This window comes from Bacillus sp. EU63 (assembly GCF_038592915.1).
Classification (GTDB): Bacteria; Bacillota; Bacilli; order Bacillales; family Bacillaceae; genus Bacillus; species Bacillus velezensis.
The window spans coordinates 12,501-70,171 of sequence record NZ_CP151944.1; the positions used below are offsets into that span (position 1 = coordinate 12,501).

Annotated in this window: 56 protein-coding genes, 3 tRNA genes, 5 rRNA genes, 1 other RNA gene and 1 other annotated feature (2 of these 66 cut by a window edge); of the genes, 58 read left to right on the plus strand and 7 right to left on the minus strand. The window is 46.1% G+C overall.

All coding sequences use genetic code 11. The features are described from left to right. Together NYE38_RS00055 and rrf (NYE38_RS00060) are read left to right on the plus strand one after the other, a co-directional pair. Positions 1–1,676 (plus strand): 23S ribosomal RNA (locus NYE38_RS00055); it begins 1,254 nt to the left of the window's first position. 50 nt (positions 1,677–1,726) lie between these two features. Next, positions 1,727–1,842, plus strand: a 5S ribosomal RNA gene (gene rrf / locus NYE38_RS00060). Between the two features lie 44 nt (positions 1,843–1,886). Here rrf (NYE38_RS00060) and NYE38_RS00065 read toward each other — a convergent pair. Then, positions 1,887–2,837, minus strand: a complete 951-nt coding sequence (locus tag NYE38_RS00065) for a YaaC family protein (protein ID WP_025650403.1) — start codon at positions 2,835–2,837, stop codon at positions 1,887–1,889. 120 nt (positions 2,838–2,957) lie between these two features. Here NYE38_RS00065 and guaB point away from each other — a divergent pair, with 120 nt between their 5' ends. The 5 genes from guaB to serS all read left to right on the plus strand — a co-directional run bounded on the left by guaB (position 2,958) and on the right by serS (position 9,199). After that, complete coding sequence (gene guaB, locus NYE38_RS00070; RefSeq protein WP_003150717.1) at positions 2,958–4,424, plus strand: IMP dehydrogenase; 1,467 nt, start codon at positions 2,958–2,960, stop codon at positions 4,422–4,424. Between the two features lie 152 nt (positions 4,425–4,576). Continuing rightward, positions 4,577–5,908, plus strand: a complete 1,332-nt coding sequence (gene dacA / locus NYE38_RS00075; RefSeq protein ID WP_017419503.1) for a D-alanyl-D-alanine carboxypeptidase — start codon at positions 4,577–4,579, stop codon at positions 5,906–5,908. Positions 5,909–6,105: 197 nt separating this feature from the next. Further along, positions 6,106–6,990: a pyridoxal 5'-phosphate synthase lyase subunit PdxS gene (gene pdxS / locus NYE38_RS00080; RefSeq protein ID WP_016937306.1), complete on the plus strand. Its 885-nt coding sequence runs from the start codon at positions 6,106–6,108 to the stop codon at positions 6,988–6,990. A 21-nt stretch (positions 6,991–7,011) separates the two neighbouring features. After that, positions 7,012–7,602, plus strand: a complete 591-nt coding sequence (gene pdxT, locus NYE38_RS00085; RefSeq protein WP_007615126.1) for a pyridoxal 5'-phosphate synthase glutaminase subunit PdxT — start codon at positions 7,012–7,014, stop codon at positions 7,600–7,602. Between the two features lie 52 nt (positions 7,603–7,654). After that, positions 7,655–7,867, plus strand: a binding site (T-box leader). Positions 7,868–7,921: 54 nt separating this feature from the next. After that, the gene (gene serS, locus NYE38_RS00090; RefSeq protein ID WP_021494551.1) at positions 7,922–9,199 is read left to right on the plus strand and encodes a serine--tRNA ligase; all 1,278 of its coding nucleotides are present in this window, start codon (positions 7,922–7,924) and stop codon (positions 9,197–9,199) included. Between the two features lie 10 nt (positions 9,200–9,209). Here the strand turns inward: serS and NYE38_RS00095 are convergent, their stop codons facing one another. Beyond that, positions 9,210–10,355 (minus strand): glycerate kinase, encoded by a 1,146-nt coding sequence (locus tag NYE38_RS00095; protein WP_340801524.1) that lies wholly within the window; start codon positions 10,353–10,355, stop codon positions 9,210–9,212. A 217-nt stretch (positions 10,356–10,572) separates the two neighbouring features. On the opposite strand from NYE38_RS00095, the gene NYE38_RS00100 reads away from it, so the two are divergent. Next, a tRNA-Ser gene (locus NYE38_RS00100) sits at positions 10,573–10,665 on the plus strand. A gap of 130 nt (positions 10,666–10,795) precedes the next feature. Here the strand turns inward: NYE38_RS00100 and dck are convergent. From dck to NYE38_RS00120, 4 genes are all read right to left on the minus strand, one after another. Then, on the minus strand, positions 10,796–11,449 hold the full coding sequence (gene dck / locus NYE38_RS00105) for a deoxyadenosine/deoxycytidine kinase (RefSeq protein ID WP_007615132.1): 654 nt from the start codon (positions 11,447–11,449) through the stop codon (positions 10,796–10,798). Then, complete coding sequence (gene dgk / locus NYE38_RS00110) at positions 11,446–12,069, minus strand: deoxyguanosine kinase (RefSeq protein WP_017419506.1); 624 nt, start codon at positions 12,067–12,069, stop codon at positions 11,446–11,448. Before dgk ends, dck begins: the two co-directional genes overlap by 4 nt. 95 nt (positions 12,070–12,164) lie before the next feature. Continuing rightward, positions 12,165–13,448, minus strand: a complete 1,284-nt coding sequence (locus NYE38_RS00115) for a glycoside hydrolase family 18 protein (protein ID WP_032864421.1) — start codon at positions 13,446–13,448, stop codon at positions 12,165–12,167. Positions 13,449–13,519: 71 nt separating this feature from the next. Next, a complete protein-coding gene (locus NYE38_RS00120) occupies positions 13,520–14,071 on the minus strand; it encodes an isochorismatase family cysteine hydrolase (protein ID WP_014416712.1) in 552 nt (183 codons plus the stop codon). Positions 14,072–14,153: 82 nt separating this feature from the next. On the opposite strand from NYE38_RS00120, the gene tadA reads away from it, so the two are divergent. The 25 genes from tadA to rsmI all read left to right on the plus strand — a co-directional run bounded on the left by tadA (position 14,154) and on the right by rsmI (position 32,995). After that, a complete protein-coding gene (gene tadA / locus NYE38_RS00125; protein ID WP_007615141.1) occupies positions 14,154–14,636 on the plus strand; it encodes a tRNA adenosine(34) deaminase TadA in 483 nt (160 codons plus the stop codon). 84 nt (positions 14,637–14,720) lie between these two features. Continuing rightward, positions 14,721–14,985: signal recognition particle sRNA large type (ffs, locus tag NYE38_RS00130), an RNA gene on the plus strand. 133 nt (positions 14,986–15,118) lie between these two features. Then, positions 15,119–16,810, plus strand: coding sequence for a DNA polymerase III subunit gamma/tau (gene dnaX, locus NYE38_RS00135; RefSeq protein ID WP_014416713.1), 1,692 nt, complete (start codon positions 15,119–15,121; stop codon positions 16,808–16,810). Between the two features lie 24 nt (positions 16,811–16,834). Beyond that, positions 16,835–17,158, plus strand: coding sequence for a YbaB/EbfC family nucleoid-associated protein (locus NYE38_RS00140; protein ID WP_003150700.1), 324 nt, complete (start codon positions 16,835–16,837; stop codon positions 17,156–17,158). A 14-nt stretch (positions 17,159–17,172) separates the two neighbouring features. Beyond that, on the plus strand, positions 17,173–17,769 hold the full coding sequence (recR, locus tag NYE38_RS00145) for a recombination protein RecR (RefSeq protein ID WP_003150697.1): 597 nt from the start codon (positions 17,173–17,175) through the stop codon (positions 17,767–17,769). Positions 17,770–17,787: 18 nt separating this feature from the next. Next, positions 17,788–18,012: a YaaL family protein gene (locus NYE38_RS00150; protein WP_007408755.1), complete on the plus strand. Its 225-nt coding sequence runs from the start codon at positions 17,788–17,790 to the stop codon at positions 18,010–18,012. Positions 18,013–18,072: 60 nt separating this feature from the next. Beyond that, entirely contained in the window at positions 18,073–18,336 is a 264-nt protein-coding gene (locus NYE38_RS00155; protein ID WP_003150686.1) for a pro-sigmaK processing inhibitor BofA family protein, read from the plus strand. A 248-nt stretch (positions 18,337–18,584) separates the two neighbouring features. Continuing rightward, a 16S ribosomal RNA gene (locus tag NYE38_RS00160) occupies positions 18,585–20,134 on the plus strand. 100 nt (positions 20,135–20,234) lie between these two features. Beyond that, positions 20,235–20,311, plus strand: a tRNA-Ile gene (locus NYE38_RS00165). 14 nt (positions 20,312–20,325) lie between these two features. After that, positions 20,326–20,401: transfer RNA gene (locus NYE38_RS00170), tRNA-Ala, on the plus strand. An 82-nt stretch (positions 20,402–20,483) separates the two neighbouring features. After that, positions 20,484–23,413 (plus strand): 23S ribosomal RNA (locus tag NYE38_RS00175). A 50-nt stretch (positions 23,414–23,463) separates the two neighbouring features. Then, positions 23,464–23,579: ribosomal RNA gene (gene rrf / locus NYE38_RS00180) — 5S ribosomal RNA — on the plus strand. The 16S, 23S and 5S rRNA genes sit together here with 2 tRNA genes alongside, the layout of an rRNA operon. 174 nt (positions 23,580–23,753) lie before the next feature. Continuing rightward, a complete protein-coding gene (locus tag NYE38_RS00185) occupies positions 23,754–23,948 on the plus strand; it encodes a sigma factor G inhibitor Gin (protein ID WP_007409914.1) in 195 nt (64 codons plus the stop codon). Positions 23,949–24,096: 148 nt separating this feature from the next. Then, the gene (locus tag NYE38_RS00190) at positions 24,097–24,711 is read left to right on the plus strand and encodes a 5-bromo-4-chloroindolyl phosphate hydrolysis family protein (RefSeq protein ID WP_014416714.1); all 615 of its coding nucleotides are present in this window, start codon (positions 24,097–24,099) and stop codon (positions 24,709–24,711) included. A gap of 15 nt (positions 24,712–24,726) precedes the next feature. Then, positions 24,727–25,845, plus strand: coding sequence for a toxic anion resistance protein (locus NYE38_RS00195; RefSeq protein ID WP_340801519.1), 1,119 nt, complete (start codon positions 24,727–24,729; stop codon positions 25,843–25,845). 77 nt (positions 25,846–25,922) lie between these two features. Further along, complete coding sequence (locus tag NYE38_RS00200; protein ID WP_071181493.1) at positions 25,923–27,356, plus strand: aminotransferase class I/II-fold pyridoxal phosphate-dependent enzyme; 1,434 nt, start codon at positions 25,923–25,925, stop codon at positions 27,354–27,356. Then, the gene (gene tmk / locus NYE38_RS00205; RefSeq protein WP_007615155.1) at positions 27,353–27,991 is read left to right on the plus strand and encodes a dTMP kinase; all 639 of its coding nucleotides are present in this window, start codon (positions 27,353–27,355) and stop codon (positions 27,989–27,991) included. The genes NYE38_RS00200 and tmk overlap by 4 nt, the downstream gene beginning before the upstream one ends. Positions 27,992–28,061: 70 nt before the next feature. Further along, complete coding sequence (darA, locus tag NYE38_RS00210) at positions 28,062–28,391, plus strand: cyclic di-AMP receptor DarA (protein ID WP_004264734.1); 330 nt, start codon at positions 28,062–28,064, stop codon at positions 28,389–28,391. 12 nt (positions 28,392–28,403) lie between these two features. Beyond that, on the plus strand, positions 28,404–28,844 hold the full coding sequence (locus NYE38_RS00215; RefSeq protein WP_004264730.1) for a DUF327 family protein: 441 nt from the start codon (positions 28,404–28,406) through the stop codon (positions 28,842–28,844). Between the two features lie 11 nt (positions 28,845–28,855). Then, the gene (holB, locus tag NYE38_RS00220) at positions 28,856–29,845 is read left to right on the plus strand and encodes a DNA polymerase III subunit delta' (protein WP_007409919.1); all 990 of its coding nucleotides are present in this window, start codon (positions 28,856–28,858) and stop codon (positions 29,843–29,845) included. 2 nt (positions 29,846–29,847) lie between these two features. Continuing rightward, positions 29,848–30,675, plus strand: coding sequence for a competence/sporulation regulator complex protein RicT (ricT, locus tag NYE38_RS00225; protein WP_004264723.1), 828 nt, complete (start codon positions 29,848–29,850; stop codon positions 30,673–30,675). A 14-nt stretch (positions 30,676–30,689) separates the two neighbouring features. Next, entirely contained in the window at positions 30,690–31,049 is a 360-nt protein-coding gene (gene yabA / locus NYE38_RS00230) for a replication initiation-control protein YabA (RefSeq protein ID WP_004264720.1), read from the plus strand. A gap of 60 nt (positions 31,050–31,109) precedes the next feature. Further along, complete coding sequence (locus tag NYE38_RS00235; RefSeq protein ID WP_004264717.1) at positions 31,110–31,853, plus strand: tRNA1(Val) (adenine(37)-N6)-methyltransferase; 744 nt, start codon at positions 31,110–31,112, stop codon at positions 31,851–31,853. Continuing rightward, positions 31,840–32,139, plus strand: coding sequence for a GIY-YIG nuclease family protein (locus NYE38_RS00240; protein ID WP_007409921.1), 300 nt, complete (start codon positions 31,840–31,842; stop codon positions 32,137–32,139). The genes NYE38_RS00235 and NYE38_RS00240 overlap by 14 nt, the downstream gene beginning before the upstream one ends. Next, entirely contained in the window at positions 32,114–32,995 is an 882-nt protein-coding gene (gene rsmI / locus NYE38_RS00245) for a 16S rRNA (cytidine(1402)-2'-O)-methyltransferase (protein ID WP_017419497.1), read from the plus strand. Before NYE38_RS00240 ends, rsmI begins: the two co-directional genes overlap by 26 nt. Before the next feature lie 49 nt (positions 32,996–33,044). Here the strand turns inward: rsmI and abrB are convergent, their stop codons facing one another. Next, the gene (gene abrB / locus NYE38_RS00250) at positions 33,045–33,335 is read right to left on the minus strand and encodes a transition state genes transcriptional regulator AbrB (RefSeq protein ID WP_169510469.1); all 291 of its coding nucleotides are present in this window, start codon (positions 33,333–33,335) and stop codon (positions 33,045–33,047) included. Between the two features lie 482 nt (positions 33,336–33,817). On the opposite strand from abrB, the gene metG reads away from it, so the two are divergent. From metG to divIC, 25 genes are all read left to right on the plus strand, one after another. Further along, positions 33,818–35,809, plus strand: a complete 1,992-nt coding sequence (gene metG / locus NYE38_RS00255) for a methionine--tRNA ligase (protein WP_025650337.1) — start codon at positions 33,818–33,820, stop codon at positions 35,807–35,809. A gap of 80 nt (positions 35,810–35,889) precedes the next feature. Then, entirely contained in the window at positions 35,890–36,657 is a 768-nt protein-coding gene (locus NYE38_RS00260) for a TatD family hydrolase (RefSeq protein ID WP_017419495.1), read from the plus strand. 134 nt (positions 36,658–36,791) lie between these two features. Next, positions 36,792–38,117: a G5 and 3D domain-containing protein gene (locus NYE38_RS00265; protein ID WP_104843579.1), complete on the plus strand. Its 1,326-nt coding sequence runs from the start codon at positions 36,792–36,794 to the stop codon at positions 38,115–38,117. Positions 38,118–38,251: 134 nt separating this feature from the next. Continuing rightward, complete coding sequence (gene rnmV, locus NYE38_RS00270) at positions 38,252–38,815, plus strand: ribonuclease M5 (protein ID WP_004264696.1); 564 nt, start codon at positions 38,252–38,254, stop codon at positions 38,813–38,815. Further along, positions 38,805–39,686: a 16S rRNA (adenine(1518)-N(6)/adenine(1519)-N(6))-dimethyltransferase RsmA gene (gene rsmA / locus NYE38_RS00275; protein WP_004264694.1), complete on the plus strand. Its 882-nt coding sequence runs from the start codon at positions 38,805–38,807 to the stop codon at positions 39,684–39,686. Before rnmV ends, rsmA begins: the two co-directional genes overlap by 11 nt. 172 nt (positions 39,687–39,858) lie before the next feature. Then, positions 39,859–40,734: a sporulation peptidase YabG gene (gene yabG, locus NYE38_RS00280; RefSeq protein WP_004264691.1), complete on the plus strand. Its 876-nt coding sequence runs from the start codon at positions 39,859–39,861 to the stop codon at positions 40,732–40,734. A gap of 211 nt (positions 40,735–40,945) precedes the next feature. Then, on the plus strand, positions 40,946–41,206 hold the full coding sequence (locus NYE38_RS00285; protein WP_003218330.1) for a Veg family protein: 261 nt from the start codon (positions 40,946–40,948) through the stop codon (positions 41,204–41,206). A 162-nt stretch (positions 41,207–41,368) separates the two neighbouring features. After that, positions 41,369–41,557 carry a small, acid-soluble spore protein, alpha/beta type gene (locus NYE38_RS00290; RefSeq protein WP_011996172.1) on the plus strand — a complete coding sequence of 63 codons (189 nt, stop codon included), beginning with the start codon at positions 41,369–41,371 and terminating at the stop codon, positions 41,555–41,557. Between the two features lie 143 nt (positions 41,558–41,700). Next, the gene (ispE, locus tag NYE38_RS00295; RefSeq protein WP_007409927.1) at positions 41,701–42,570 is read left to right on the plus strand and encodes a 4-(cytidine 5'-diphospho)-2-C-methyl-D-erythritol kinase; all 870 of its coding nucleotides are present in this window, start codon (positions 41,701–41,703) and stop codon (positions 42,568–42,570) included. 55 nt (positions 42,571–42,625) lie between these two features. Beyond that, the gene (purR, locus tag NYE38_RS00300) at positions 42,626–43,483 is read left to right on the plus strand and encodes a pur operon repressor (RefSeq protein WP_004264666.1); all 858 of its coding nucleotides are present in this window, start codon (positions 42,626–42,628) and stop codon (positions 43,481–43,483) included. After that, on the plus strand, positions 43,480–43,860 hold the full coding sequence (ridA, locus tag NYE38_RS00305; protein ID WP_004264663.1) for a 2-iminobutanoate/2-iminopropanoate deaminase: 381 nt from the start codon (positions 43,480–43,482) through the stop codon (positions 43,858–43,860). Before purR ends, ridA begins: the two co-directional genes overlap by 4 nt. A gap of 195 nt (positions 43,861–44,055) precedes the next feature. After that, complete coding sequence (gene spoVG / locus NYE38_RS00310; RefSeq protein ID WP_004264660.1) at positions 44,056–44,349, plus strand: septation regulator SpoVG; 294 nt, start codon at positions 44,056–44,058, stop codon at positions 44,347–44,349. A 191-nt stretch (positions 44,350–44,540) separates the two neighbouring features. Next, positions 44,541–45,911 (plus strand): bifunctional UDP-N-acetylglucosamine diphosphorylase/glucosamine-1-phosphate N-acetyltransferase GlmU, encoded by a 1,371-nt coding sequence (gene glmU, locus NYE38_RS00315; protein WP_004264658.1) that lies wholly within the window; start codon positions 44,541–44,543, stop codon positions 45,909–45,911. 21 nt (positions 45,912–45,932) lie between these two features. After that, complete coding sequence (locus tag NYE38_RS00320) at positions 45,933–46,886, plus strand: ribose-phosphate diphosphokinase (RefSeq protein WP_004264656.1); 954 nt, start codon at positions 45,933–45,935, stop codon at positions 46,884–46,886. 84 nt (positions 46,887–46,970) lie between these two features. After that, positions 46,971–47,579: a 50S ribosomal protein L25/general stress protein Ctc gene (locus tag NYE38_RS00325; RefSeq protein WP_014416724.1), complete on the plus strand. Its 609-nt coding sequence runs from the start codon at positions 46,971–46,973 to the stop codon at positions 47,577–47,579. Between the two features lie 84 nt (positions 47,580–47,663). Continuing rightward, positions 47,664–48,230, plus strand: a complete 567-nt coding sequence (gene pth / locus NYE38_RS00330) for an aminoacyl-tRNA hydrolase (RefSeq protein WP_014416725.1) — start codon at positions 47,664–47,666, stop codon at positions 48,228–48,230. 61 nt (positions 48,231–48,291) lie between these two features. Continuing rightward, positions 48,292–48,522, plus strand: coding sequence for an anti-sigma-F factor Fin family protein (locus tag NYE38_RS00335; protein ID WP_004264650.1), 231 nt, complete (start codon positions 48,292–48,294; stop codon positions 48,520–48,522). 69 nt (positions 48,523–48,591) lie between these two features. Then, positions 48,592–52,125 carry a transcription-repair coupling factor gene (gene mfd / locus NYE38_RS00340; protein WP_025650339.1) on the plus strand — a complete coding sequence of 1,178 codons (3,534 nt, stop codon included), beginning with the start codon at positions 48,592–48,594 and terminating at the stop codon, positions 52,123–52,125. 136 nt (positions 52,126–52,261) lie between these two features. Beyond that, positions 52,262–52,798, plus strand: a complete 537-nt coding sequence (gene spoVT / locus NYE38_RS00345) for a stage V sporulation protein T (RefSeq protein ID WP_004264646.1) — start codon at positions 52,262–52,264, stop codon at positions 52,796–52,798. 167 nt (positions 52,799–52,965) lie between these two features. Then, complete coding sequence (locus NYE38_RS00350) at positions 52,966–54,546, plus strand: polysaccharide biosynthesis protein (protein WP_110085329.1); 1,581 nt, start codon at positions 52,966–52,968, stop codon at positions 54,544–54,546. Continuing rightward, positions 54,536–56,011: a nucleoside triphosphate pyrophosphohydrolase gene (mazG, locus tag NYE38_RS00355; RefSeq protein ID WP_071181495.1), complete on the plus strand. Its 1,476-nt coding sequence runs from the start codon at positions 54,536–54,538 to the stop codon at positions 56,009–56,011. The genes NYE38_RS00350 and mazG overlap by 11 nt, the downstream gene beginning before the upstream one ends. A 1-nt stretch (position 56,012) precedes the next feature. Then, on the plus strand, positions 56,013–56,273 hold the full coding sequence (locus NYE38_RS00360) for an RNA-binding S4 domain-containing protein (RefSeq protein ID WP_007409934.1): 261 nt from the start codon (positions 56,013–56,015) through the stop codon (positions 56,271–56,273). Between the two features lie 78 nt (positions 56,274–56,351). Further along, entirely contained in the window at positions 56,352–56,654 is a 303-nt protein-coding gene (yabP, locus tag NYE38_RS00365; RefSeq protein WP_004264638.1) for a sporulation protein YabP, read from the plus strand. Further along, positions 56,651–57,286 (plus strand): spore cortex biosynthesis protein YabQ, encoded by a 636-nt coding sequence (yabQ, locus tag NYE38_RS00370; RefSeq protein ID WP_025650343.1) that lies wholly within the window; start codon positions 56,651–56,653, stop codon positions 57,284–57,286. Before yabP ends, yabQ begins: the two co-directional genes overlap by 4 nt. Before the next feature lie 17 nt (positions 57,287–57,303). Beyond that, positions 57,304–57,671, plus strand: partial view of a cell division protein DivIC gene (gene divIC, locus NYE38_RS00375; RefSeq protein ID WP_014416730.1) — the 5' portion only. 10 nt of this gene lie beyond the right edge of the window; only the first 368 of its 378 coding nucleotides appear in the window; it begins with the start codon at positions 57,304–57,306; its stop codon lies beyond the right edge, outside the window.

Genomic DNA, 57,671 nt, shown 5'->3' on the forward strand with positions numbered 1-57,671 from the left:
AGCAAGACCGGAAGGACTTGTGGAGCGCTTAGAAGTGAGAATGCCGGTATGAGTAGCGAAAGAGGGGTGAGAATCCCCTCCACCGAATGCCTAAGGTTTCCTGAGGAAGGCTCGTCCGCTCAGGGTTAGTCGGGACCTAAGCCGAGGCCGAAAGGCGTAGGCGATGGATAACAGGTTGATATTCCTGTACCACCTCCTCACCATTTGAGCAATGGGGGGACGCAGGAGGATAGGGTAAGCGCGGTATTGGATATCCGCGTCCAAGCAGTTAGGCTGGGAAATAGGCAAATCCGTTTCCCGTGAAGGCTGAGCTGTGATGGCGAGCGAATTATAGTAGCGAAGTTCCTGATTCCACACTGCCAAGAAAAGCCTCTAGCGAGGTGAGAGGTGCCCGTACCGCAAACCGACACAGGTAGGCGAGGAGAGAATCCTAAGGTGATCGAGAGAACTCTCGTTAAGGAACTCGGCAAAATGACCCCGTAACTTCGGGAGAAGGGGTGCTCTGTTAGGGTGCAAGCCCGAGAGAGCCGCAGTGAATAGGCCCAGGCGACTGTTTAGCAAAAACACAGGTCTCTGCGAAGCCGTAAGGCGAAGTATAGGGGCTGACGCCTGCCCGGTGCTGGAAGGTTAAGAGGAGCGCTTAGCGTAAGCGAAGGTGCGAATTGAAGCCCCAGTAAACGGCGGCCGTAACTATAACGGTCCTAAGGTAGCGAAATTCCTTGTCGGGTAAGTTCCGACCCGCACGAAAGGCGCAACGATCTGGGCACTGTCTCAACGAGAGACTCGGTGAAATTATAGTACCTGTGAAGATGCAGGTTACCCGCGACAGGACGGAAAGACCCCGTGGAGCTTTACTGCAGCCTGATATTGAATGTTGGTACAGCTTGTACAGGATAGGTAGGAGCCTTGGAAACCGGAGCGCCAGCTTCGGTGGAGGCATCGGTGGGATACTACCCTGGCTGTATTGACCTTCTAACCCGCCGCCCTTATCGGGCGGGGAGACAGTGTCAGGTGGGCAGTTTGACTGGGGCGGTCGCCTCCTAAAAGGTAACGGAGGCGCCCAAAGGTTCCCTCAGAATGGTTGGAAATCATTCGCAGAGTGTAAAGGCACAAGGGAGCTTGACTGCGAGACCTACAAGTCGAGCAGGGACGAAAGTCGGGCTTAGTGATCCGGTGGTTCCGCATGGAAGGGCCATCGCTCAACGGATAAAAGCTACCCCGGGGATAACAGGCTTATCTCCCCCAAGAGTCCACATCGACGGGGAGGTTTGGCACCTCGATGTCGGCTCATCGCATCCTGGGGCTGTAGTCGGTCCCAAGGGTTGGGCTGTTCGCCCATTAAAGCGGTACGCGAGCTGGGTTCAGAACGTCGTGAGACAGTTCGGTCCCTATCCGTCGCGGGCGCAGGAAATTTGAGAGGAGCTGTCCTTAGTACGAGAGGACCGGGATGGACGCACCGCTGGTGTACCAGTTGTTCTGCCAAGGGCATCGCTGGGTAGCTATGTGCGGACGGGATAAGTGCTGAAAGCATCTAAGCATGAAGCCCCCCTCAAGATGAGATTTCCCATTCCGCAAGGAAGTAAGATCCCTGAAAGATGATCAGGTTGATAGGTCTGAGGTGGAAGTGTGGCGACACATGGAGCTGACAGATACTAATCGATCGAGGACTTAACCAATTTGAATGTATGCTTACTGTTATCTAGTTTTGAGAGAACACTCTCAATGGTTTGGTGGCGATAGCGAAGAGGTCACACCCGTTCCCATGCCGAACACGGAAGTTAAGCTCTTCAGCGCCGATGGTAGTCGGGGGTTTCCCCCTGTGAGAGTAGGACGCCGCCAAGCTATCATTACGGTAAAGGCAGCTCATCATGAGCTGCCTTTTTTGTTTATAAGTATTGCTTCAGGAAATTAGAAACGTAATACGGAAATTTGCGTTCCGTGACCTCTAAGAACCGCCGGATCATCACATAATCATCACTGACATGCTGTGTCAGCAGTTCATACCACCACTCCGTTTCATATCTCGCAATCATTCCGATATTATAGAGAACCAAATAATGAATAATCATTTCCGGAAGATGCAGGAAGTGATCACGCTGAGAGGGAATGTAATATTGATTTTTCTCCAAGTGAAACAATAAATTTGGCGAAGACCAAGGTTCTCTGTCTATCGGCTCAGCCTCAAAAACCAAGTGGTTATGGTCTTTCCTCAGAAAAGACCACTTCAAATGATGGCTGATATATTCAGCAAAGCGGGAATCAGACATATTGTAATGAATCACCGCATGCTCAGGCACTGAAATAAGGTCATCTTTCAGCTCTACTCGGGTCAGCCAATTCTTTTTCTCTTGGAAGTAAAAGACAGTATGCAATTCAGGTATGGCTGTCAGCAATTTCTTCATTGTGTACCGTTCCTCCTCAAGACCAGCTATTCCGAATAAGTGCTTCATTACATGAATACATAAGCCATTGCGCTGCACCTTCACTTCATCATCCCTAAAGGAGTAATTTTGCTTTTTGCGTTTCCGGGCAGTCACGCCATGCGCGAGTACTGAGGCATGGCTTGGGTAGCTTGGATCTGTGGTCAGAAGACAGGCTTTCAGCAATTGTGACATCCCGTAAAACAACAGAATAGGCTTAATTTCTAAAGGGGAAAGAGATGCCTGCTTATAAAAGGACTCGGCGTGTTTGATAAAGAATATGAAGCGCTCACTGTTCTTAAACGCATATCGTTTTGGTTCTTCCATGCCGCTTTCTGTATAGACTTTATTTAGAAATTTCTGGGAAGATTCTACGGAATAAAATAATGATAACTCTTTCCACTCATGATCTCTCATACGTATTTTTAAACCCTTTCCTTTATCTAAATATTTCAACTCTTTTTCGCTTCCTTGACATGCTGTTTTCTAGTTGATAATCTACATATAATATTTTGCCGAAAAGAGGGGGATTTACTAATGTGGGAAAGTAAATTTTCAAAAGAAGGCTTAACGTTCGATGATGTACTGCTCGTACCGGCTCAATCAGACGTACTTCCGCGTGATGTGGATTTATCTGTTGAACTGACAAAGACGTTAAAGCTTAATATTCCTGTCATCAGTGCGGGAATGGATACAGTAACAGAATCAGCTATGGCGATTGCGATGGCCAGACAGGGCGGCTTGGGCATTATCCATAAAAACATGTCCATCGAACAGCAGGCTGAACATGTTGACAAAGTCAAACGTTCTGAACGGGGCGTTATTACAAATCCCTTCTTTTTAACACCTGATCATCAAGTATTCGATGCGGAGCATTTGATGGGTAAATACAGAATTTCCGGTGTTCCGATTGTAGATAATAAAGACGATCAAAAGCTTGTCGGTATCATTACAAACCGTGATCTTCGCTTTATCTCTGATTATTCAATGAAAATCAGTGATGTCATGACAAAAGAAGAGCTGGTTACGGCTCCTGTGGGAACCACATTAGACGAAGCAGAAAAAATCTTACAGAAACATAAAATTGAAAAACTTCCGTTAGTGGATGACCAAAACAAATTAAAAGGTCTTATCACGATCAAAGATATTGAAAAGGTTATCGAATTCCCGAATTCATCTAAAGATGAACACGGACGCCTTATTGTCGGCGCTGCGGTAGGCGTGACAGGCGATACAATGACACGCGTCAGCAAGCTTGTTGAAGCGAATGTCGACGTTATCGTGGTTGATACGGCTCACGGACATTCCAGAGGCGTACTGAACACAGTTGCGAAAATCCGTGAAACATATCCTGAACTGAACATTATCGCAGGAAATGTTGCAACGGCTGAAGCGACAAAAGCTCTGATTGAAGCCGGAGCAAATATTGTCAAAGTGGGAATCGGGCCTGGTTCTATCTGTACGACACGCGTCGTTGCAGGTGTAGGCGTACCGCAGATCACTGCCATTTATGATTGTGCCACTGAAGCGAGAAAACACGGCGCGACAATTATCGCAGACGGCGGTATTAAATTCTCAGGAGATATTACGAAAGCGTTGGCTTCAGGCGGACATGCCGTAATGCTCGGAAGCCTGCTTGCCGGTACTTCAGAAAGCCCGGGAGAGACTGAAATCTATCAAGGCAGAAGATTTAAAGTGTATCGCGGTATGGGTTCTGTCGCTGCCATGGAAAAAGGCAGTAAAGACCGATATTTCCAAGAAGAAAATAAGAAATTCGTCCCTGAAGGTATCGAAGGACGGACTCCGTACAAAGGTCCTGTAGAAGAAACAGTGTATCAGCTTGTCGGCGGTCTTCGTTCAGGTATGGGATATTGCGGTTCAAAAGACTTGCGTGCTTTAAGAGAAGAGGCTCAATTCATCCGTATGACAGGTGCCGGTCTTCGCGAAAGTCATCCGCATGATGTCCAAATTACGAAAGAATCACCAAACTACACAATCTCATAATTGTTACAAATAAAAAACATTTGACAGGGTCGCTGACTCTGTCTATTTTTTTTATATCGAGTGTGATAAAATTTATACTGTTGTGTTTTGAATTTGAATATGTCCTTAACGGCTTAATTATAGATTTAAAATGAATGACGGAGGTCGTAAGATTGAACATCACGAAATGGAAACAGCTGTTGGTGTCATTAGTGGTACTGGCACTGGCCGCAACTTGCTTTGTTCCGATGTCTAAAGCGGAGGCAGCCGGCAATGACCCGATTGATGTCAACGCATCAGCTGCGATAATGATTGAGGCTTCATCGGGAAAAATTTTATACAGTAAAAATGCAGACAAAAGACTGCCGATTGCCAGCATGACAAAAATGATGACTGAATATCTGCTTCTGGAAGCCATTAAAGAAGGAAAAGTGAAATGGGATCAAACGTATACTCCTGATGATTATGTCTATGAAATTTCTCAAGACAACAGTTTATCAAACGTCCCCCTTCGAAAAGACGGCAAATACACGGTTAAAGAACTGTATCAGGCTATGGCGATTTACTCTGCCAACGGAGCCGCGATTGCAGTTGCCGAAATTCTTGCCGGAACTGAAACAAAATTTGTCGCTGAAATGAATGCGAAAGCCAAAGAATTAGGTATGACAAACTATGATTTTAAAAATGCCACAGGGCTTGTGAATGAAGATCTTCACGGCAAACAGCCGCAAGGAGAAGGCGTTAAAGAAGAAAGTGAAGTTTCTGCTAAAGACATGGCGCTTCTTGCAGACCGCCTGATCACTGATTATCCGGAAGTTCTCAAAACAACAAGCATTGCTAAGACGAAATTCAGAGCCGGCACTGATGATGAAATGGACATGCCGAACTGGAACTTCATGTTAAAAGGTCTTGTTTCTGAATACCCTGGCGTTGACGGCTTAAAAACGGGTTCTACTGATTCTGCGGGATCTTGTTTTACAAGCACAGCACAGCGGAACGGAATGCGGGTCATCACCGTTGTATTAAACGCAAAAGGCAACCTGCATACCGGACGTTTTGATGAAACGAAAAAAATGCTCGATTACGCATTTAACAGCAATTTTTCAATGAAAGATCTTTACCCTGAAGGCTCTCAAGTAAAAGGGCATAAAACGATTGACGTTGAAAAAGGGAAAGACAAGCAAGTCGATATTGTTACTGACAAGGCGCTTTCTATTCCTGTGAAAAGCGGGGATGAAAAGAATTATAAAGCCGAAGTGACTTTAGATAAAAAAGAAATCACGGCTCCTGTGAAAAAGGGAACGAAAGTCGGAACGCTGACAGTTACATACAAAGGCAGTGACAAAGACTATGGCTTCCTCAAATCCAAAGAGTTCAGCGTGAATCTTGTAACGAAAAATGATGTAGATAAAGTAAACTGGTTTGTTCAGATGATGCGCGGCATCGGCGGATTCTTCTCCGGTATCTGGAACAGCGCCGTTGACACGGTAACAGGCTGGTTTTAAGAAATAAGAAAGAGCTCTGATGAAAGTTAGGGCTCTTTTGCTTAATATACTGAAAAAACCAAATTATTAGTAAAAAAATGATATCTATCTTATTCATCTCGCTGTAAAATAAGAATACCCATATGAAATATTGTATTTCTGGGATACAATAAGAGATGGAAATTATCTAACTATACATTGACTAGGGGGACCAAATAATGGCTCAAACAGGTACTGATCGTGTAAAACGCGGCATGGCGGAAATGCAAAAAGGCGGCGTCATCATGGACGTTGTAAATGCTGAACAAGCGAAGATTGCGGAAGAGGCGGGAGCTGTTGCTGTAATGGCGTTAGAACGCGTTCCGGCTGATATTCGCGCTGCCGGCGGTGTTGCCCGCATGGCTGATCCGACAATCGTTGAAGAAGTAATGAATGCTGTATCCATTCCCGTAATGGCAAAAGCGCGTATCGGACATATCGTTGAAGCGCGTGTCCTTGAAGCAATGGGGGTAGATTACATCGATGAAAGTGAAGTTCTGACTCCGGCTGACGAAGAATTTCATTTAAATAAAAATGAATATACAGTCCCGTTCGTATGCGGCTGCCGTGATCTCGGCGAAGCAACTCGCCGTATCGCCGAAGGAGCTTCCATGCTTCGTACAAAAGGCGAACCGGGAACAGGAAACATTGTGGAAGCTGTCCGCCATATGAGAAAAGTAAACGCGCAAGTGCGCAAAGTTGCTGCGATGAGCGATGATGAGCTGATGACTGAAGCTAAAAACCTCGGCGCTCCTTATGAACTGCTTCTTCAAATCAAACGTGACGGCAAACTGCCTGTAGTGAACTTTGCTGCCGGCGGAGTAGCGACGCCTGCTGACGCGGCATTGATGATGCAGCTTGGCGCTGACGGCGTATTTGTCGGTTCAGGTATTTTCAAATCAGACAACCCTGCTAAATTCGCCAAAGCAATTGTTGAAGCAACGACTCATTACACAGACTACAAACTGATCGCTGAGCTTTCTAAAGAATTAGGCACAGCAATGAAAGGAATCGAAATCTCAAATCTATTGCCGGAACAGCGTATGCAAGAACGCGGCTGGTAAAACCATAGGAGAGCTGGAAGCATGTTAACAATTGGTGTACTTGGACTTCAAGGAGCAGTAAGAGAACATATTCGTTCAATTGAAGCATGTGGTTCAAAAGGTGTCGTCATTAAGCGTCCTGAACAGCTGAATGACATCGACGGCTTAATCCTGCCGGGCGGGGAAAGCACGACAATGCGGCGTTTAATGGATACGTATCATTTTATGGAGCCGCTTCGCGAGTTTGCCGCCCAAGGCAAGCCGATGTTCGGCACATGCGCCGGTCTGATTATCTTAGCCAAAGAGATAGCGGGAACGGATAACGCTCATTTAGGGCTGTTGAACGTTGTTGTCGAGCGTAATTCCTTTGGCCGTCAGGTCGACAGCTTTGAAGCTGATCTGACGATTAAAGGCCTTGATGAGCCGTTTACGGGTGTATTTATTCGCGCACCGCATATTTTAGAAGCCGGAGAAGATGTTGAAGTGCTTTGTGAGCATAACGGACGCATCGTGGCTGCAAAGCAGGGAAATTTCCTCGGCTGCTCGTTCCATCCTGAACTGACGGATGATCACCGGGTGACAGAGCTGTTTGTGAAGATGGCGGAAAAGCATAAGCAGGAAACCGCTGTATAAAACAGTTGAAAACCGCTGATACTTATAGTACATTATAAACACAAATAAAGATCGAAAAGCGTTGACAGGAAGCAGTAGGGAGCCTCTCTTTCAAAGAGAGCCGATGGGTGGTGCGAATCGGTGAAAGATGCTGTCCGAATCCGTCCTTGAGCGAAATGCTGAAAACAAGTAGGCATTTACGGGAAAACCGTTATGTGTTAAAGCGGGAAGCAAGTGTGAGCTTGTTTTCAATCAGGGTGGCAACGCGAGAGCTCTCGTCCCTTTTAGGGGATGAGGGCTCTTTTTTATTTTCGATAAAAACAGATAGGAGTTGTTAGGCATGATTGATACGAAGGTGCTGAGAGCCAATTTTCAAGAGGTAAAAGCGAAGCTCATTCCAAAAGGCGAAGACTTATCTGACTTTGACAAGTTTGAAGAGCTGGACGAAAAGAGAAGAGAGCTTATCGGTAAAGTAGAAGAACTGAAGGGAAAACGCAATGAAGTGTCTCAGCAGGTCGCCGTTTTGAAACGGGAGAAAAAAGACGCTGATCATATTATTAAAGAGATGCGTGAAGTGGGCGAAGAAATTAAGAAGCTTGATGAAGAGCTTCGTACTGTCGAAACGACGCTCGAAACCATCCTTCTGTCTATTCCGAACATCCCGCACGATTCAGTGCCCGTCGGGGAAACGGAAGATGATAACATTGAAATTCGCAAGTGGGGAGAGGCGCCGGCATTTTCATATGAGCCGAAACCGCATTGGGATATCGCAGACCATTTAAACATTCTTGATTTTGAACGCGCTTCAAAAGTAACAGGCAGCCGGTTTGTGTTTTATAAAGGATTAGGCGCCCGCCTCGAACGCGCGCTCTACAACTTTATGCTGGATCTTCACGTTGATGAATATGATTACACGGAAGTCATTCCTCCTTATATGGTAAACCGTACGAGCATGACAGGTACAGGACAGCTTCCTAAATTTGAAGAGGATGCTTTTAAAATCAGAGAAGAGGATTATTTCTTAATTCCGACGGCGGAAGTGCCGATTACAAATATGCACCGCGATGAAATCTTATCCGGTGAGAACCTGCCGATCAATTATGCCGCATTCAGCGCTTGCTTCCGTTCAGAAGCGGGGTCTGCCGGCCGTGATACACGCGGTTTGATCCGCCAGCATCAGTTCAACAAGGTTGAGCTTGTGAAATTCGTGAAGCCTGAAGATTCTTATGAGGAGCTTGAAAAACTGACAAATCAAGCCGAGCGGGTGCTTCAGCTGCTCGAACTGCCGTATCGTGTCATGAGCATGTGTACCGGTGATCTCGGCTTTACAGCCGCGAAAAAGTACGATATTGAGGTATGGATTCCAAGCCAAGACACATACCGTGAAATTTCTTCTTGCAGTAACTTTGAGGCCTTCCAGGCGAGACGCGCAAACATTCGATTCAGACGCGAAGCGAAAGGCAAGCCGGAGCATGTGCATACATTAAACGGTTCAGGTCTTGCAGTCGGCAGAACAGTAGCTGCCATCTTAGAAAACTATCAGCAAGAGGACGGAAGTGTCATTATTCCGAAAGTGCTTCGTCCTTATCTGGGAAATAAAGAAGTCATCAAACCGTAAAAGGTGCGCCCTAGAGGCGCGCCTTTTTTGCTGCCCGGTATAGAGCGGCGGCATTCAGGGCTGTGCTTTCAAGGTTAAAACGGCCGGATGCTAAGGCGTCTTCAAGACTTACAGCACCCGGCACGATAGAAAATACAGCTGTTATTCCTGCGCTGTAAACATGCTCGAAATTTTTGCCTAAGGAGCCTGCCAATGCGATAACGGGAATTTCTTGAGCAGATGCGCGTGCGGCGATCCCGACGGGGGTTTTGCCGAATATCGTTTGTCCGTCTATCTGCCCCTCTCCGGTAATGACAAGGTCAGCGCCTCTTATCTGATCTGAGAAGGACAGTGTATCTAATACAACATCAATCCCGCTTTGAAGTTCTGCCTGTAAGAAAGCAATCAGTCCGGCGCCCAGTCCCCCTGCGGCACCCGCGCCTTTTACGGTATCCGCTTCGATATCGTGCTGACGTCTCAATACCTCAGCGAAATGGCGTAAGTTGCGATCCAATACAACTTTAGTCTTCTCGGACGCCCCTTTTTGCGGGCCGAAGACATATGACGCGCCGTTTTCACCGGTCAGGGGATTTTCGACATCACATGCGGCGCGAAAACGGATATGTTTCAGATCAGGAGAGAGACCGCTTATATCAATAGAAGCTAAGGTGTGCAGAGCGCCTCCGCCATCAGGTATCTCCTGACCTTCCTCATTTAAGAAACGCACACCGAGCGCGCTCGCCATTCCTGTTCCGCCGTCATTGGTTGCGCTCCCGCCAAGACCGATGATGATCTCACCCGCCCCGCGGGAAGCTGCATCTGCTATCAGTTCACCCGTTCCTCTTGTCGTTGTGTTCAACGGATCTCTGAGATGGCGGGGAACGAGATGAAGTCCCGATGCTTCCGCCATTTCAATGACTGCCGTGCGTCCGTCTCCCAGAAGTCCATATGCGGCGTTTACCGGCGTTCCCAGCGGACCGGTCACAGTTTTTTTGATGATGCTCCCGCCAGTGGCATCCGTCAAAGCCTGAACGGTTCCTTCTCCGCCGTCAGCCGCGGGTATCTTGATATATTCCGCGTCAGGGAAGACCGCTTTGAATCCTTTTTCTATGCTGTCAGCTGCTTCTTTTGATGTCATGCTTTCTTTGAAAGAATCGGGTGCAATGATGATTTTCATTATGTTCTCCACCTTTATGAGCAGGTTATCTGTTTGAAGCTATTCTTGATTTTTACTGTGTTTTCCTGCCCGTATGGCATACTGAGGTTGAATTGAACTCAAGTCTTTTGTATGATAATAAAGCTGACGGACAAGCCGTTTAAGAAATGAAATAAAAAATATGAAAAAGCGCTTGACTGAAATTTAGGTCATGTGGTATATTATTAAATGTCGATACGGAGGAATACCCAAGTCTGGCTGAAGGGATCGGTCTTGAAAACCGACAGGGGTGTCAAAGCCCGCGGGGGTTCGAATCCCTCTTCCTCCGCCATATTGATTTTAAACCTAATGAAACTCGAGCATATATTGGAGATTGTTTTGTCCGCTGCATGTGATGCAGCGGATTTTTTATATGCAAAAAAAGCGATTTTCTCTGTTCGGGGAAAATCGCTTTATTATTTTTATTTGTTTCTGTTTTCGTTGATCACGTGACTGATTTTTTCGATCAAAGGTTCCAGTGACTGTTCATCAGCTTCAAGGTCATAATCTTCAATGCGTACTTTCAGCACAGGGCAGGCGTTAAAACCGCTGATCCAGTCTTCGTACCGTGTATACATCTCTTCCCAATAGGAGCGGTTTGTCTGCAGCTCCATCTCGCGGCCCCGCTTTTCAATCCGGTTTATAATGTTTTCAAGGTCGCCTTCTAAATAGATCAAAACATCAGGATGCGGGAAGTACGGCGTCATGACCATCGCCTCAAATAGGCTTGTGTATGTTGTGTAATCTGTCAGCGACATGGTTCCTTTATCGGCATGCATTTTTGCGAATATGCCTGTATCTTCATAAATCGAACGGTCCTGCACGAATCCGCCGCCTGATTCAAACATATTTTTCTGCTCTTTGAACCGCTCAGCCAGAAAATAAATTTGCAAATGGAAGCTCCAGCGTTCAAAATCGTGATAAAACTTCTCTAAATAAGGATTTTCATCCACTTCTTCGAGTGAGGTATGAAACCCGAGCCGTTTTGCTAAAGCTTTGGTCAAAGTCGATTTTCCGACTCCTACTGTTCCCGCTACTGTTATAATGGCGTTGTTTGGAATATGAATGTCTTTCATTTAATAAGCTCCTTTACCTGACGGGCAATTCTTTCATAGTCTGTCTTATTCAAAACAAAGTCTTCAGTATCACCGTCAATGGTCAGTACAGATATATTCGGATCTTCTTCCTGAAGCTGTCTGATGGCTGTGTCGTAATCTGCAATGAGACGTTCCAGATATTGATGTTCGATATTTTTCTCAAATGGGCGCCCGCGTTTTTCAATGCGTTGAAGCAATGTCGGCAGGCTTGCCTTTATGTATACAATAACATTCGGTTTCGGCAGGTCGTGAGTGAGCAGATGATAAATCTGCTTATATTTCTCAAGCTTTTGGCCGTGCAATGTACGCTCTGCGAAAATAACATTTTTATAAATATGATAATCGGACAAAACGGGCTGTCCTTGTTTTAAATAATCTCGATCGGTGTCTTCAAGCTGTTTATACCTGTGACATAGAAAAAACATTTCAAGCTGGAAACTCCACTCCTCGATATTGTCATAAAACTTATCGAGATAAGGATTGTCTTCCACAATCTCATTAATCATAGGAAAACCGAGCTCTTCAGAAAGCATCGTAGCGAGTGTCGTTTTTCCTGCCCCGATAGGACCTTCTACCGCGATAAAAGGGGCTCTGTTCATTGAAAATCCTCCTTAATTCTGCAAACATCCGTCAGCTGCCGGCCTTTATATTGTATCACACTCTCAGAAAAGCCCATGAAAAAAGACGCTTCCAATTAACGAAACGTCTCTTTTACAATATGAAATTGATCGCCGAGCAAAAGCCAGTTTTGCGGGAAAGAAAGGCCGAGTTTCCAATAGCTGATCCCTCTTAAATGCAGTTCTTTAATTAAATTGAATTTTGCTTGAATGGATCGTGCGTCTTCAAACCATACTTCATGCCGTCTCTGATTTTCATCCGTGTAATGAAAGAATGGAGCCTGGGCGGTTTCATCATATTGAATGTCAACTTTATGGCGTGCTGCCAGAGCGATTGCCTGCTGAGGACTGACGGCTTTCGCTGTCGTTCCCTGTTTGAAAGGCAGTGTCCAATCATAGCCGTACATATTCTGGCCCATGACGATTTTTGAAGAAGGCATTTCCGTCAGCGCGTACTCAATGACATTTCTTACAGGGCCGATAGGTGATACGGCCTGAGCCGGGCCTCCGCTGTATCCCCACTCATATGTCATGATCACGACAAAATCGACGATTTCTCCATGTGCCCTATAGTCATGTGCTTCGTACCATTTGCCGGCCTGAGTCGCGCTCGTTTTCGGAGCAAGCGCCGTTGAAATCTTCCAGCCTTCCCGATGAAAAATCGTCCTCGCTTCACGTAAAAAACGATTGTAGGCTTCTCTGTCCTGTGGACGTAAATATTCGAAATCAAAGTGAATATCGCGAAAGCCGTGCTTTTTAGCCGTGGAGACGATTTCCTGAAAAAGTTTTGTTTTCACTGTATTGTCATTCAAGATGAGCCGCCCGAGTTCATCGCTGAATGCGTCATTTTCAAGGTTGGTGATGATCATCATCAGTGCGGTGTTGTGCCTGTCACTGATGCTTTTTAAATTGGTCAGAGGCGGTTCCTTTAAAGTCCCGTTCCGCTGCACTTGAAAACTGAATGCGCCGAGGTATGTTAAATAAGGAGAGGCCTCCCTTGCCGCCTGCTGCAGATTAGCGCTTACGCTCGTTCCCCGCGGTTCTATATATGCGTTTGATTCGATATCGGGCTTATTCGCCTGCTGCGGAATGTAAAGGCGGGTTCCGACTCTCAATGTGGTGCCGGGCTGAATTCCGTTCACCCTCGCAAGCTCCGCGGCCGATATATGAAAACGGCCGGCGATTGACGCGAGAGTATCACCTTGTTTCACTTCGTAATATTGACCCTCAATCGGGATGACAAGGGTTTGTCCGACAACCAATGTATTCGGATTAGGCAGTTTATTTGCTTCCGCAATGACATTTGCGGCTGTCCGGTAGCGCGCCGCAATAGCGGAAAGCGTGTCGCCCCGTTTCACTATATAGATCTGAATGAAAAACGCCTCCTTTCATATCCGCTATTAAATGTATGAAAAAAGGAGGCTGATCATGTTTATTTTTCGGCGGTAATTTGTTTTTCCGTGGTTATTTCCGCGAAGAGAACATTCTCCATCATGGTCAAAGCGAAATCATTGTCTTCGTCGTTATTGGAAGCGGTGCAGTCTTTCGGAATGGTAATGCTGTATTCTCTCATATAAGCGTCGTTGGCCGTGAACAGCACACAAATGTTCCCGGCAATCCCCGTGATGATTAATCGGTTCACTTGTAATTCGGTCAGAAGGGTGTGAAGCGCCGTTTCGTAAAAAGCGGAATGCTTCGGTTTAATGAGAAAATAATCATCCGGCTGAGGCGAAATATCTTTTATAATGGGGGCGCTTCTGTCGTTGCTGCATTCCTCCCTGATGGCATCAATATCAGCCTTCCAAAGCCCGTAATGATCATTAATATAAATAATCGGCCAGTTGCTTTGTTTTGCATGCTTCTTTAATGATAAAATACGGGGGACAATTTGTTTGGTTTTTTCAGCAAGTCGTTCGCCCATATCAAATTGAAAATTGTTAATCATATCGACAATCAGAAGGGCTGTGTTGTTAGGTTCAGACAATACCGGCAACTCCTTTCTGCTGGGGTATTCCTATTTTAACCTTTATGAGACATGAAAAAACTTGAGAAGAGAGCTCGAACCTATGAATGATGAATATTATATGAGAGAAGCCATAAAAGAAGCGAAGAAAGCCGAAGCGAAAGGTGAAGTGCCGATCGGAGCAGTTCTTGTTCTGCACGATGAGATCGTGGCGCGGGCGCATAATCTGCGGGAGACTGAACAGAGGTCGCTTGCCCACGCCGAAATGCTGGCGATAGACGAAGCGTGCCGTAAGCTGGGGACATGGAGACTTGAGGATGCCGTTCTTTATGTCACTTTGGAGCCGTGTCCGATGTGCGCGGGAGCCGTCGTGCTTTCGAGAGTCGATAAGGTCGTATTCGGCGCATTTGATCCCAAGGGGGGCTGTACAGGAACGCTGATGAACCTCTTGCAGGAAGAGCGGTTCAACCACCAAGCGGAAGTGGTGAGCGGAGTGCTCGGAGAAGAGTGCGGAGAAATGCTCAGCGCTTTTTTCAGAAAGCTGCGCCGGCAAAAGAAAGACATGAGGAAAAAGTTGTCTGAGTAGTACGGTTGCATTTTCTGCCTGAAGCAGATATACTTATGTGTGCATCATGAATGGTGCGCATATCAAAATTTGATATTTATTTTGCCGTGCTAAGCGGGGAGGTAGCGGTGCCCTGTACCCGCAATCCGCTCTAGCGGGGCCGAATCCCTTCTCGAGGTTCGTTTACTGTAAGGTCTGCCTTAAGTAAGTGGCGTTGACGTCTGGGTCCTGCGCAATGGGAATTCATGAACCATGTCAGGTCCGGAAGGAAGCAGCATTAAGTGAAACCTCTCATGTGCCGCAGGGTTGCCTGGGCTGAGCTAACTGCTTAAGTAACGCTTAGGGTAGCGAATCGACAGAAGGTGCACGGTAAATCAATCATCAAATTTCAGACTCACCTGTTTATGGCAGGTGAGTTTTTTCGTATATGAAAAACGGGTTTTGGCGTTAAAAGCACGTTCATGTATAATAAACATGATGAATAACAGAGGAGGGCGCATCCTGTGGGTTACCAAGCTTTATATCGAGTATTTAGGCCTCAGCAGTTTGAAGATGTGGTCGGACAGGAACACATTACGAAAACGCTGCAAAATGCCCTTTTGCAAAAGAAATTTTCTCATGCATATCTGTTTTCTGGGCCGCGGGGAACGGGAAAAACCAGTGCAGCTAAAATATTTGCGAAAGCAGTCAACTGTGAGCACGCCCCCGTAGAAGAACCGTGCAATGAATGTGCGGCGTGCAAGGGGATCACAAACGGCTCTATATCAGATGTGATTGAAATAGATGCGGCGTCGAATAACGGCGTAGACGAAATCCGCGACATCCGTGACAAAGTAAAATTCGCCCCGTCGGCCGTCACCTACAAAGTATATATTATAGATGAGGTGCATATGCTCTCTATCGGCGCATTCAATGCGCTTCTGAAAACGCTGGAAGAACCGCCGGCACATTGCATTTTCATATTAGCTACGACTGAGCCTCATAAGATTCCTTTAACCATTATCTCCAGGTGTCAGCGTTTTGACTTCAAAAGGATTACATCCAAAGCAATTGTCGGACGAATGAAGACAATCGTCGATGCAGAGCAGCTGAAGGTGGAAGAAGGAGCCCTTGATATCATAGCGAGTGCTGCGGACGGAGGAATGAGGGACGCGCTGAGCCTGCTCGATCAAGCCGTATCATTCAGCGGCGGGGAGCTGTCGGTGGATGACGCATTGCTCATTACCGGAGCCGTTTCTCAGCACTATATTGGAAAACTGGCATCTGCTCTTCACCGCAAACAGGTTTCTGAGGCATTGGAAACACTGAATGAATTGCTCCAGCAGGGGAAAGATGCGGCCAAACTGATTGAAGATATGATTTTCTATTTCAGGGATATGCTCTTGTACCAGGCCGCTCCCGGTTTAGAAGGAGTCCTGGAGAAGGTGAAGGTCGATGAAACGTTCCGGAATCTGAGCGGTGATATACCGGCCCCCGCTTTATATGAGATGATTGATATCCTGAATAAAAGCCATCAGGAAATGAAGTGGACGAACCACCCAAGAATCTTTTTTGAAGTGGCTGTCGTGAAAATATGCCAGACGGCACAGCAATCCGCCGGAGACATCCCTGAGGTCGGCATGCTGATGAATAAGATCCAGCAGCTTGAGCAGGAAGTAGAAAGGCTGAAAACCTCCGGTGTGAAGGTTCAGATGGAAAGCGCTCCGAAAGAAGCTCCGCGTCCTCAAAAAGGCGGAAAAAGCCATTATAAAGCCCCGGTCGGAAGAATTCATGAGATATTGAAGGAAGCCACAAGACCTGATCTTGAACAGCTTAAAAGCAGCTGGGGCAAGCTGCTGGCACACCTGAAACAGCAGAATAAGGTGTCTCATGCGGCTCTTTTGAATGACAGTGAACCGGTGGCTGCAGCTCAAAAGGCATTTGTGCTTAAATTTAAATACGAAATCCATTGTAAAATGGTTGCAGAAGACAATAACGGAGTCCGTACGAATCTTGAACAGATTCTCGAATCAATGCTCGGGAAAAGAATGGATTTGATTGGCGTTCCGGAAGCACAATGGGGTAAAATAAGAGAAGAATTTTTAAATGATCACCAGCAGGAAAGTGAAGGATCAAACGAACCGGCTGAAGAAGATCCGCTGATTGCAGAGGCGAAAAAACTTGTCGGAGCGGATTTAATCGAAATAAAAGACTAATAAGATGAAAGAGAGTGATTGAATATGCGTGGCGGAATGGGAAACATGCAAAAAATGATGAAACAAATGCAAAAAATGCAAAAGGATATGGCGAAGGCTCAGGAGGAGCTTGCTGAAAAAGTGCTCGAAGGCACAGCGGGCGGCGGTATGGTGACTGTAAAAGTCAACGGCCAAAAAGAAGTTGTAGACGTTGCCATTAAAGAAGAAGTCGTTGATCCGGAAGATATCGAAATGCTTCAGGACCTGGTTCTTGCTGCGACAAACGACGCCCTCAAAAAAGTGGATGACATGACGAATGAGACAATGGGACAATTTACAAAAGGAATGAACATACCGGGTTTATTCTAGGGGGATAAATAAACATGCAGTATCCTGAACCAATATCAAAGCTGATTGACAGCTTTATGAAATTGCCAGGGATCGGACCGAAAACAGCGGTTCGTCTGGCTTTTTTTGTTCTAGGTATGAAAGAAGACACAGTATTGGATTTTGCTAAGGCGCTTGTCAATGCGAAGCGGAATCTGACATATTGCTCGATTTGCGGACATATAACAGATCAGGACCCTTGTTATATATGTGAGGACACAAGAAGGGATAAGTCTGTTATTTGTGTCGTGCAGGACCCTAAGGATGTGATCGCAATGGAGAAAATGAAGGAATATAACGGCCAGTATCATGTTCTTCACGGCGCGATTTCACCAATGGACGGCATCGGCCCGGAGGATATTAAGATTCCGGAGCTGCTGAAACGTCTTCAGGATGATCAAGTGACAGAAGTTATTCTCGCAACCAACCCTAATATTGAAGGGGAAGCAACAGCGATGTATATATCAAGGCTGTTAAAGCCCTCAGGCATCAAGCTCTCCCGTATTGCCCACGGTCTGCCCGTCGGCGGTGATTTGGAATATGCTGATGAGGTCACTCTTTCAAAAGCTCTTGAAGGAAGACGTGAATTGTAAGGGAGGAAAAGGCAAGGCATGGGTTTTCTTCGCAGAAATACATTAAGAAAAGAGTTTGATGAGAAGCTGATAGAACAGCTCTTTAAACAAAAAGAAGAATGGAACAGACAGAAGAGTCTGGTCGAGAAAAGTCTCGAGCCCTCCGCTGAGGTGTTGTTTGAGCTGAAAGTCGCTGAATCTAAGTACTTTTTTTATTTGAAAGAAGCGAAGCAGCGGAATTTGAAAATGAGCAGATGGAAGTAAGAGGTCTATTCTCCGGGATCTTCTCATAAGCTTGTACTAAACAAGCGAGGGGGAAGATTCATGGAGCCTTTTTTCATTATCGGTTTGATTGTCGGTCTGGTTGCTTTGCTTTTTTTATGGGGAGTATCTTCAAAACCGCTAAGATGGATTGGTGTGACTGCGATTAAGTTTATTGCCGGTGCGATTCTGCTGGTGGGTGTGAACTTGTTCGGGGGCAGTCTCGGTATTCATATCCCTGTTAACCTGATTACAACGGGCATCAGCGGGATTCTGGGGATTCCCGGCATCGCGGCTTTGATAGTCATTAAACGCTTCATCATTTAATTTGTCGATTATTGTTGACATGTTAGATCAAGGGTGGTATTCTAATATACGTCGCTGATGACGAAACGAATTTTTGAAAAAGAAATTTTAAAAAGTTGTTGACGGAACTAACACCGATGTGTTAAGATAATTAAGTCGCTTCAAGAGCGACGAACAAAGTTCTTTGAAAACTAAACAAGACAAAACGTACCTGTTAATTCAAAGTTTTAAATAAATCGCACAGCGATGTGCGTAGTCAGTCAAACACTTTATCGGAGAGTTTGATCCTGGCTCAGGACGAACGCTGGCGGCGTGCCTAATACATGCAAGTCGAGCGGACAGATGGGAGCTTGCTCCCTGATGTTAGCGGCGGACGGGTGAGTAACACGTGGGTAACCTGCCTGTAAGACTGGGATAACTCCGGGAAACCGGGGCTAATACCGGATGGTTGTTTGAACCGCATGGTTCAGACATAAAAGGTGGCTTCGGCTACCACTTACAGATGGACCCGCGGCGCATTAGCTAGTTGGTGAGGTAACGGCTCACCAAGGCGACGATGCGTAGCCGACCTGAGAGGGTGATCGGCCACACTGGGACTGAGACACGGCCCAGACTCCTACGGGAGGCAGCAGTAGGGAATCTTCCGCAATGGACGAAAGTCTGACGGAGCAACGCCGCGTGAGTGATGAAGGTTTTCGGATCGTAAAGCTCTGTTGTTAGGGAAGAACAAGTGCCGTTCAAATAGGGCGGCACCTTGACGGTACCTAACCAGAAAGCCACGGCTAACTACGTGCCAGCAGCCGCGGTAATACGTAGGTGGCAAGCGTTGTCCGGAATTATTGGGCGTAAAGGGCTCGCAGGCGGTTTCTTAAGTCTGATGTGAAAGCCCCCGGCTCAACCGGGGAGGGTCATTGGAAACTGGGGAACTTGAGTGCAGAAGAGGAGAGTGGAATTCCACGTGTAGCGGTGAAATGCGTAGAGATGTGGAGGAACACCAGTGGCGAAGGCGACTCTCTGGTCTGTAACTGACGCTGAGGAGCGAAAGCGTGGGGAGCGAACAGGATTAGATACCCTGGTAGTCCACGCCGTAAACGATGAGTGCTAAGTGTTAGGGGGTTTCCGCCCCTTAGTGCTGCAGCTAACGCATTAAGCACTCCGCCTGGGGAGTACGGTCGCAAGACTGAAACTCAAAGGAATTGACGGGGGCCCGCACAAGCGGTGGAGCATGTGGTTTAATTCGAAGCAACGCGAAGAACCTTACCAGGTCTTGACATCCTCTGACAATCCTAGAGATAGGACGTCCCCTTCGGGGGCAGAGTGACAGGTGGTGCATGGTTGTCGTCAGCTCGTGTCGTGAGATGTTGGGTTAAGTCCCGCAACGAGCGCAACCCTTGATCTTAGTTGCCAGCATTCAGTTGGGCACTCTAAGGTGACTGCCGGTGACAAACCGGAGGAAGGTGGGGATGACGTCAAATCATCATGCCCCTTATGACCTGGGCTACACACGTGCTACAATGGACAGAACAAAGGGCAGCGAAACCGCGAGGTTAAGCCAATCCCACAAATCTGTTCTCAGTTCGGATCGCAGTCTGCAACTCGACTGCGTGAAGCTGGAATCGCTAGTAATCGCGGATCAGCATGCCGCGGTGAATACGTTCCCGGGCCTTGTACACACCGCCCGTCACACCACGAGAGTTTGTAACACCCGAAGTCGGTGAGGTAACCTTTTAGGAGCCAGCCGCCGAAGGTGGGACAGATGATTGGGGTGAAGTCGTAACAAGGTAGCCGTATCGGAAGGTGCGGCTGGATCACCTCCTTTCTAAGGATTTTAACGGAATATAAGACCTTGGGTCTTATAAACAGAACGTTCCCTGTCTTGTTTAGTTTTGAAGGAACTTTGATTCTTTCATATGGTAGATGGGCCTGTAGCTCAGCTGGTTAGAGCGCACGCCTGATAAGCGTGAGGTCGGTGGTTCGAGTCCACTCAGGCCCACCATCTTTACCCAATACGGGGCCTTAGCTCAGCTGGGAGAGCGCCTGCTTTGCACGCAGGAGGTCAGCGGTTCGATCCCGCTAGGCTCCACCAACGTGTTCTTTGAAAACTAGATAACAGAAGTAATTCACATTCAATTAGTAATGCAAGATATCACGTAGTGATTCTTTTTAACGGTTAAGTTAGAAAGGGCGCACGGTGGATGCCTTGGCACTAGGAGCCGATGAAGGACGGGACGAACACCGATATGCTTCGGGGAGCTGTAAGCAAGCTTTGATCCGGAGATTTCCGAATGGGGAAACCCACCACTCGTAATGGAGTGGTATCCATATCTGAATACATAGGATATGAGAAGGCAGACCCGGGGAACTGAAACATCTAAGTACCCGGAGGAAGAGAAAGCAAATGCGATTCCCTGAGTAGCGGCGAGCGAAACGGGACCAGCCCAAACCAAGAGGCTTGCCTCTTGGGGTTGTAGGACACTCTGTACGGAGTTACAAAGGAACGAGGTAGATGAAGAGGTCTGGAAAGGCCCGCCATAGGAGGTAACAGCCCTGTAGTCAAAACTTCGTTCTCTCCTGAGTGGATCCTGAGTACGGCGGAACACGTGAAATTCCGTCGGAATCCGGGAGGACCATCTCCCAAGGCTAAATACTCCCTAGTGACCGATAGTGAACCAGTACCGTGAGGGAAAGGTGAAAAGCACCCCGGAAGGGGAGTGAAAGAGATCCTGAAACCGTGTGCCTACAAGTAGTCAGAGCCCGTTAACGGGTGATGGCGTGCCTTTTGTAGAATGAACCGGCGAGTTACGATCCCGTGCAAGGTTAAGCAGAAGATGCGGAGCCGCAGCGAAAGCGAGTCTGAATAGGGCGAATTGAGTACGTGGTCGTAGACCCGAAACCAGGTGATCTACCCATGTCCAGGGTGAAGTTCAGGTAACACTGAATGGAGGCCCGAACCCACGCACGTTGAAAAGTGCGGGGATGAGGTGTGGGTAGGGGTGAAATGCCAATCGAACCTGGAGATAGCTGGTTCTCTCCGAAATAGCTTTAGGGCTAGCCTCAAGGTAAGAGTCTCGGAGGTAGAGCACTGATTGGACTAGGGGCCCCTACCGGGTTACCGAATTCAGTCAAACTCCGAATGCCGATGACTTATCCTTGGGAGTCAGACTGCGAGTGATAAGATCCGTAGTCGAAAGGGAAACAGCCCAGACCGCCAGCTAAGGTCCCAAAGTATACGTTAAGTGGAAAAGGATGTGGAGTTGCTTAGACAACCAGGATGTTGGCTTAGAAGCAGCCACCATTTAAAGAGTGCGTAATAGCTCACTGGTCGAGTGACTCTGCGCCGAAAATGTACCGGGGCTAAACGTATCACCGAAGCTGCGGACTGTTCTTCGAACAGTGGTAGGAGAGCGTTCTAAGGGCTGTGAAGCAAGACCGGAAGGACTTGTGGAGCGCTTAGAAGTGAGAATGCCGGTATGAGTAGCGAAAGAGGGGTGAGAATCCCCTCCACCGAATGCCTAAGGTTTCCTGAGGAAGGCTCGTCCGCTCAGGGTTAGTCGGGACCTAAGCCGAGGCCGAAAGGCGTAGGCGATGGATAACAGGTTGATATTCCTGTACCACCTCCTCACCATTTGAGCAATGGGGGGACGCAGGAGGATAGGGTAAGCGCGGTATTGGATATCCGCGTCCAAGCAGTTAGGCTGGGAAATAGGCAAATCCGTTTCCCGTGAAGGCTGAGCTGTGATGGCGAGCGAATTATAGTAGCGAAGTTCCTGATTCCACACTGCCAAGAAAAGCCTCTAGCGAGGTGAGAGGTGCCCGTACCGCAAACCGACACAGGTAGGCGAGGAGAGAATCCTAAGGTGATCGAGAGAACTCTCGTTAAGGAACTCGGCAAAATGACCCCGTAACTTCGGGAGAAGGGGTGCTCTGTTAGGGTGCAAGCCCGAGAGAGCCGCAGTGAATAGGCCCAGGCGACTGTTTAGCAAAAACACAGGTCTCTGCGAAGCCGTAAGGCGAAGTATAGGGGCTGACGCCTGCCCGGTGCTGGAAGGTTAAGAGGAGCGCTTAGCGTAAGCGAAGGTGCGAATTGAAGCCCCAGTAAACGGCGGCCGTAACTATAACGGTCCTAAGGTAGCGAAATTCCTTGTCGGGTAAGTTCCGACCCGCACGAAAGGCGCAACGATCTGGGCACTGTCTCAACGAGAGACTCGGTGAAATTATAGTACCTGTGAAGATGCAGGTTACCCGCGACAGGACGGAAAGACCCCGTGGAGCTTTACTGCAGCCTGATATTGAATGTTGGTACAGCTTGTACAGGATAGGTAGGAGCCTTGGAAACCGGAGCGCCAGCTTCGGTGGAGGCATCGGTGGGATACTACCCTGGCTGTATTGACCTTCTAACCCGCCGCCCTTATCGGGCGGGGAGACAGTGTCAGGTGGGCAGTTTGACTGGGGCGGTCGCCTCCTAAAAGGTAACGGAGGCGCCCAAAGGTTCCCTCAGAATGGTTGGAAATCATTCGCAGAGTGTAAAGGCACAAGGGAGCTTGACTGCGAGACCTACAAGTCGAGCAGGGACGAAAGTCGGGCTTAGTGATCCGGTGGTTCCGCATGGAAGGGCCATCGCTCAACGGATAAAAGCTACCCCGGGGATAACAGGCTTATCTCCCCCAAGAGTCCACATCGACGGGGAGGTTTGGCACCTCGATGTCGGCTCATCGCATCCTGGGGCTGTAGTCGGTCCCAAGGGTTGGGCTGTTCGCCCATTAAAGCGGTACGCGAGCTGGGTTCAGAACGTCGTGAGACAGTTCGGTCCCTATCCGTCGCGGGCGCAGGAAATTTGAGAGGAGCTGTCCTTAGTACGAGAGGACCGGGATGGACGCACCGCTGGTGTACCAGTTGTTCTGCCAAGGGCATCGCTGGGTAGCTATGTGCGGACGGGATAAGTGCTGAAAGCATCTAAGCATGAAGCCCCCCTCAAGATGAGATTTCCCATTCCGCAAGGAAGTAAGATCCCTGAAAGATGATCAGGTTGATAGGTCTGAGGTGGAAGTGTGGCGACACATGGAGCTGACAGATACTAATCGATCGAGGACTTAACCAATTTGAATGTATGCTTACTGTTATCTAGTTTTGAGAGAACACTCTCAATGGTTTGGTGGCGATAGCGAAGAGGTCACACCCGTTCCCATGCCGAACACGGAAGTTAAGCTCTTCAGCGCCGATGGTAGTCGGGGGTTTCCCCCTGTGAGAGTAGGACGCCGCCAAGCTATCATTACGGTAAAGGCAGCTCATCATGAGTTGCCTTTTTTGTTTTTGAATAAAAACAAAACAAACACCGAAATACGGAAACGCCCATATACTAATTGCAAACTTCAAAAAGGTCCAAATTGTGTATACAATCAACAGCTTAAGGGAAGGCTATTCATACGGAGGTGGGCAAAATGAATGAAACGTCCAGCCATGAAGAAACATGTATTGTGTGTGAAACCAAAAAAAGCAGGGGAATCCATATTTATACGAAATTTATATGTTTAGAGTGTGAGAAGAAAGTAGTTTCCACTCCGACCTCTGATCCGAATTATGAATTTTTCGTTCGTAAACTGAAAAGCCTTCATACACCGACGTTATATTCTTAACCCTGAAAAGGGTCTTTTTTTTGCCTGAAATCAGAGGAGTTTTTACACTTTTTATAAAAGAACTGATACGATAAGAAGAGAAACTTGTTTAGACATGGAATGTAATAGATAATACTGATAAAAGTGAATAAATAGGAGTCGATCAAGTATGAAACCGTTTATTCAATATATGAAATGGACGCTTTGCGGCAGCACAGTTTTTGTATTAGCGGGGATAACCTTCTTTACGATAGGGCATCAGCCTTTTCTGTATTCGCTTTTATACGGGGCAGCCAGCGGAGCCGCAGTCAGTGCGGCCGGTCTGTGGAATGCGAAGCGTCTCTTTTTAAAAAAACACCGGCTGACAAGAAAAGAATATGCTTATATCAAGGAAAATCTTGAGGAAGCAAAGGGCAAAATCATTCGATTACGCAGGGCGCTTTTTCGCTCTAAAAGTATACAAATGCTGAAGCAGAATGCAGAGATACTGCGGATAACCCGACGAATATATCTGCTCACAAAGCAGGAGCCGAAGCGTTTTTATCAGGCAGAGCGTTTCTATTATCAAACGCTTGATTCTGTTGTGGAACTGACGGAAAAGTATGCTCTGCTCTCCTCACAGCCGCGAAAAAATAAAGATTTATCAATGTCCTTGAGTGAGACGAGGATGACTCTAGCAGAGCTTTCCAGAAGGCTGGAAGAGGATCTTCATGAACTGATGAAGGAGGACATCGACGACCTGCACTTTGAATTAGATATGGCAAAGCATTCACTGAGAAAATAAGAAAGGAAGAAGGAAATGGCCAAAGACCGTTCCGACGACAGCATGGGCGCCCAAAATGACCAGACTCATCTAAAGCTTGCAGATACGCTGCCGGAAGAAAAAAGAGAAGCGGCACTTCAGGTCGCTGAAAAACTGGATCCTGGGAACATGCAAAGCATTGTTCTGTTTGGTTCACAGGCGCAGGCGAATCTTCTGGAATTTTCCCACACGATGATAGAGCACGTGCAAAGAAAAGATGCAGGAGAGATGGGACAGATACTGGCTGATTTGATGCTGAAGCTTGACCAGGTAAACCCCGATGATCTGCAGATGAAGAACAAAGGGTTTTTCGCCCGGCTGTTTAAAAGGGTATCCGGTTCTGTGCAGGAAGTGCTTTCGAAATATCAAAAGACAAGTGTGCAGATTGACCGTATCAGCAGAAGGCTGGAACATTCTAAAAATGTGCTGTTGAGTGACAATAAATTGTTAGATCAGCTGTACGCCCAAAATAAACAATACTTTTCTGATTTAACTATGTATATAGCAGCGGGGGAATTAAAATTAGATGAGCTGAAAACAAAGCTGATACCCGAAGCGGCAAGAAAAGCCGAATTACAAGAACACAATCAAATGGCCGCGCAGGAAGTGAATGATCTTCGCCAGTTTGCCGACCGTCTGGATAAGAGGGTGCATGATCTGCTGCTGAGCAGGCAGATTACGCTCCAGAGTGCGCCGCAAATCCGCCTGATTCAAAACACGAATCAGGCACTGGCAGAGAAAATTCAGTCCTCCATTGTTACGGCTATTCCTTTATGGAAGAATCAAGTCGCCATCGCGCTGACGCTTATGAGGCAGCGGAGTGCGGCAGATGTGCAGCAGAAGGCGGCGGATACGACAAATCAATTGCTGCTGAAAAACGCCGAACTTCTGAAAACAAGCACAGTCGAGACCGCCAAAGCCAATGAGCGCGGACTTGTTGAGGCAGACACCCTCAAAAAAGTGCAGGAAAGCTTAGTCAGCACACTTGAAGAAATCATGTCTATTCAAGAAGAAGGCAGGATGAAACGCAGGCGTGCCGAGGAGGAGCTTGTTATCATGGAAGGCGATTTAAAAAAGAAGCTGCTTGATATGGGGTCCGGCCGGGATAACGGCTAGATGGCAAAAAGTCTTAGCTTTAAGTTGGCTCGCAGGCACGATATAATAAGAAAGACAGGCAAAGGATTTGTTTAAAAATGGACACACCTTTATATACAGCGCTGATGAAGCATGCGCACCGAAATACGTATTCTTTTCATGTTCCGGGACATCACAATGGAGATGTCTTTTTTGATGAAGCCAAATCTGTATATCAATCTCTTTTATCTATTGATATGACTGAGATCACGGGTCTTGATGACTTGCATCACCCGACGGGGGTCATTAAGGAAGCGCAGGATTTGGTGAGCAGATTGTACGGCTCTCAGGAAAGCTTCTTTCTCGTCAATGGAACGACCGCCGGCAATCTGGCGATGATTTTAGCTGTTTGTGAACCGGGTGAACCCATTCTGATCCAGCGTAATTGTCACAAGTCTGTTTTCCATGCGGTGGCATTGGCCGGAGCCAAGCCGGTTTATTTGGCGCCGGAAATCGATGAAAACATGCATGTGCCGGCACATGTATCTCTTTCAGTCATCGAAAAAGCGCTGGCGTCATATCCGAACGCGAAAGGACTTGTTTTGACCAATCCGACTTATTACGGACACGCCGCCGATTTGACTGCGGCAGTTAAAAAAGCCCATTCATACGGTGTTCCTGTACTGGTGGATGAGGCTCATGGAGCTCACTTTGTGTTAGGGCAGCCTTTCCCGCCTTCATCATTGGCTATGGGGGCGGACGCCGTTGTTCAATCGGCTCACAAAACGCTTCCGGCTATGACGATGGGATCTTACTTTCATTTAAACAGCACCCGAATTGACAGAGATCGATTAACTTATTATGTAAGCAGTTTGCAAAGCAGCAGCCCGTCATACCCGATTATGGCATCTTTAGATACGGCGCGTGCTTATGTGCAGGACATTGCTGAAAAAGGGAAACTTCCCGTCCATATGGAGCACATTGAGAAAATCAAACGAAGGTTCGCATCAATTTCTTCTATTGAAATAATCGAGCCTTCCGGATATGGGCTGCGGGCGGACCCGTTAAAATTAATACTTCGGTCAAAGCTCGGACATTCCGGCTATTCATTACAACGCATTTTGGAGAGTGAAGACATTGTTGCCGAGCTGGCTGACGAGTACCAAGTATTGCTCGTCCTGCCGATAGGCGGCCGGCGGATGATAGAACAGGCAACCGTAAGAAACATACAGCAGAAACTGGAGAATACACCGCCCGATAAATTGCCGGATGCCGTGAATTGGACATTTCCGTCCATATCGACACTTGAATACCCGCAAAATGAGATGCGGAAGTTTACAAAAGAGCCTGCAGATATAAATAAGGCGGCCGGGCGCTTGCATGCGGGGAACATTATTCCTTATCCGCCGGGAATTCCGCTGATCATGGACGGAGAACGGATAACAGAAGAGATCGTACAAAAGCTTTCCCGTTTAATCGGCATGGACGCGCATATTCAAGGCTTATTAAACGGGGAACAATTACTTGTCTATATAGAAGAGGAGAAATCATGAGCGGTTTATTTATAACATTTGAAGGTCCTGAAGGTGCAGGGAAAACGACTGTGCTTCAGGAAATGAAAGAGATTCTGTCGGCAGAGGGGCTCCCGGTGACAGCGACAAGAGAACCGGGCGGCATCGATATTGCGGAACAGATCAGAGAAGTGATCTTAAATAAAAACAATACACTGATGGATGCAAAAACGGAGGCGCTGCTTTATGCTGCGGCGAGAAGACAGCATTTAGCCGAAAAGGTGCAGCCTGCATTGAAAGAAGGCCGCATTGTGCTGTGCGATCGTTTCATCGACAGTTCGCTGGCTTATCAAGGCTATGCGAGAGGGCTCGGCATTGATGAAGTCCTTTCTATTAACCAGTTTGCAATCGGCGATACGATGCCTGATGTCACCATCTATTTTTCTATTGAGCCGGAAGAAGGGTTGAAACGGATTACGTCGAATGATTCAAGAGAAAAGAATCGTCTCGATCTTGAGGCCCTGCACTTTCACACGAAAGTACGGGAAGGATACCAAAAGGTCATGCAGCGTTTTCCGGAAAGATTCCATACAATCGACGCATCGAAAAAGAAGGAACTCGTCATTCAGGACGCACTTCAAGTGATAAATGAAGCATTGAAAAAAATTCAGTTGTGACCTGTTTCTCATAAGTTGCTATAATGAATGTAACGACAATGTTCTTTCCAACCTAAAGGGGGCCTAGAGAATGAAACTAATAGTGGCAGTGGTGCAGGATCAGGACAGCAACAGGCTTTTGAAAGTATTAACCGACCACAACTTCAGGGTGACGAAGCTTGCGACAACAGGCGGATTCCTTAAATCAGGCAATACGACGTTTATGATCGGGGTGGAAGATATCCGTGTCGATAAAGCGCTCAGCCTCATTAAAGAGAATGGCTGTAAACGTGATCAGATGATTGCCCCGGTATCCCCGATGGGCGGGAATGCGGATTCCTACGTTCCATATCCCGTCGAAGTGGAAGTCGGCGGAGCGACGGTCTTTGTCCTCCCGGTCGATGAATTTCATCAATTTTAAGGATTTGACGACGTGAAAATAAATTCTGACTTACGTACATTTATTGAGAAAAAGCAGCAGCCTGCTTATAAAGCGGCAGAGCTGTCCGGAACGTTTAAAAGTTCAATGGACAGCCAAAGCAGCAAGCTGAAATTTGATCAGCTGAGCAGGTTCTTAACGGATATAGAAACGTTCGGGAAAAGGCTGACGAAGTCGAGAAACTTCAAAGACTTAGCGAAATTCAAAGGATTGGTAAAACGTTTTGTAAAAGAGGCCGTAGACAGCGGATTATCGCATGAGACGGAGAAAAGCTTTGACCTGTACGGCAGCAGCCGGACTCTGGGGCTTGTGAAAGAAATAGATGAAAAACTGCTTCAGCTGACGGAAGAAATGTTAGATCAGGAAAAACCGGCAATTGATTTGCTGGATCGAATCGGAGAAATAAAAGGTTTATTGATTAACCTTTACACATAGAGAGTGATACAATGGCAATATCATGGAAGGAAATGACCGGGCAGCAGCCCAGAGTGATGCGGCTTTTGCATAACAGCATTGAAAAGAAAAGGCTTTCTCACGCATATCTGTTTGAAGGCAAAAAAGGTACGGGCAAATTGGATGCCGCACTGCTTCTCGCAAAAAGCTTTTTTTGCCTTGAAGACGGGACTGAGCCTTGCGGGGAATGCCGGAACTGTAAGCGTATCGAATCCGGAAACCATCCCGACCTGCATGTGGTTCAGCCCGACGGATTATCCATTAAAAAGGCTCAGATCCAATCGCTTCAGGAAGAGTTTTCTAAAACAGGACTGGAATCGCATAAAAAGCTGTACATTATATCCCATGCGGATCAAATGACGACAAATGCAGCAAACAGTCTGCTGAAATTTTTAGAGGAGCCGAGTCAAGACACCATCGCAATTCTTATTACTGAGCAGCTCCATCGAATACTGGATACCATCGTTTCGAGATGTCAGGTTCTTCCGTTCCAGCCGCTTCAGCCGAAAGCCATAGAAGAAAGGCTGATTGAACAGGAAGTGAGCCCTCACATGGCCCGGCTCTTAGCAAATATGACAAATAATATTGCGGAAGCAGTCGAATTAAGTCGAAATGATGAGTTTGCAGAGTCCAGAGCGAAAGTGATAAAATTGTATGAAGTCTTACATCAGCGGAAAGGACATGCCTTTTTCTTCATTCAGGATCAGTGGGTGCCCTTTTTCAAAGAAAAAACCCATCAAGAAATGGGTCTTGATATGCTCTTATTGATATACCGTGATGTATTATCCATCCAAATTGGAAATGAAGATAAACTGATTTATCAAGACTTATTCCAATCAATAAAACAGCATGCGCTGCAATTTACACAACAAAGCGTTACGAACCAAATTCTCGCTGTTTTAGAAGCAAAAAAACGGCTTCATTCCAATGTGAATGTGCAGGGATTAATGGAGCACTTGGTGTTAACGTTGCAGGAGGGATAAGCTTGTACAACGTAATAGGCGTCCGCTTTAAAAAAGCGGGAAAAATTTATTATTTTGATCCGAACGGATTTGATATAGAACAAGACAGCTGCGTCATTGTTGAAACCGTAAGAGGTGTCGAATACGGGCAGGTTGTCATCGCAAATAAACAAGTGGACGAGCATGATGTTGTGCTTCCGCTTCGAAAGGTCATACGCGTTGCTGATGAACGCGATCTTCTCATTGTAGAAGAAAACAAACAGGAGGCCCTGTCCGCTTTTGAAGTCTGTCAGAAAAAAGTGGCTGACCACGGCTTAGATATGAAGCTGGTTGATGTTGAGTTTACATTTGACCGCAATAAAGTCATTTTTTACTTTACAGCAGACGGACGGGTTGATTTCAGGGAATTGGTCAAAGACTTGGCTTCTATCTTTAAAACGAGAATCGAATTGCGCCAAATCGGGGTGAGGGACGAGGCGAAAATGCTCGGCGGTATCGGACCATGCGGGAGAATGCTTTGCTGCTCCACGTTCCTCGGTGATTTTGAACCGGTGTCCATCAAAATGGCGAAGGATCAAAATTTATCGTTGAACCCAACGAAGATTTCCGGTCTGTGCGGCCGTTTGATGTGCTGTTTGAAGTACGAAAATGATGAGTATGAGACGGCAAAAGAACAGCTGCCGGATTTAGGCGAAATGATTACGACGGCAAACGGCCCCGCAAAGGTTGTCGGTCTTAATATTCTGGAACGGGTGCTTCAGGTGGAACTGAAGAATCGTGAAAAAGTGATAGAATATACTTGGGAAGAGCTCTTGGAAGAGGGCGTCGTATCCGCACAAACCACAGATTAACGAGGTGTGGAACCTTGGATAAAAAAGAGTTATTTGATACTGTCATAAACCTGGAGGAACAAATCGGTTCGCTGTACCGTCAGCTGGGTGACTTAAAGCAGCATATCGGCGAAATGATTGAAGAGAATCACCATCTTCAGCTTGAAAATAAGCATTTGCGTAAGCGGCTTGATGACACGACAGAGCAAATTGAGAAATTCAAAGCCGATCAGAAAGAAACAAAAACACAGAAGGCAGAGCAGAGTGATATAGGAGAAGGGTACGACAATCTGGCCCGGCTGTATCAAGAAGGCTTTCATATTTGCAACGTCCATTATGGGAGCGTCCGCAAGGGAGATTGCCTTTTTTGTCTGTCCTTCTTAAATAAAAAATAAGGAAAAGGCTTCCGCTGATGTCGGAAGCCTTTTTCAAAGAGTGCCGAAAGGAATAAGATTATGGTTTCATTACGTGATGATGAAAGATTGGATTACTTATTAGCAGAGGATATGAAAATAGTACAGAGTCCGACGGTTTTCGCTTTTTCATTAGATGCCGTGCTGCTGTCTAAGTTTGCATACGTTCCGATTCAGAAGGGGAACATCGTTGATTTATGCACGGGGAACGGCATTGTGCCGCTTTTGCTCAGCACAAGGTCAAAAGCCGATATCACCGGGGTTGAAATTCAGGAACGCTTGTATGATATGGCGCTCCGAAGCGTGGAATACAACGGGCTGGGCGGTCAGATCAGTCTCATTCATGATGATCTGAAAAATATGCCGGAAAGACTCGGACATAATAAATATGATGTTGTCACCTGCAATCCGCCTTATTTTAAAACACCGAAAGAAGCGGAGCAGAACCTGAACGAGCATCTCAGAATCGCAAGGCACGAAATCCTTTGCACGCTTGAAGATGTGATTTCCGTCAGCAGCAAACTGCTGAAGCAAGGCGGAAAAGCGGCTCTCGTTCATCGGCCGGGGAGGCTTTTGGAAATCTTTGAATTAATGAAAGCGTACCGAATAGAACCGAAACGGGTTCAGTTTATTTATCCGAAACAAGGTAAAGAAGCGAATACCATTTTGGTTGAAGGAATTAAAGGCGGCCGCCCTGATCTCAAAATTCTTCCCCCGCTGTTCGTATACAATGAACAAAATGAATATACGAAAGAGATCCGCACGATTTTATATGGAGACAAATAGTCATTTCTTTTATGTGCTGCTGTGCAATGACAACAGTCTGTATGCCGGTTATACAAATGATCTGCAAAAACGGCTGAAAACCCACAATGAGGGAAAGGGCGCGAAGTACACAAGGGCGCGGAGGCCGGTTTCGTTATGCCATGCGGAATCATTTGAAACAAAACGGGAAGCGATGCAGGCGGAATACCGTTTTAAACAGCTGACCCGAAAGAAAAAAGAGCAATATATAGAAGAAAAACGACGCAGCAAGGAGGCTGTATATGTTAAGACGCCAGATGAGTTTTAACGGAAAATCTGAAATGGGAACTCTGTACCTTGTTCCTACACCGATCGGCAATTTGGAGGACATGACCTTTCGTGCAGTAGAGACGCTGAAATCGGCCGATGTCATAGCTGCCGAAGATACGAGACAGACGAAAAAGCTGTGCCATGTTTATGCCATAGAAACATCTCTCATCAGCTATCATGAACATAATAAAGAAAGCAGCGGCCATAAAATCATTGAATGGCTGAAAAGCGGAAAGAATGTGGCATTGGTCAGTGATGCCGGCATGCCGACAATTTCCGACCCGGGGGCTGAGATTGTGAGAGATTTCACCCAAATCGGCGGATATGTCGTTCCGCTTCCGGGTGCAAATGCGGCATTAACCGCGCTGACCGCATCAGGCATCACCCCGCAGCCGTTTTTCTTCTACGGATTTTTAAACAGACAGAAAAAAGAAAAGAAGAAAGAACTCGAAATCCTGAAAAAACGGCAGGAAACGATGATATTTTATGAAGCGCCGCACAGATTAAAAGAAACATTAACAGCAATGCATGACGTTTTGGGTAATCGAACCATCGCCGTCACGAGAGAATTAACGAAAAAGTACGAGGAATTCATCAGAGGAACCATCGCCGAGGTGATTGAATGGGCAAATGAAGATCAAATCCGCGGTGAGTTCTGTCTCGTTGTCGAAGGAAATCAAACCGCTGAACCGGATGAAGAGGAAAAGCCTTGGTGGACGGAGCTTTCTGAGAAAGAACATGTGGAGCATTACATAAATGAAGGATCTTCTTCCAAACAGGCCATAAAACAAACAGCGGTAGATCGGGACGTGCCGAAACGCGAGATTTATGACGCTTATCACATTCAATCATAAAAAAAACCGTTCTTGTGTCGTAACAAGAACGGTTTTTGTATGAAATAGCTTATTTTTGGTTTTGAAGCTGGTTTTGAATTTCAGAGATGATTTGCTCAGCGCCTTCTTTGCTGAGTACCAATTTGCCGCCGGCAAGTTTAAGGTTATCATCAGAAACTTCACCAGTTACTTGGCAAGTCATGTTTGGTTTATATTTTTTAAGGATGATTTTTTCATCATCAACATAAATTTCAAGAGCGTCTTTTTCTGCGATGCCCAGTGTACGGCGAAGTTCGATAGGGATAACTACGCGTCCAAGTTCATCAACTTTACGTACGATACCAGTAGATTTCATTAACAGTCTCCTCCCGAGAGATAATTATTTGTAGTTTATATTTTTCTTCGTCATTATTCGACAAAATTCCTTACATTCCTAGCATAACAAGGTTTCCAATAATCGTCAATCTTTTTGTTTGCTATTGTTTGTAAGAATTAGTTCTTATAGTAAGTAAAGCCTTGGAAATCCTGAAATAACAGGCTTTTTGACTGCTTTTTCGAACCTATTATCCTACTGAAAATCCTTTTAAATCAAGACTTTCGAACCAAGATGTTTTATATTAGTAGATTATATACGACAAATTTCGACATGTTAAGACTTTTTTTAATTTCAATAAAAATTTTTAATTTTATTTACTCTTTTACGCGCAGTACGTATATATCCTTGATCTTAAAGGCTAAGATGGTATCATAGATAGAGGACAAATATCAATATTGTATATCAAATAAAACCGCTCTCGTCCTTTGGGCGTGAGCTTTTCGACATTCTGAATGGGAGGTTGCAACATGCCGCAAGACAATAATACTTTTTATATTACAACCCCGATATATTATCCGAGCGGAAAATTACATATCGGCCATGCTTATACTACCGTGGCCGGCGATGCGATGGCGCGTTACAAAAGATTAAAAGGATTTGACGTACGCTACTTAACCGGAACGGATGAGCACGGACAGAAAATCCAGCAGAAAGCGGAGGAAGAGAATATCACGCCTCAAGCTTATGTGGATCGTGCAGTTGCTGAAATCCAAAAACTATGGAAGCAGCTCGACATTTCTCACGATGATTTCATCCGGACGACGGAAAGCCGGCATAAAGAAATTATCGAGAAAGTGTTTCAAAATCTTCTTGATAATGGTGACATTTACCTGGATGAGTATGAGGGCTGGTACAGCATCCCTGATGAAACATTCTATACGGAAACACAGCTGGTGGATGTGGAACGAAATGAGAAGGGTGAGGTTGTCGGCGGAAAAAGCCCTGACAGCGGACACCCGGTCGAATTAATCAAAGAGGAGTCATACTTCTTCCGCATGAGCAAATACGCAGACCGCCTGCTGAAGTTTTATGAGGAAAATCCTTCTTTCATCCAGCCTGAATCACGCAAAAATGAAATGATTAACAACTTCATTAAACCGGGGCTTGAAGATTTGGCCGTTTCCAGAACGACGTTCGACTGGGGCGTAAAAGTACCGGGAAATCCGAAGCATGTCGTGTATGTATGGATTGACGCACTGTTCAACTATATTACAGCGCTCGGTTACGATACGGAAAATGATGAGCTTTACAAAAAGTACTGGCCGGCGGACGTCCATCTTGTCGGTAAAGAAATTGTCCGTTTTCATACCATTTACTGGCCGATTATGCTGATGGCGCTTGATCTCCCGCTGCCTAAGCAAGTATTCGCGCATGGCTGGTTATTGATGAAAGACGGAAAAATGTCGAAATCAAAAGGAAATGTCGTTGATCCGGTAACGTTAATTGAACGCTACGGCTTGGATGAACTTCGCTATTACCTGCTTCGCGAAGTACCATTCGGTTCAGACGGTGTCTTTACGCCGGAAGGTTTCGTAGAACGGATTAATTATGACTTGGCGAACGACTTAGGAAACCTTCTGAATCGTACAGTCGCAATGATCCAAAAATATTTTGACGGCGAGATTGGTTCATATGAAGGAAATGTGACAGATTTTGATTCAGAGCTTTCTTCTGTAGCCGGTGAAACGGTTAAAGCTTATGAAAAGGCAATGGAAAACATGGAGTTTTCAGTCGCTTTATCAACGCTATGGCAATTAATCAGCCGTACGAACAAATATATTGATGAAACTGCTCCGTGGGTGCTTGCTAAAGATCAGGAAAAAGAAAAAGAATTACGTTCTGTCATGTATCATTTAGCTGAATCATTACGTATCTCAGCCGTATTGCTCCAGCCTTTCTTGACACAAACGCCTGAAAAAATGTTTGCCCAGCTAGGAGTTGAGGATCAGTCTCTTAAAGCATGGGACAGCATTCAGACATTCGGCCAATTGAAGAACACGAAAGTGAAAAAAGGGGAACCGCTTTTCCCTCGTCTTGAAGCTGAAGAAGAAGTAGCTTACATCAAGCAAAAAATGCAAGGAACTGCTCCTGCTAAAGAAGAAAAGGCGGAAGAGCCGCAAGAAGCAGAGCGTCTTCCTGAAATTACGTTTGATCAATTTATGGATACAGAACTTCGCGTCGCAGAAGTCTTGTCCGCAGAGCCGGTGAAAAAAGCAGATCGGCTGCTGAAATTGCAAATTGATCTGGGCTTTGAACAGCGCCAAGTTGTATCAGGTATCGCGAAGCATTATACACCGGATCAGCTTGTGGGAATGAAGATCATTTGTGTAACGAATCTAAAACCGGTAAAACTGAGAGGCGAGCTTTCTCAAGGAATGATACTGGCAGGAGAATCGGACGGCGTTCTCAAAGTTGTAGCTGTCGACCAGTCATTACCGAAAGGCACTCGAATTAAATAAATAAATAGATGCAAAAGGTGTTTCACGTGTAACATTCCGTCGAACACCTTTTGTTTTTCAACAAGAAAGGAGTTTTTATGATGCTTTTTGATACACATGCGCACTTAAATGCCGAGCAATTTGACACAGACTTAGAGGAAGTCATTGCGCGTGCAAAGGCTGAAAAAGTTGAACGAATCGTCGTTGTCGGATTCGATAAACCCACTATCACGCGTGCGATGGAGTTGATTGAGGAATATGACTTTATATACGCTGCGATCGGTTGGCATCCGGTAGATGCAATTGACATGACAGAGGAAGATTTATCATGGATTAAGGAACTGTCCTCTCACGAAAAAGTCGTGGCAATCGGAGAGATGGGCCTTGATTACCACTGGGATAAATCACCAAAAGACGTTCAGAAAGAAGTATTCCGGAAACAAATCGCTCTCGCCAAAGAAGTGAACCTTCCAATCATCATTCATAATCGTGATGCAACGGAAGATGTTGTCACGATTTTGAAAGAAGAGGGGGCGGAAGAAGTCGGCGGCATTATGCACTGCTTTACGGGGAGCGCGGAGGTTGCGCGGCAGTGTATGGATATGAATTTTTATATTTCATTCGGCGGACCGGTTACCTTCAAAAATGCGAAGAAACCAAAAGAAGTGGCAAAGGAAATTCCGAATGACCGTTTGCTGATTGAAACGGACTGTCCTTTCCTGACACCGCATCCTTTCCGCGGTAAACGAAATGAGCCAAGCTATGTAAAATATGTTGCTGAACAGCTCGCTGAATTAAAAGGGCTGACATATGAAGAAATTGCCTCAATTACAACCGAAAACGCAAAAAGACTTTTCCGCATGAACTGACAGAATGCGCTGTCGTAACGTGTAAAGGCTTGTCCGATTCAGTGGATATGTAAAACCGTTCTACAAGCTTCCTTCTCCTCATAAGATAGGTTGTCGATATGTCTCTCTTCCTTTTTTTGCTTTGTTTTTGCATAATGAGGGATACGCTGAAGGTTTTTCATCTTCGAGATGGGAGGGTTGACAGCATTTTAGATACTCTATATAATCTCTCCGAGGAGAAGGAGGCGTTTTTCATCACACAAAAAATGAAAAAACTGTTTTCCGTAAAGCTTGGTAAAAGCAAGGTTATTCTTATTGCAGCTATTATTCTGCTGGGCGGAACCGGGACTGCATACGGGTCACATGAGCTCTCAAAACAATCAGTTTCTGTTTCCATCAACGGCAAGAAAAAGCAAATACGCACTCATGCAAAAACGGTTGGGGAACTTCTGGAAGATTTACATATAGAGACGAGAAATGAAGACCGGATTACCCCGTCTAAGCAGACAGCATTGGCAGACAACATGAATGTCGTGTATGAAGCTGCAAAGCAGATCCGTGTGACAAGAGGCGGAGAAGAAAAGACTTTATGGTCAACGGCAAAAACAGTCGGCGCATTTCTGAACGAACAGCATACACCTGTGAATCAGCACGATAAAATAGATCCAGCAGCAGATACGAAAGTGACAAACGGCATGAAAGTCACGGTCGACCCGGCTTTTCAGGTCACTGTAAATGATGCGGGAAAGAAAAAGAAAATATGGACGACTTCGACTACGGTCGCTGACTTTTTAACGCAGCATAAGATGGACATGAAAGACGAAGATAAAGTAAAACCGGCATTACACGAAAAGCTCACAAAAAATCAGGCCGGTATACAAATCACTCGTATCGAAAAAGTCACCGATGTAGTTGAGGAAAAAATAGCGTATCAAGTGAAAGAAAAAGAAGATGCGTCTCTCGACAGCGGGAAAGAAAAGATCGTTCAAAAAGGAAAAGAAGGCAAACTTAAAAAGCATTTTCATGTTGTCAAAGAAAATGGAAAAGAAGTTTCAAGAAAGCTTGTTAAAGAAGAAACATCTGAAAAAAGCAAAGATCAGATCATTGCGGTCGGCACAAAGCGGCACAGTCCCAAGATTGAGCAGCTCAGTGCACCTGTGAAGGCATCTTCGGGCGAAACCGGATCTTCCGGTAAAGTGATTACCGTGTCTTCCACGGCTTATACCGCAAGCTGCAGCGGCTGTTCCGGCCATACGGCTACAGGCGTTAACCTGACAAGCAATCCGAATGCCAAAGTCATTGCGGTAGACCCAAGCGTCATCCCGCTCGGCACAAGAGTCCACGTAGACGGATACGGGGATGCCGTGGCCGCTGATACAGGCTCAGCCATTAAAGGAAGACGGATTGATGTCTTTTTCCCTGAAAAATCTTCAGCTTACCGCTGGGGAAAGAAACAGGTCAAAATAAAAATCTTAAATTAATTCCGATTCACTCAGAGGGTTTTGCGCCCTCTGTTTTTTTCGTTATAATAGGTAAAGTGTATTTTCAGTATATTAGACGTGACATGTAAGCAAAGGTTTCGTTTTGGATATAAAAAGTTTTTTTGGAGGAAGTAATGAAAATTAAAGAAATTATTGTAGTCGAGGGACGCGATGACACTGCGCGCATAAAACTTGCCGTTGATGCGGATACGATCGAGACAAACGGTTCCGCAATCGGAGACGAAGTCATCAGACAGATTCGGCTGGCGCAGGAAACGAGAGGGGTCATCGTGCTGACGGACCCGGATTTTCCGGGGGAAAAGATCCGGAAAACCATTTCTGAAGCAGTACCCGGTTGTAAACACGCATTTCTGCCCAAACATCTTGCCAAACCGAAAAACAAGCGCGGCATTGGCGTTGAGCACGCATCCATTGAAAGCATCAGAGCATGTCTGGAAAATGTGCATGAAGAGATGGAGGCAAAGCCGAGTGAGATTTCAGCTGAAGATGTCATACAGGCCGGTCTGATCGGCGGACCGGCTGCCAAAAGACGCCGCGAACGATTGGGCGACCTGCTGAAGATCGGCTATACAAACGGCAAGCAGCTTCAAAAACGGCTGCAAATGTTTCAAATCAAAAGAAGTGATTTTATTGATGCGCTCGATGCTATGAGGCAGGAGGAACAGGATGAACAATAAAGATATCGCGACACCTATCAGAACGAAGGAAATTCTGAAAAAGTACGGTTTCTCTTTTAAAAAGAGTCTGGGACAGAATTTCTTAATTGATACAAATATATTGGACAGAATTGTGGACCATGCGGAAATTACGGATCGGACCGGAGTCATTGAAATCGGGCCCGGAATCGGCGCGCTGACAGAGCAGCTTGCCAAACGGGCGAAAAAGGTCGTCGCGTTTGAAATTGATCAGCGCCTGCTGCCCATTCTCAATGATACGCTGTCTCCGTATGACAATGTAACGATCATTCATCAAGATGTGCTGAAAGCAGACGTCAAATCTGTCATTGAAGAGCAGTTTCAGGATTGTGATGAAATTATGGTGACGGCGAATCTCCCATATTATGTGACGACGCCGATCATCATGAAGCTCTTGGAAGAACATCTTCCGTTAAAAGGGATTGTCGTGATGCTGCAAAAAGAGGTCGCTGAGCGGATGGCCGCTGATCCTTCCTCTAAGGAGTACGGATCGCTTTCCATTGCGGTTCAGTTCTATACGGAGGCCAAAACCGTCATGACCGTCCCGAAAACGGTGTTTGTGCCTCAGCCTAATGTCGATTCAGCCGTCATCCGTCTCTTGCTTCGTGACGGCCCGGCGGTTGACGTCGATAATGAACCGTTTTTCTTCCAGCTGATTAAAGCAAGCTTCGCACAGCGCCGGAAAACCTTGCTGAACAACCTTGTGAACAATCTTCCGGGCGGAAAAGAGAAAAAAGCTCAAATTGAAGAAGTTCTTCAAGAAACGAATATTGACGGAAAGCGGCGCGGTGAATCCCTGTCCATAGAAGAATTCGCGCTCCTGTCCAACGGATTGCATAAAGCCCTTTTCTAAGAGGGCTTTTTGTTTTGCGTCACCACTTGGACTGCCGCTACATAGGCTAGAGGAGAACCTTATTCATTCAACTGCAAGAAAAGCTTGAAACATCAAGCGCCGCAGCGGAAAGAGGTGTATTTGCCAAGACTTCTTTCATGATGAGGCTTAGTCTATTTGTGGAGTGGGTAACGTGCAATTTCAAATAGGAGATATGGTAGCCAGGAAATCCTATCAAATGGATGTTTTATTTCGCATTATCGGTATAGAGCAAACAAGCAATGGGAATTCAATTGCCATCCTGCATGGTGACGAAGTCAGATTGATTGCGGATGCTGATTTTTCTGATTTGGAGCCTGTCAGAAAAGACGAACAGGCCATGAGAAAGAAAAGAGATGAAAGCAGGATGAATGAATCTCTCGAGCTGCTCCGCCAGGATTATAAGCTGCTTCGGGAAAAACAGGAATATTATGCGACAAATCAATATCAGCATCAGGAGCACTACTTTCATATGCCCGGAAAGGTATTGCATCTGGACGGCGATGAGGCCTATTTGAAAAAGTGCCTGAACTTTTATGAAAAAATCGGTGTGCCGGTATACGGAATTCATTGCCATGAGAAAAAAATGCCGGCATCAATTGACGAGCTGCTTGATAAATACAGGCCGGATATTTTAGTCATCACCGGCCATGATGCATATTCCAAGCATAAGGGAGGCGTGAACGATTTAAGCGCCTACAGGCATTCCAAACACTTTGTCGAAACCGTTCAAAGAGCGAGGCGTAAAGTACCTCATTTGGATCAGCTGGTCATATTCGCGGGGGCGTGCCAATCTCATTTCGAGTCTTTAATCAGGGCAGGCGCGAATTTTGCAAGTTCGCCGTCACGCGTCAATATCCATGCGCTTGACCCGGTATATATTGTCGCGAAAATCAGCTTCACCCCGTTTATGGAGCGGATCAATGTATGGGATGTCCTGAGAAATACGCTGACGAGAGAGAAAGGGCTGGGAGGAATTGAAACGAAGGGTGTGCTGCGTGTCGGTATGCCGTATAAATCAAATGGATGAGTGATAAAACCCGCATATATTTCGCTATGCGGGTTAATTATTTTACATATTGATACATAAATTTCCGGAACTTGTGAAAAATAACGCAGAAATCAATAGAATTTTGTCAAAATAATTTTGTTGACAATGACTTATTAACGTTGATATAATTTAAATTTTATTTGACAAAATTGGGCTCTTGTTGTACAATAAATGTAGTGAGGTGGATGCAATGGCGAAGACGTTGTCCGATATAAAAAGATCGCTTGATGGGAATTTAGGTAAACGGCTTACGTTAAAAGCAAACGGCGGCCGCCGAAAAACGATTGAGCGTTCGGGCATTTTAGCTGAGACGTACCCTTCTGTTTTTGTGATACAACTAGATCAAGACGAGAATTCGTTTGAAAGAGTTTCATACAGTTATGCTGATATTCTGACTGAGACTGTTGAATTGACATTCAATGACGATGCGGCAAGCTCAGTAGCATTTTAATGGGCAGTGAACCTTTTGTTTACTGCTTTTTGTTTTGCCTTCTAAAGCTCTTCTAATTATTCCCTCGAAAGTTTCAGCCGATTAAACGGAAGCTATAAGTGTCACATGTTTTATCGTGGCGTGCACGAATGGTGATCAATTCTATAAAAGGGGTTGTTTCGTTTGGGCAGACGTCGTGGAGTTATGTCAGATGAGTTCAAATATGAGCTGGCGAAGGACCTTGGTTTTTACGATACGGTGAAAAACGAGGGCTGGGGAGGCATTCGGGCGCGTGACGCCGGGAATATGGTAAAGCGCGCGATTGAGATTGCCGAACAGCAGATGGCGGCTCAGAACCAAAATAACCGATAATGCAGTGGCCCGGGGGACAATCCGTTCCCCGGTTTTTTCTATCGGCTGTCAAAACCGGCGTCAATTTCGGATAAGTACCTCCGGGTCTCCAAATGTGATACAATGTTCATACTTATGTTTAGATGGAGAAGTAGGTGAAAGCTATGCGTATTTTAGAAAAAGCGCCGGCCAAAATCAATCTGTCCCTCGATGTGACGAGTAAACGCCCGGATGGTTATCACGAAGTGGAGATGATCATGACGACAATTGATTTGGCAGATCGGATTGAACTGACAGAACTGCCCGAAAACGTTATCAGAGTGGCGTCGCATAATCGCTTTGTTCCGGATGATCAAAGGAATCTGGCTTATCAGGCAGCCAAACTGCTTAAAGAACGGTTTCAAGTCAAAAAAGGCGTTTCCATTATGATTACAAAAGTGATCCCTGTTGCGGCAGGCCTTGCCGGCGGAAGCAGCGATGCGGCAGCCACGCTCAGAGGGCTGAACAGGCTTTGGGATTTAAAGCTTTCTGTCGAAGAGCTCGCGGAGCTTGGAGCTGAAATCGGTTCAGACGTGTCCTTCTGTGTATACGGAGGCACTGCCTTGGCAACCGGACGCGGTGAGAAGATCAGGCACATTAGTGCTCCGCCTCATTGCTGGGTCGTGCTCGCCAAACCGACGATCGGGGTATCGACTGCCGAAGTGTACCGCCGGCTGAACTTACAGCAGGTTCGGCATCCTGATGTGCAGGCGATGATTGACGCGATTGAAGAAAAAAGCTTCCAAAAGGTATGCGGACAATTAGGAAACGTATTGGAGTCGGTTACGCTCAGCCTCCATCCCGAGGTGGCGATGATTAAAAATCAAATGAAACGCTTCGGCGCTGATGCGGTGTTAATGAGCGGAAGCGGACCGACTGTATTCGGTTTGGTTCAATACGAATCGAAGGTGCAGCGGATTTATAACGGGTTAAGAGGTTTCTGTGATCAAGTGTACGCGGTGCGGATGATCGGCGAACAGAATGCTCTTGATTAAATCCGTATGTTAAGTTATATTATTTTTAAATTATTCGGATTTTGGGGGTAAGTTCATGAAGTTTCGTCGCAGCGGCAGATTGGTGGACTTAACAAATTATTTGTTAACCCATCCGCATGAATTAATACCGTTAACATTTTTCTCAGAACGGTATCAATCAGCAAAGTCATCAATCAGTGAAGATTTAACGATTATTAAACAGACCTTTGAACAGCAAGGCATTGGGACGCTGCTTACAGTGCCGGGAGCTGCCGGAGGCGTCAAATACATTCCGAAAGTGAAACAGGCTGAAGCAGAAGCGTTTATACAGGAGCTGGGACAGTCTTTAGTAAATCCTGAGCGTATCCTTCCGGGCGGTTATGTATATTTAACGGATATCTTAGGAAAGCCATCTGTCCTCTCTCATGTAGGCAGGCTTTTTGCTTCCGTTTTTGCGGAGCGGGAGATTGATGTGGTGATGACCGTTGCGACAAAAGGAATCCCTCTTGCTTACGCAGCGGCCAGTTATCTGAACGTTCCGGTTGTCATCGTGCGAAAGGACAACAAAGTGACTGAAGGCTCCACGGTGAGCATCAATTATGTATCAGGGTCATCTAACCGCATCCAAACGATGTCGCTTGCGAAAAGAAGTTTGGCTACGGGTTCGAACGTTTTGATTATTGACGACTTTATGAAAGCCGGCGGCACCATTAACGGCATGATCAGCCTGCTTGATGAGTTTAATGCAAACGTCGCGGGAATAGGCGTCTTGGTTGAAGCCGAGGGAGTGAATGAACGGCTTGTCGATGAATACATGTCACTGCTCACGCTTTCAACCATCAATATGAAAGACAAAACGATTGAGATTCAAAACGGCAATTTTCTGCGATTTTTTAAAGAACAGCATTTAAAGAATGGGGAGACAGAAAAATGACAAAAGCAATCCATACAAAGCACGCGCCGGCAGCGATCGGGCCATATTCACAGGGAATCATCGTAAACAACATGTTTTACAGCTCAGGCCAGATTCCTCTTACTGCTGAAGGAGAAATGGTAAACGGTGATATCACAGAACAAACGCATCAGGTGTTCAGCAATTTAAAAGCTGTGCTGAAAGAAGCGGGCGCTTCGCTCGAGACGGTTGTAAAAGCAACGGTGTTTATTGCTGATATGGAGCAGTTTGCGGAAGTGAATGAAGTGTACGGACAATACTTTGATGTACATAAGCCGGCAAGGTCTTGTGTGGAAGTGGCGAGACTGCCGAAAGACGCTCTCGTGGAAATTGAAGTCATTGCGCTGGTGAAATCTTAAATCTCAGAAAAGTGGTTCCGGTCTCCGGGATCACTTTTTTTATGCAGTATATGATCCCCAAATATGGTTTATCACCTAATTGTGTATGTATATCCTATATTTTCAAAAAAACTTTTTGAAACGTGCAGGAATTTAAAAAGAATCGTGGAATTGTTAGACTAATGCTTTTATATAGGGAAAAGGTGGTGAACTACTGTGGAAGTTACTGACGTAAGATTACGCCGCGTGAATACCGATGGTCGCATGAGAGCGATTGCATCCATCACGCTGGATCACGAATTTGTCGTACATGATATTCGTGTGATTGATGGAAACAATGGTCTTTTCGTTGCGATGCCGAGTAAACGCACCCCTGATGGAGAATTCCGCGATATTGCTCATCCTATTAATTCCAGCACGCGGGGCAAGATCCAGGATGCTGTTTTAAATGAGTATCATCGTTTGGGTGACTCTGAAGCATTAGAATATGAAGAAGCCGGGGCTTCTTAAACATAACAAAATGTAAGGACTGCTGATAAAGGCTGACACAAGGCCTTTTCCGGCAGTCCTTTTTTAAATCTGATTTTTCAGTAATAAAGCGATTACATAGAAAATTCTTGCACTTTTTGATGTCTTCTTGAAATCAACAGCTATTTAGGATATATTTTTCTATGGATAAAAGGGATATTGGAGGCCATTAAATGGATAAGCGGTTTGCAGTGATTTTAGCTGCCGGAAAAGGAACGAGAATGAAATCGAAGCTTTACAAGGTCCTTCATCCGGTATGCGGAAAGCCTATGGTAGAGCACGTCGCAGACGAAGCTCTGAAATTATCTTTAGCGAAGCTTGTCACCATCGTAGGACACGGCGCCGAAGATGTGAAGAAGCAGCTCGGACAGAAAAGCGATTACGCTCTCCAAGCAGAACAGCTCGGTACGGCTCATGCGGTCAAACAGGCAAAACCATTTCTTCACGGAGAAAAGGGTGTCACGATCGTTATTTGCGGCGATACACCGCTTCTGACGGCGGAGACGATGGAAGCCATGCTGAATGAACATACAGACAAAGGTGCAAAAGCCACGGTGTTAACGGCCGTTGCCGACGATCCCGCCGGATACGGAAGAATCATCCGCAGTGAAGACGGCGCCGTTCAAAAAATCGTGGAGCACAAGGATGCTTCGGAGCAAGAACGTCTTGTGAAAGAAATTAACACGGGAACGTACTGTTTTGATAACGAGGCTCTTTTTCGTGTCATCGAACAGGTTTCGAATGAAAATGCCCAAGGCGAGTATTATCTGCCGGATGTGATCGAAATCCTCAAAGACGAAGGCGAAACTGTTGCCGCTTACCAGACTGGTAACTTCCAAGAGACGCTCGGAGTGAATGATAGAGTCGCTCTTTCTCAGGCTGAAATGTATATGAAAGAGCGTATTAACAAACGGCATATGCAGAACGGAGTCACTTTAATCGATCCGATGAATACGTACATCTCACCTGACGCACGTATCGGACAAGATACAGTTATTTATCCCGGAACTGTGTTAAAGGGACAAGCTGAAATCGGCGATGAATGTGTCATCGGCCCTCACACTGAGATAGAGGACAGCTCAATCGGCAGCCGCACTGTGATTAAACAATCCGTTGTCAATCGCAGCAAAGTTGGGAATGATGTAAATATCGGTCCTTTTGCTCACATCAGACCCGATTCCGCAATCGGCAATGAAGTGAAGATCGGAAACTTTGTTGAAATCAAGAAAACACAATTCGGCGACCGAAGCAAAGCATCTCATTTAAGCTATATCGGTGATGCCGAAGTGGGCACGGATGTGAATCTGGGCTGCGGCTCCATCACGGTCAATTATGATGGGAAGAAAAAGTATTTAACCAAAATTGAAGACGGCGCCTTTATTGGCTGCAACTCCAATCTGGTCGCTCCTGTTACAGTGGGAGAAGGCGCGTACGTCGCTGCGGGTTCAACCGTAACTGAAGATGTGCCGGGCGAAGCGCTTGCCATTGCCAGAGCAAGACAAGTAAATAAAGAAGATTATGTGAAAAACATTCATAAAAAATAATCCTAAAATCGGAGGTTTACCATGTCTAACGAATACGGAGATAAGAATTTAAAGATTTTTTCTTTGAATTCAAATCCAGAACTTGCAAAAGAAATCGCGGATAATGTAGGGGTTCAATTAGGAAAGTGCTCTGTTACAAGATTCAGTGACGGAGAGGTCCAGATCAACATAGAAGAAAGTATTCGCGGCTGTGATTGCTATATCATTCAGTCTACAAGTGCGCCGGTTAATGAGCACATTATGGAATTGCTGATTATGGTTGACGCTTTAAAGCGCGCTTCCGCGAAAACAATCAACATTGTCATTCCGTACTACGGTTATGCGCGCCAGGACAGAAAAGCAAGATCACGTGAACCGATTACGGCAAAACTTTTTGCAAACCTGCTTGAAACAGCGGGTGCGACACGCGTGATCGCGCTTGATTTACACGCGCCGCAAATTCAAGGTTTCTTTGATATTCCGATTGACCACTTAATGGGTGTTCCGATTTTAGGCCATTACTTTGAAGGTAAAGACTTGAAAGATATCGTCATTGTTTCTCCTGACCACGGCGGTGTGACGCGCGCCCGCAAACTTGCGGACCGTCTGAAAGCGCCGATCGCGATTATCGACAAACGCCGTCCTAGACCGAATGAGGTAGAAGTGATGAATATCGTCGGTAACGTGGAAGGTAAAACAGCGATTCTGATCGATGATATTATTGATACGGCCGGCACAATCACACTTGCCGCTAACGCGCTGGTTGAAAACGGAGCTGCAGAAGTGTATGCATGCTGTACGCACCCTGTACTGTCAGGCCCTGCCGTTGAGCGGATCAATAACTCTAAAATCAAGGAGCTTGTCGTAACGAACAGCATTAAGCTTCCTGATGAGAAAAAAATCGACCGCTTTAAGCAGCTTTCTGTCGGACCGCTTCTGGCTGAAGCGATTATCCGCGTTCACGAGAAACAATCTGTCAGCTATTTATTCAGCTAAACCGAAACTTTAAGGTTTAAATCCCAGTTATTGTGGGTATTGTTCTAATAGGACGATAAAACGATAATTAGGATGGTGCTGAATATGGCAACTTTAAAAGCAAATGAAAGAACAGATTTTAAACGTTCGACGCTTCGGAAAATCCGTCATTCAGGACATGTTCCAGGGATTATATACGGTAAAGAAACAACGAATACGCCTGTCTCTTTAGACAGTGTCGAATTGCTTAAAACATTGCGGGACGAAGGAAAAAACACGATTATCACAATTGATGTCAACGGAAATCAGCAATCGGTTATGGTGACTGATCTTCAGACAGACCCGCTCAAAAACGAATTGACGCACGCCGATTTTCAAGTCGTGAATATGAGTGAGGAGCTGGAGGCCGAGGTGCCGATTCAGCTGACGGGAGAGGCGAAGGGAGTCAAAGACGGAGGCGTCATCCAGCAGCCGCTGCATGAGCTTTCGATTAAGGCCAGACCGAAGGACATCCCTCAGACAATCAATGTTGATATTTCAGGACTTGAAATGAATGATGTGCTGACCATCGCAGATCTGACTGCTGACGGCAATTATACATTTACAAACGACCCGGAAGAAGTCGTGGCTTCCATCCTTCCTCCTAAGCAGGAAGCATTCGAAGAAGATGCAGAACCGTCTCCTGGGGAAGAGCCCGAAGGAGAAAATCAATAAGCGCTTTAAGACGTAACCCGCCCGAGGTTACGTCTTTTGTGCTAGAATGAGAAGAATTACAGCGATGTTGAGGGAGGATTTACGATGCTTGTGATTGCCGGTCTCGGTAACCCCGGGAAAACCTACGAGAACACGAGACATAATGTCGGCTTTATGGCCATTGACGAGCTTTCTAAAGAATGGAATATTGAACTGAATAAAACGAAATTCAACGGACTTTACGGAATGGGGTTTGTTTCCGGAAAAAAAGTTCTACTTGTTAAACCGCTTACATATATGAATTTATCAGGGGAATGTTTGCGGCCGCTACTGGATTATTATGATGCCGATCATGAAGATCTGAAAGTCATATACGATGACCTTGATCTTCCGACGGGAAAAATCAGGCTCCGGACGAAGGGGAGCGCAGGCGGACATAACGGAATTAAATCGCTTATACAGCACCTCGGAACCCCCGAATTTGACCGGGTCAGAATCGGAATCGGCCGCCCCGCTGGCGGAATGAAAGTCGTTGACTATGTACTGGGAGCTTTTACGAAGGAAGAATTGCCGAATATCAATGATGCCGTCTCAAAAACCGTAAAAGCCTGCGAAGCTTCCTTAACGAAACCATTTTTAGAAGTCATGAACGAATTTAATGCAAATGTATAAGATAAATAATGGGAGACCATACTAGGGAAAAATGATTTTTTCACATCAGGAGGTCCAACGTATGGCTTTGCATTATTTCTGCCGCCACTGCGGCTTTAAGGTAGGGAGCCTGGAATATTCGACGGTGCCGACACAGTCACTTGGATTTCAGCACTTAACAAATGAGGAAAGAAACGATATGATTTCATATAAAGACAATGGAGATGTCCATGTTCTTACAATTTGTGAAGACTGCCAAGAGGCGCTGGAACGCAATCCGCACTACCATGAACACAACACATTTATTCAATAAGAAGCTTTGGTGTAGATTCTAGACCAAAGCGTTTTTCTGTTCTTGCAGAAAATAGAGAGGAGGGCCCATATGGACAACATTCAAACCTTTATTAAAGAAAGCGATGATTTTAAATCCATTGTCAACGGTTTACATGAGGGGCTGAAGGAACAGCTGCTTGCGGGTCTGTCAGGTTCCGCGCGTTCTGTTTTTACCTCCGCCCTTGCACAGGAAACGAAAAGGCCGATTTTCTTTATCACCCATAATTTATATCAGGCCCAAAAAGTGACGGAAGATCTGACGGCGCTTCTCGGGGATCAATCTGTTTTTTTATACCCCGTAAATGAATTGATTTCTTCAGAAATTGCGGTAGCGAGCCCTGAACTGCGCGCTCAGCGGCTTGATGTCATTAATAGATTAACAAACGGAGAAGCGCCGGTCGTTGTGGCGCCCGTTGCGGCAGTGAGAAGAATGCTTCCGCCGAAGGAGCTGTGGAAAAGCAGCCAGCTCGTCATTTCACTCGGAGACGAAATAGAACCGGATCAGCTGTCCGCGCGCCTTGTAGAGGTGGGGTATGAGCGTTCCGATATGGTTTCTGCACCCGGTGAATTCAGTATTCGCGGCGGAATTATCGACATTTATCCGCTGACGTCGGAGCATCCGGTGCGAATTGAACTGTTTGATACGGAGGTCGATTCCATCAGAAGCTTCAATTCTGATGACCAGAGATCAATTGAGACGCTCAAACATGTGGCGATAGGACCGGCGAAGGAATTGATCATCAGGGCGGAAGAAAAAGCCCGTGCGATGGAAAGGCTCGATAAAGGGCTTGCCGACAGTCTGAAAAAGCTGAAGCAGGACAAACAAAAGGAAATGCTTCATATCAATATCTCACATGATAAAGAACGGTTATCAACGGGACAGACTGATCAGGAACTTGTGAAGTATCTCTCGTACTTTTACGAAAAGCCTGCTAGTTTGCTAGATTATACACCGGCAGACACGTTGTTACTGTTAGACGAGGTCAGCCGCATTCATGAAATGGAGGATCAGCTGCAAAAAGAAGAGGCCGAATTTACGACAAGTCTGCTCGAGGAAGGGAAAATTCTGCACGACATTCATTTATCCTTCAGCTTTCAGGAGCTTATGAGCGAAAAGCGGCGCCCGGCTATTTATTATTCATTATTTTTGCGTCATGTCCAGCATACAAGCCCTCAGAATATCGTGAATGTGACAAGCAGGCAGATGCAGAGTTTTCACGGGCAGATGAATGTGCTTGCAGGTGAAATGGAGCGCTTTAAGAAATCAAACTTCACCGTCGTCTTTTTAGGCGCGAATAAGGACAGAACCGACAGATTGGCATCCGTGCTGGCTGATTACGAAATTGAAGCCGCAAAAACGGACAGCTCCAAAGCGCTTGTGCAAGGACAGGTCTATGTCATGGAAGGCGAGCTGCAATCCGGTTTTGAACTGCCGCTGATGAAGCTGGCCGTCATTACGGAGGAAGAGCTGTTCAAAAACCGAATTAAGAAAAAGCCGAGAAAGCAGAAGCTGACAAATGCCGAACGGATCAAAAGCTATTCCGAGCTTCAGGTCGGTGACTATGTCGTCCACGTCAACCACGGGATCGGTAAGTATTTGGGGATCGAAACACTAGAAATCAAAGGCATTCATAAAGATTACCTCAACATTCATTATCAGGGCAGCGATAAGCTGTACGTCCCTGTAGAACAAATCGACCAGGTGCAGAAGTACGTCGGCTCTGAAGGAAAAGAACCGAAGCTTTATAAACTGGGCGGCAGTGAATGGAAACGGGTGAAGAAAAAAGTTGAAAACTCCGTTCAGGATATTGCCGATGATCTGATTAAGCTTTATGCGGAACGGGAAGCAAGCAAAGGCTATGCGTTCTCGCCGGATCATGAAATGCAGCGGCAGTTCGAATCTGCTTTCCCTTATCAGGAAACAGAGGACCAGCTCCGTTCCATTCAGGAGATTAAAAAGGACATGGAAAGAGAGCGCCCGATGGACCGTTTGCTTTGCGGTGATGTCGGTTACGGGAAGACGGAGGTAGCCATCCGAGCGGCTTTTAAAGCGATCGCAGACGGAAAGCAGGTCGCGCTTCTTGTGCCGACGACAATACTCGCGCAGCAGCATTATGAAACCATTATGGAGCGTTTTCAGGACTATCCGATTAACATCGGTCTTCTCAGCCGATTCAGAACGAGAAAAGAATCCAATGAAACGATTAAAGGCCTGAAAAACGGAACGGTAGACATCGTAATCGGAACCCACAGGCTCTTATCTAAAGACGTCGTCTATAAAGATCTCGGCTTGCTCATCATTGATGAAGAGCAGCGCTTTGGCGTAACGCATAAGGAAAAAATCAAACAGATCAAAGCCAATGTCGATGTGCTGACTCTTACAGCGACGCCGATACCGCGTACGCTTCATATGTCCATGCTCGGTGTGCGGGACTTATCTGTTATTGAAACGCCGCCGGAAAACCGTTTCCCTGTTCAGACATATGTCGTGGAATACAATGGCGCGCTTGTGCGGGAAGCCATCGAAAGAGAACTGGCGCGCGGAGGACAGGTATATTTCTTGTACAACCGCGTGGATGACATCGAGCGGAAGGCTGATGAAATTTCCATGCTTGTTCCCGATGCGAAAGTGGCATATGCCCACGGAAAAATGACTGAAAATGAATTGGAAAGCGTCATGCTCAATTTTCTGGAAGGGGAATCAGACGTCCTTGTCAGCACGACTATTATTGAGACAGGCGTAGATATACCGAATGTCAATACCTTGATTGTGTTCGACGGAGACAAAATGGGGCTGTCTCAGCTGTATCAGCTGAGAGGACGGGTCGGCCGTTCCAACCGCGTCGCTTACGCGTATTTTACGTACCGCAGAGACAAAGTGCTCACTGAGGTGGCGGAAAAACGGCTGCAGGCGATTAAAGAATTTACCGAGCTGGGATCTGGCTTTAAAATCGCCATGCGTGACTTGACGATCAGGGGAGCGGGGAACCTTCTCGGCGCCCAGCAGCACGGCTTTATCGACTCAGTCGGTTTTGACCTGTACTCGCAAATGCTCAAGGAAGCGATTGAAGAGCGGAAAGGCGATATTCCGAAAAGCGAACAGTTTGAGACAGAAATCGATATCGAGCTAGACGCGTATATTCCTGAAAACTATATACAAGACGGTAAGCAAAAAATCGACATGTATAAACGCTTCCGGTCGATCGCCACAATTGAGGAGAAAAATGAGCTTCAAGATGAAATCATCGACAGGTTCGGCAGCTACCCTAAAGAGGTTGAATGGCTGTTTACGGTTGCTGAGATGAAGGTATACGGAAAATATGAACGCGTCGAACTCATCAAGCAGGATAAAGACGCGATCAGATTTACCATTTCTGAAGAGGCCAGCGCACAGATTGACGGCCAGAAATTGTTCGAACTCGGCAATAAATACGGCCGGCAGATCGGACTGGGAATGGAAGGGAAAAAGCTGAAAATCTCAGTACAGACGAAAGGCCGCAAAACGGAAGAGTGGCTGGAGACCGTGCTCGGCATGCTGAAAGGCCTTCAGGATGTGAAGAAAGAAACAATCGCGTCTTCATAAAAATTGTTACTCTCTGGTGTATATTACATTTGATGTGACGGATACTAATTTCAAGCGAGTGGCGGAAGCTACATAAAGTAAAGAGCTTTAGTACTTTCCCTTAAATATCATCACATGAAAGAGAGGCACCAGAGAGATGAAAGCTACAGGTATCGTACGTCGTATTGATGATCTAGGACGGGTCGTCATTCCTAAAGAAATTCGGAGAACACTGCGAATCAGGGAAGGAGACCCGCTTGAAATATTCGTTGACCGCGACGGAGAAGTTATATTGAAAAAATATTCTCCTATCAGTGAGCTTGGCGATTTTGCGAAGGAATATGCAGATGCTTTGTATGACAGTCTCGGCCATTCCGTTTTGATTTGCGACCGTGACGCGTATATTGCCGTTTCAGGCAGTTCGAAAAAAGAATTTCTGAACAAAGCCATCAGCGATTTGCTCGAAAAAACGATGGATCAGCGCAGCTCAGTGGTAGAAAACGACGTGAAGTCCGCGCAGCTTGTTAATGACATTGATGAAGATATGAGCTCCTATACAATCGCTCCGATCGTGGCAAATGGCGATCCTATCGGTGCCGTAGTCATCTTTTCCAAGGAACAGGCGCTTGGAGAAGTAGAGCATAAAGCGGTAGAAACGGCAGCCAGTTTTTTGGCGAGACAAATGGAGCAGTAGGTCTTATTACCATTATTGAAATAAGAAACGGGGAAAGAACAGCTCTTATACAAGTGCTGTTCTTTTTCATATTCATATGTGCTCTCTATCGGTTCGGCCGTTAGGATTGTGATATAATAAGCTCGTTTTATAGACGTAATTTTCTAGCGGCTGGAAGGAGCTTTTGGATGAACGATTCAGTTGGCGCCAAGCGGCAATCGGCATGGAAAGGTGCTTTTGTGCTCGTCGTTGCGGGCATCGTGACGAAGATATTAAGCGCCGTGTACAGGGTTCCTTTTCAGAATATTGTCGGTGACGTCGGATTTTACATTTATCAGCAGGTGTATCCGTTTTTAGGGATCGCGGTCATGCTGTCAACATCCGGTTTTCCGGTGATCATCTCAAAATTAATGAACGATTATAGCGATCATAAACAAAAAATAATGAAAATTTCCGCCCTTTATGTCACGGCGGCCGGACTTGTTCTGTTTGCGCTCATGTATGCCGGCGCGGCGCCGTTGGCCGGTTTTATGGGTGACGCCCGCCTTGTGATGCTGATAAGGGTCGCGGCGTTCGCTTTCATACTGTTTCCGTTTACGGCGGTTTTCAGGGGGTATTTCCAAGGCGTGCATGATATGATGCCGTCAGCCTTATCCCAGATTACGGAACAGCTTCTTCGCGTGGCGGTGCTTCTCGGTTTATCCTTCTGGCTTTTGAAAAACGGCCGTTCATTATACGCGGCGGGTGCGGGGGCGGCCTCGGGATCAATTGCCGGAAGCTTGGCAGCCCTTTGTGTATTGGCTGTTTTCTGGTATAAGCGGGAAGAAACAAAGAAGGACGGCGGACATATCGAAACGGCCGTCATTATAAAAAAGCTGCTGCTTTATTCAGTCACCATCTGTATCAGCAGTGTACTTATGCTTTTGCTTCAGCTTGTAGACGCCTTAAACTTATATTCACTGCTTTCAGACGGGACGGAGAGCCATGCCGCGAAACAGCTGAAAGGCATATATGACCGCGGACAGCCGCTCCTTCAGCTGGGAACCGTGTTTGCCGTCAGTATCGCCGCGTCATTGGTTCCTTCAATTTCAAAAGCGGTGCATGAGAATAAGCCGTTTATCATAAAAGAGAAAGCGACATCAGCCGTCAAGCTCTGCCTTGCGGTAGGGATCGGTGCATCAGCCGGGCTTTTTTGCATTTTAGAGCCGATGAATATCATGCTTTTCCAAAACAGTGAGGGGACGCAGACCTTACAAATATTCAGCTTATCTATCTTTTTTGCCTCGATTGCGCTTACGGCAGCCGCGATTCTGCAAGGAGCGGGACATACCGTTTTCCCCGCCGTATCCGTTTTGGCGGGAGGGGCGCTGAAATGGGTGCTGAATGTTTGGCTGGTCCCCGGCTGGGGTATTACAGGAGCGGCACTGGCGACCGTCTTGGCATTTGCCGCAGTTGCGTGCCTGAATCTCCGGAGAATTTGGTCGAAGGGCTGGCTGACGAATATCGGCGGCGTGATTGCCCGTCTATGCTGGTGCAGCCTGCTGATGGTCTTCTTTCTGCTCGTATATATGAAGCTTTGGCAGTTATTTGTTCCTGTCAGCAGGGCCGGAGCTGTATGTGAGAGTCTGTCTGCGTCAGTCATCGGAGGGCTATTGTTTATTTATTGTATGATAAGAATGAAGATTTTCACGGACGAAGAGCTGAGCGGCCTTCCTTTCGGCAGTGCTTTAAGCAAATTGAAAAAGAGGAGAGAAAAACATGGCAGGTAACATTACGGTCGTCGGCCTCGGCGCCGGAGACATGGATCAGTTGACAGTGGGCGTACATAAGCTGCTGACTCAGGCGAAGCATTTATATATAAGAACGAAAGACCACCCTTTGATTCCGGAATTAGAGCAAGAGACGGAAGCGGACATCCGGTATTTTGATGATATTTATGAAAAACATGATCAGTTTGAAGCGGTCTATGAAGAGATCGCGGACATTCTGTTTGAAAAAGCGAAGCAAGAGGATATCGTCTACGCTGTACCCGGGCATCCGTTTGTCGCTGAGAAAACCGTTCAGCTGTTATTTGAACGCCGGGAAGAACAACAGATAGCTGTTCATACTGCCGGAGGGCAAAGCTTTCTGGATGCCACTTTTAATGCATTGCGAATTGATCCGATTGAAGGGTTTCAATTTACGGATGCGCAAACAATGACGCCGGATGAGCTCGAACTCCGCCATCACCTGATCATTTGCCAGGTTTATGACCAGATGACGGCCTCTGAGGTAAAGCTGACGCTTATGGAGAAATTGCCTGACGATTATGAAGTGGTCATCGTCACGGCAGCCGGAAGCAAGGGAGAAAAGATGACCAAGGTGCCTTTGTTTGAACTTGACCGCAATGTAGAAATAAATAACTTAACAAGCGTGTATGTTCCGCCGATTAAAAAAGAAGAACTCCTTTACCAGGAATTTTCTGCATTCCGAAGTATTATTCGCGAGCTTCGCGGGCCGAACGGCTGTCCGTGGGATCAAAAGCAGACACACCAGTCATTAAAGAAATATATGATTGAGGAATGCTACGAACTGCTTGAGGCCATTGACGAAGAGGACACGGATCACATGATAGAAGAACTCGGGGACGTCATGCTTCAGGTTATGCTGCACGCCCAGATCGGAGAAGACGAGGGGTATTTCTCAATTGATGATGTCATCAGAGACATCAGTGCGAAGATGGTCAGACGGCACCCGCACGTGTTTAAGGATGTTAAGGTTCAGGATGAACATGATGTCGTCGCCAACTGGGAAGAAATCAAAAAGGCGGAAAAGCAAACAACATCCTCTTCATTGCTGGATGCCGTGCCGAAAACACTGCCTTCTCTTGCGAAAGCCGCCAAGCTTCAGAAAAAAGCCGCAAAAACCGGCTTTGACTGGGATAACGTTCAGGACATATGGGATAAAGTAAATGAAGAGCTGAAGGAATTTTCTGCAGAGGCTTCCGCCGAATCAGCAGATGAAATCAGCTTAAAAGCTGAATTCGGCGATGTTTTATTTGCATTGGTCAATATCGGCCGATACTATAAAATTGAGCCTGAGGAAGCGCTCGCCATGACAAATGACAAATTCCGCAGACGCTTTGCTTATATTGAGAAAGAAGCGGCAGCAAAGGGACTTGAATTGACCGCAATGTCACTTGAAGAAATGGACAAATTGTGGGATGAAGCAAAAGAAATGGAGAGGAGATTCTGATATGAGACTTGATAAGTTTTTAAAAGTATCCAGATTAATTAAACGCCGCACATTGGCAAAAGAGGTCGCCGATCAAGGGAGAATCACCGTTAACGGGAATCAGGCGAAAGCCAGCTCAGACGTAAAAGCCGGTGATGAACTGACGGTCCGCTTCGGCCAGAAGCTTGTCACCGTGAAGGTAAACGAATTGAAAGAAACAACGAAAAAAGAAGAAGCCGCGGGCATGTATACAATCGTCAAAGAAGAAAAACTCGGCGAATAGGCTTGTTCTAAACAAGGCTCCCGCCTCATACAATGCAGTAATAATGCTAAAAGTATCGAGGATATGGGGGCTGAATAGATGAATTCATATTATGAGCAAAAAGGTTCTTCTTCTGTTCCGGAACAGCATGATGTAACGATGAAAGGGAGAAAGCATTTAGACATTTCGGGCGTCAAGCATGTAGAAAGTTTTGACAACGAAGAGTTTTTGCTGGAAACAGTTATGGGAATGCTTTCCGTCAGAGGCGAGAACCTGCAGATGAAAAACCTTGATGTGGAAAAAGGGATTGTATCTATAAAAGGCAGGGTATTTGACCTTGTATATTTAGACGAGCAGCAAGGGGATAAAGCTAAAGGGTTTTTTAGCAAGTTGTTTAAATGACGCTGACGACCCAATTTTATACGATGCTGGCAATGACCGGTATGGGCGCCTGGCTCGGAGCGTCGCTTGATACATACAGGCTGTTTGTCAGCCGCGCCAAAACGGCCAGATGGCTGTTATTCATTCATGACATTCTCTTTTGGATTGTACAAGGTCTGATGTTTTTCTATGTGCTGCTCAACGTGAATGAAGGAGAACTCAGGGTATACATTTTCTTGGCTGTCTTACTGGGTATTGCGACGTACCAAAGCCTGTTTAAACGAATGTATATAAAAATACTGAAATTTTCCATTCATCTTGCGGTGTCTCTTTACCAATTCGCAAAAAAGCTCATTCAGCACGTGCTGTTCCGTCCGGTGCTTCTGCTCTTTAAGCTGCTCATCGGGCTGATCACGGTTATTTCTTTATACTCCTATCGGGTGAGTGCCTTTTTTGCGAAGTGTCTTTTTAAGATCGTAGCGTTTTTGCTGTATCCGCTGTTCTTCCTGTTGAAACAATTATTGAAACTTCTTCCTGAAAAATGGCGTCTTACTTTCAAACGATATTTTCAAAAAAGTGCAGGATTTTCACAAAAGAGCAAGAAACTAATCATAACAATCAGATCGACCATGATACGTATTTTGAAAAGGTGAAAGGAGGACCGTCTGGTTTGAATCTATCTAGAGAACGTACAATAACTGAAATTCAAAACGACTATAAAGAGCAGGTTGAACGGCAATCCCAGCTTATGAAAAGAAGGCGGAAAGGGCTTTTCAGACGGTTGATCGTATTCGGCGCCCTTGTGTTGTTGACGGCTATTGTCTTAGCGGGTTCTCTGTGGTCACAGACCTCTTCCCTTAGCGCAAACGAAGAAAAGAAAGCTCAGCTGGAAAAACAAGTGAAAAAATTGAACGCGAAACAGGCTGATTTAAAAGATGAAATTTCCAAATTAAAGGATGAGGATTACGTCACAGAGCTTGCCAGAAGAGACTTGTTTATGTCAGGAAATGGTGAGATTCTCTTTAATGTAGAAAAGAA

What these genes read in the sequence shown, in the direction of transcription:
- NYE38_RS00140 (WP_003150700.1), top strand. Translation starts at nt 16,835, where the DNA reads ATGCGTGGCGGAATGGGAAACATGCAAAAAATGATGAAACAAATGCAA.
- pdxS (WP_016937306.1), top strand. Translation starts at nt 6,106, where the DNA reads ATGGCTCAAACAGGTACTGATCGTGTAAAACGCGGCATGGCGGAAATG.
- NYE38_RS00195 (WP_340801519.1), top strand. Translation starts at nt 24,727, where the DNA reads ATGGCCAAAGACCGTTCCGACGACAGCATGGGCGCCCAAAATGACCAG.
- NYE38_RS00190 (WP_014416714.1), top strand. Translation starts at nt 24,097, where the DNA reads ATGAAACCGTTTATTCAATATATGAAATGGACGCTTTGCGGCAGCACA.
- glmU (WP_004264658.1), top strand. Translation starts at nt 44,541, where the DNA reads ATGGATAAGCGGTTTGCAGTGATTTTAGCTGCCGGAAAAGGAACGAGA.
- mazG (WP_071181495.1), top strand. Translation starts at nt 54,536, where the DNA reads ATGGCAGGTAACATTACGGTCGTCGGCCTCGGCGCCGGAGACATGGAT.
- yabP (WP_004264638.1), top strand. Translation starts at nt 56,352, where the DNA reads ATGAATTCATATTATGAGCAAAAAGGTTCTTCTTCTGTTCCGGAACAG.
- ridA (WP_004264663.1), top strand. Translation starts at nt 43,480, where the DNA reads ATGACAAAAGCAATCCATACAAAGCACGCGCCGGCAGCGATCGGGCCA.
- NYE38_RS00235 (WP_004264717.1), top strand. Translation starts at nt 31,110, where the DNA reads ATGGTTTCATTACGTGATGATGAAAGATTGGATTACTTATTAGCAGAG.
- NYE38_RS00320 (WP_004264656.1), top strand. Translation starts at nt 45,933, where the DNA reads ATGTCTAACGAATACGGAGATAAGAATTTAAAGATTTTTTCTTTGAAT.
- purR (WP_004264666.1), top strand. Translation starts at nt 42,626, where the DNA reads ATGAAGTTTCGTCGCAGCGGCAGATTGGTGGACTTAACAAATTATTTG.
- NYE38_RS00200 (WP_071181493.1), top strand. Translation starts at nt 25,923, where the DNA reads ATGGACACACCTTTATATACAGCGCTGATGAAGCATGCGCACCGAAAT.
- pdxT (WP_007615126.1), top strand. Translation starts at nt 7,012, where the DNA reads ATGTTAACAATTGGTGTACTTGGACTTCAAGGAGCAGTAAGAGAACAT.
- rsmI (WP_017419497.1), top strand. Translation starts at nt 32,114, where the DNA reads ATGTTAAGACGCCAGATGAGTTTTAACGGAAAATCTGAAATGGGAACT.
- spoVT (WP_004264646.1), top strand. Translation starts at nt 52,262, where the DNA reads ATGAAAGCTACAGGTATCGTACGTCGTATTGATGATCTAGGACGGGTC.
- dck (WP_007615132.1), bottom strand. Translation starts at nt 11,449, where the DNA reads ATGAAAGACATTCATATTCCAAACAACGCCATTATAACAGTAGCGGGA.
- rnmV (WP_004264696.1), top strand. Translation starts at nt 38,252, where the DNA reads ATGAAAATTAAAGAAATTATTGTAGTCGAGGGACGCGATGACACTGCG.
- NYE38_RS00285 (WP_003218330.1), top strand. Translation starts at nt 40,946, where the DNA reads ATGGCGAAGACGTTGTCCGATATAAAAAGATCGCTTGATGGGAATTTA.
- NYE38_RS00095 (WP_340801524.1), bottom strand. Translation starts at nt 10,355, where the DNA reads ATGAAAATCATCATTGCACCCGATTCTTTCAAAGAAAGCATGACATCA.
- NYE38_RS00325 (WP_014416724.1), top strand. Translation starts at nt 46,971, where the DNA reads ATGGCAACTTTAAAAGCAAATGAAAGAACAGATTTTAAACGTTCGACG.
- rsmA (WP_004264694.1), top strand. Translation starts at nt 38,805, where the DNA reads ATGAACAATAAAGATATCGCGACACCTATCAGAACGAAGGAAATTCTG.
- tmk (WP_007615155.1), top strand. Translation starts at nt 27,353, where the DNA reads ATGAGCGGTTTATTTATAACATTTGAAGGTCCTGAAGGTGCAGGGAAA.
- holB (WP_007409919.1), top strand. Translation starts at nt 28,856, where the DNA reads ATGGCAATATCATGGAAGGAAATGACCGGGCAGCAGCCCAGAGTGATG.
- metG (WP_025650337.1), top strand. Translation starts at nt 33,818, where the DNA reads ATGCCGCAAGACAATAATACTTTTTATATTACAACCCCGATATATTAT.
- yabQ (WP_025650343.1), top strand. Translation starts at nt 56,651, where the DNA reads ATGACGCTGACGACCCAATTTTATACGATGCTGGCAATGACCGGTATG.
- darA (WP_004264734.1), top strand. Translation starts at nt 28,062, where the DNA reads ATGAAACTAATAGTGGCAGTGGTGCAGGATCAGGACAGCAACAGGCTT.
- serS (WP_021494551.1), top strand. Translation starts at nt 7,922, where the DNA reads ATGATTGATACGAAGGTGCTGAGAGCCAATTTTCAAGAGGTAAAAGCG.
- tadA (WP_007615141.1), top strand. Translation starts at nt 14,154, where the DNA reads ATGAATGATGAATATTATATGAGAGAAGCCATAAAAGAAGCGAAGAAA.
- mfd (WP_025650339.1), top strand. Translation starts at nt 48,592, where the DNA reads ATGGACAACATTCAAACCTTTATTAAAGAAAGCGATGATTTTAAATCC.
- NYE38_RS00260 (WP_017419495.1), top strand. Translation starts at nt 35,890, where the DNA reads ATGCTTTTTGATACACATGCGCACTTAAATGCCGAGCAATTTGACACA.
- ispE (WP_007409927.1), top strand. Translation starts at nt 41,701, where the DNA reads ATGCGTATTTTAGAAAAAGCGCCGGCCAAAATCAATCTGTCCCTCGAT.
- NYE38_RS00185 (WP_007409914.1), top strand. Translation starts at nt 23,754, where the DNA reads ATGAATGAAACGTCCAGCCATGAAGAAACATGTATTGTGTGTGAAACC.
- NYE38_RS00065 (WP_025650403.1), bottom strand. Translation starts at nt 2,837, where the DNA reads ATGAGAGATCATGAGTGGAAAGAGTTATCATTATTTTATTCCGTAGAA.
- NYE38_RS00155 (WP_003150686.1), top strand. Translation starts at nt 18,073, where the DNA reads ATGGAGCCTTTTTTCATTATCGGTTTGATTGTCGGTCTGGTTGCTTTG.
- guaB (WP_003150717.1), top strand. Translation starts at nt 2,958, where the DNA reads ATGTGGGAAAGTAAATTTTCAAAAGAAGGCTTAACGTTCGATGATGTA.
- NYE38_RS00265 (WP_104843579.1), top strand. Translation starts at nt 36,792, where the DNA reads ATGAGGGATACGCTGAAGGTTTTTCATCTTCGAGATGGGAGGGTTGAC.
- dgk (WP_017419506.1), bottom strand. Translation starts at nt 12,069, where the DNA reads ATGAACAGAGCCCCTTTTATCGCGGTAGAAGGTCCTATCGGGGCAGGA.
- NYE38_RS00150 (WP_007408755.1), top strand. Translation starts at nt 17,788, where the DNA reads ATGGGTTTTCTTCGCAGAAATACATTAAGAAAAGAGTTTGATGAGAAG.
- NYE38_RS00360 (WP_007409934.1), top strand. Translation starts at nt 56,013, where the DNA reads ATGAGACTTGATAAGTTTTTAAAAGTATCCAGATTAATTAAACGCCGC.
- NYE38_RS00335 (WP_004264650.1), top strand. Translation starts at nt 48,292, where the DNA reads ATGGCTTTGCATTATTTCTGCCGCCACTGCGGCTTTAAGGTAGGGAGC.
- recR (WP_003150697.1), top strand. Translation starts at nt 17,173, where the DNA reads ATGCAGTATCCTGAACCAATATCAAAGCTGATTGACAGCTTTATGAAA.
- NYE38_RS00350 (WP_110085329.1), top strand. Translation starts at nt 52,966, where the DNA reads ATGAACGATTCAGTTGGCGCCAAGCGGCAATCGGCATGGAAAGGTGCT.
- pth (WP_014416725.1), top strand. Translation starts at nt 47,664, where the DNA reads ATGCTTGTGATTGCCGGTCTCGGTAACCCCGGGAAAACCTACGAGAAC.
- NYE38_RS00240 (WP_007409921.1), top strand. Translation starts at nt 31,840, where the DNA reads ATGGAGACAAATAGTCATTTCTTTTATGTGCTGCTGTGCAATGACAAC.